This window comes from Bacillus sp. SD075, from assembly GCF_017355165.1.
GTDB lineage: Bacteria > Bacillota > Bacilli > Bacillales > DSM-1321 > Peribacillus.
In genome coordinates, this window is the sequence record NZ_JADILK010000002.1 from 115,344 (window position 1) to 173,014 (window position 57,671).

Consider the following 57,671-nt stretch of genomic DNA (forward strand, 5'->3'; position numbering starts at 1 on the left):
CAAAACCACTAACCCCAAGCGAGACATTTTCAAAACCCTGGGGGCGACCACTTTTTGTTTTCGTAATGTTTAATAAACCTTGATCATTGTAGGCCAATTGATTTTTGTTCGGTGACCATTTAAAGTCAGAGGTTACGACCCTTACGTAAGGCTGGTAACTTTCTTTTTCCTTAGTATCATAAATGAATAGGTCTGACTTTTCACCCTTTTCATCTCCATCGATATAACCAATAAACCTACCGTCATATGACCATTTCTGAGAATACACATATCGATTCTTTGTAATTTGTATTTCTTGTTCTCCCTTTTTGATCCATAGCTGATGATCACGGATAAATGCAGCAGTCAGTGGCACTTCTGCACTGGCCATTGTTGAAAAAAGAAAACAGTTGATGATTAGTAGTAACACTATCCGCAAGCCCATCATCAATCCCTCCCACTTATAGGTTGTCCTAACCATTGATGGCGATACGCAGTGACTACTAAGCCAATAAATATTCCTTTGTAACCAAAAAAGAGCGCAATTCTTGCTTAGGAAATGCGAATCCAACACTTACTGTTATAGAAAGTGAACTGTAAGCCTTGGTATCAAATTTCTGTTCGTCGAGTCAAGATTTTATTCCACGCTTCCTTAGTGGTTGGTCGATGTGTACCACCTCATTGGACTTTCACCACCTAGATTGTTGCCATGCCTGGCACACTAAAGAAAGCAAACCATATGGAGGTTTGCTACTTCAGTCTGTAGACAAAAAGGGGGGCAGGAAACGCATCTTTCATCAAATGATGTTCCCGAACCAACTGACCCAAACCAACACCTTCAACTCCTCAGGTATGGTTTCTACCTAAATGCCATAACAAATTTTTTTGGAACGGGTGTACGAGACTCCTGCAGGAATAGCGTGTCCAGGGGACATCCTGTGGAAAGCGGGCGCCTGGAGCGGAAATCAACATTCAAATGTACAAGCCATAAAAAAAATGTAGGCAAACTCGATTTCTACGAATTTGTCTACAGTCTCAGGAAACTTGATGAAGGGTTCACTTCTTTTCTTAGAAATGGAACTTACTTCTTCAAATGATATGGCACTGTCGTAACAACCACATTTCTTCTATAAAGTAAATAGGCGCGAATCAGTAAACTTGATTGGTTATGAAGTATATTGTGCCAGCCCTTCTTCGGAATGAATTGGGGGATGATCACCGTAACTTTATAATTGGATTCCCTAGCCTTATGTTCAACTGTATCCACAAATTTAGTTAGCGGCTGAATGATACTTCTGTAATAAGAATTCAGTGTAACGAGTCTGACATCAGGCTGCCATTTTTTCCACTTTTCTTCGAATTTCTTTTCATCTTCTCTTTCAAAAGCAACATAAACGGCAATAAGCTGATGTGCTGATAGAGATTTCGCATAATTTAATGAGTTCTCAACAACATGAGTTATTCCAGCCACAGGTACAATGATGATGTTTCCTTCAATTGGTAAGATCGGCTCACATGTTGTAATCCTTAGTTGGTCACCAACTGCTTCATAATGCTTTCTAATTCGATGGAAAATTAAAATGATAATAGGTAAAAAAATCAAAACAGGCCAAACCTGAGTAAATTTGGTTAAAAAGAATATCATCGTGACGATAAAGCTAATTATGGCACCAATTGAATTAATGGTTAGTTTCATCATCCAGCCTTTTGGCTTTTCGCGAATCCATTTAACAATCATCCCGGTCTGGGACAACGTAAATGGAATGAATACCCCTACTGCATAAAGCGGAATGAGATTTTCTGTATGTCCTTCAAATGCGACGATTAAGATGATGGATGCAAGTCCCAGTATGATAATTCCATTGGAATACCCTAATCGGTCCCCTCTTATCGTAAACGCCCTTGGTATGAATTTATCCTTCGCTAAATTTACCGCAAGCAGAGGGAAAGCTGAATAGCCAGTATTGGCCGCCAGTATCAAGATCAATGCAGTCGTACCTTGAATGAAGAAATACATGAAATTCCGTCCAAAGATCTCTTCAGCAATCTGGGAGACGACCGTTACCTCCGCGCTTGGAACAATGCTTAAATAATAGGCTAAGTATACGATTCCCGAAAATAATACAGCTAGTAAGGAACCCATCACTATTAAAGTTTTGGCAGCATTATTCGGAGCTGGATCTTTAAAGTTCGGGATTGCATTGGAAATCGCTTCGACTCCTGTCAATGCGGAACTTCCTGATGCAAATGCCCTTAGCAGTATGAATAAACTGATGCCCGCTACAGGAGTCCCTATGGAAGTGTGCAATTCTGGTGAAACCCCACCCGTCAAGATCTTGTAAATGCCAACACCAATCAAGGTGAACAATGCTAAAACGAATAGGTACACCGGATAAGCCAAAACAGAGGCCGACTCCGTAACCCCCCGAAGGTTCAGGATTGTAAGTAGAATGACGAACATGATGGCTATGCTGACATTATATGAATGCAAGCCGGGAAATGCGGACGTGATGGCATCCGTACCTGCAGAAACACTTACGGCGACAGTTAATATATAATCGACCAATAAGGATCCTCCAGCTATCAACCCTGGATTCACTCCTAAATTGTTTTTTGAAACCACATAGGCCCCCCCGCCATTTGGATAAGCGAAAATGATTTGTCTATAGGACAAAATCAAAGCAGTTAACAGGATCAATACCCCAATCGCGATAGGAATGGAATACCAAAATGCCGCAGCACCGACAGTGATCAGGACGATCAATATTTGCTCTGGTCCATAAGCAACCGAAGACAACGCATCAGAAGATAATATCGCCAAAGCCTTTGTTTTGTTAAGCTTTTGTTCACCAAGTGCATTTGATTTTAACGGTCTCCCAATCAAGAACCTCTTTATAGAAGATAACATCAAGAATTCACCACCATACTTAATTAATAAGTTTATGTTACACAGCTGCAGCAAAAACAAGACGAAATAGAAAAATGCCTACAAGTCATAGTTAAATAGACCTGTAGACATTATTTTTTTGTCTAACAAGCTCCACCTTCCTTCTCATATAACGCTTACGAGGTTAGCTGTCGGATTCGGACCTAAGAGTAGCCCTACCTTGAAAGGATTCACCCCTTGGATTGTAGTAACAATCCCTAGAACGGGTCCCCCGCACCATAAGGTTTAAGCGATTTAGAAATATGAAACTGTTGATTATCATACTCCCGTGAAATGGAAAAGTAAATGAAATTTTTGCACATTAATAGAATAATATTTGTAGATGAAGTTTTGTTCTTATAACATAAATCATCACGCAAACACATGATCCGAAGGGAGAAGAGGGGGAAGAGGGGGAAGTAAATACGCAAAAAAATTGATCAAGAGGTCAATGAACAAAAGGTGGTCCCAAAATGGTAAAATGATCGCCACATAGAGAACGTGAAGAACGAAATTAAACAGATCTGCCCCAGCTTGGATAGTCATCAAATTTGCATTTAATTTCGCTTTCCGAATCCACTTTAATTCCCGTCCAATCGGGGGCATTATACCACTGATCCACCTTAATTAGTTCCTTCCTTCTTGAATTGGTCTCAAATTGCTTTTTTTAAAGACAAAGTATTTCTGGCCAATATAGTTAAGAACTGTGTAAAAAATTGCCCCTATCAGCACAGCCACATTTTGTTGTATGGATAAATGAACGGATCCTTCCATTGAGCCTGCTATAGCTTGGCCTAAAGAATAAGCAGCGGAATAACAAATCAGGATGACGCAAAAGAAACGGGCACCCCCTCTCCGCCATTCTATATTGCTTTTAAAAGTAAAAGTCCTGTTCAAAAGAAAACTCGTTACAGCTCCCGTACCATTGCCGAAAAAGGTGGAGATCCAGTAAGATAATTCAAGAACATTCATGAGAAAAAGCATGATGGAAAGTCCAACCGCTGTATTGACTAATCCAACCAATAAAAAGCGGATAAAGGAGTTAGTTTGATTTAGATAGTTTTTCAATACTGTTCCGTTCATTGTCTAGTTGCTCCCGTTTTTTTAAATCGAGCGGATTAAATAAATCCAAATCAACAATATATTTAGGCCGGTGTTTGGATTCATTATAGATTTTACCGATATATTCCCCAATCAAGCCGACGGCGATCAACTGTAGTCCACCGATCAACCATATGGAGGTGATTAATGAGGTCCAGCCAGTTCCGGTCTGCCCATAAAACTTTAACCATAAAAAGTAAGACCCAAAGAGTAAGCTAATGAAAAAGGAAAGACATCCTAGCCATAATACAATCCGGATCGGTGTAACTGAAAAAGAAGTGATGCCATCAAACGCAAACGCAACCATCTTCTTAAATGGATACTTCGTTTCCCCAGCCAATCTTTCTTTTCGATCATAATAAACAGAGTCCGTCTTAAACCCAATGAGCGGTACGATCCCCCGTAAAAAAAGATTCGTTTCATCAAATCGTTCCAACTCCGCGATCGCCCTTTTGCTCATTAGCCGGAAATCAGCATGATTATAGACAAGGTTAACCCCCATCTTGTTCATCAATTTATAAAAACCAGTGGCTGATGTTCGTTTAAAAAATGAATCAAGGTCCCTTTTCTGGCGAACACCATATACAATTTCACATCCTTCATTGAATTTGCTAATGAATTCAGGGATGACTTGAATATCATCCTGTAAATCTGCATCAATGGAAATCACACAATCCGAGGCTTCCTTGGCTGTAAACAATCCTGCCAGGAGTGCATTTTGATGTCCAGTATTCCGGGAAAGCTTTAGCCCTCGAACAAATTCATTATTAATCGTTTCCTTATAAATGATCTTCCATGTTTGATCTTTGCTTCCATCATCAACCAATAGGATTTTACTTTGACCAGAAACAACCTTTTCTTCAACTAACCCCCTCACCAATCCGCAAAGCTGGGAAATGGTATCCTGCAATACGCTTTCCTCGTTATAACAAGGTACAACAATTGTTAGTATCGGTGAATTCACTCTATTCCCCCCTTTTCACATGACTCTGTATAAATGAATTTTCCATACACTTCCTTTTTTTATAAAAATCCTATCTAGTACCAATCCATTTTCCTTCGCGTTATTGATTGGTATGGCAGAAAATATATACTTGCCACCTAATCCTTTAAACGCATCCATATTAAGGTCCAAATTCTCCAGCTCTTTCTTGGAGCCTTTCTTGAACATATAATGCTTCCCAAGCTCATCGGTAAATAGGTAACAACGTCCTCCCCATTCATCAAAGTAGATTCTGATGTTTTTATTCTTAGCCAATTCGTTTTCAATTATTTGACGAAAGTGATGTTTGTAAGTAAGCGGATAGAAATTGTTATAGCTATCGAGCGTGTAAAATCCATTAAATTGTGCAATTGCGGGGTGCAGCCCAATGCTAGCAACACGATATTCTTCCTGTGGGAGGTCAATATGATCTTTTATTTCCTGAAATAGGTTTTCTGAATAGAACTGTTTAAAAGATGGTTTTTTATTGTGAGTGATTTCTTCATTGAAACCCATTAAAATCATAATTTGAATGGCGATGAAAATGGAAAGGGTTTTCTTAGCATAATGGCTGTATTCCCAAATGATCTTTATAGCGAGGGCAAACCCCAAGTAAATCACCATCGGCCTTAAAAAGTGAAATCTGGCAAAATTAAAGGTATCCATCGTGTGAAACCTTTCCGTTAAAGGAAGCCAGCCTTTATAAAACCAAAATGCGTACCACGCTGAGAGCATAAAATTCAAGCCGAATAAAAAAACATAAACCTTTTCCTGTCTCCATAGTTTTTTGGTCAGAATAATATAAAGGGCAAAGACTGTAATCGGCAGGATGATAAGCGCATGTACAGTCATGACATGCGTATGTCCTAGAACGAAATTTTTGAAAGTAAGCTTTATGACCCAATCGAGCGGCAGCCTTGCGTGAAAATATTCATCCCTGCTGTTTGGCTCCGAATCAAAAATGAATGAAGCGACCAAACGATACTCCACCAAACCAAAAATGACGGTCATATACACGATCGAAAGAAGAAACGTTATATTCCACCCTTTTCTCCTGATCACATCCATTAGCCAAAGAAATCCCATTGCAACAAGGAAAAAGAAAAAGCCAAGCACGATGCTTGAATAAAGCGGTAAAAGTGTAAGGACCAAATAATTCTTCCAAGAATGGTCCTTGCTGCGAATATTCAAAAAAGCCCAAAGTGCTAGTGGCATACCAAGTGTACTGAGCATTCCCGATGGCCAAAATGGGGTCAGGGCAAAGGCTAAGGATGCTCCAACCCTAATCCAACCTGATTGGCTTCCTTTAACTAAATGTTGCTTTAATAGAATATACATACCAAAGAATGCAATGAACCTTGTTAATGCCTGGCTTATGGCATATGCAACCATTGTTGGAAAAAGAGCATAAAGCCACACGATAATACTGAACTCACTGCCAAAAGCATTTCGGGGCAGGCCATTCATAATCTGGGGAATCTTGGCGTCTATTGCACCGAATAACTCACCGCTTTCTGAAAGGACTTTATACCAGGCAAGGTTGGAATCCAAATTATCATGGACGCGAATATGCGCATTTTCTCCAAGGATGAATAAAGGAGAAAGATATAAAACAATGACGAGAAAAGCAAAAAGGATCTGTTTTCTCTCTTGATTTTCAATTGGCAAAATATACACCTCTTGACCAAATTCATATATCCATAATATTTGCTTCGGAGATAAATCTATTCTTTTTCAGCGATTTATTTTAACCTTTTTTGATATAGGTCAACCAATGGCCACATAAAATGAAGGGTAGAACAAAAAGCATATAAAAGAACCTTAAAAAGGGGCAGGGCTATGATAAAGAAAGCGGTGATTCCAGCAGCCGGTTTAGGAACACGATTTTTACCTGCTACGAAAGCCCAACCAAAGGAAATGCTGCCAATTGTCGATAAGCCGACCATTCAATATATTATCGAGGAAGCGGTACAATCAGGGATTACAGATATCATCATCGTTACGGGTAAAAACAAACGTGCCATCGAAGATCATTTCGATAAATCCATTGAACTTGAAATGCTTCTGCAAATGAAAGGTCAAAATGATTTACTTAAGGTCGTGGAGAACATTTCCAATATGGTGGATATCCACTATGTAAGACAAAAGGAACCTTTAGGTCTGGGGCATGCCGTTTTATGTGCCAAAACTTTTATCGGAGACGAACCTTTTGCCGTCCTGTTAGGGGATGATATCGTGGATAGCCCGGTTCCAGCTTTGAAGCAGTTAATGGAACGGTATGACAAGGTTCGAGCGAGCATTATCGGATGTAAGGAAGTCTCACCTGTCGATGTCTCCAAGTATGGGATCGTAAATTTCCAAGAACGATATGAGGATTTATTTCTGGTAAGAAACTTAGTGGAAAAGCCAAAAGTGGAGGATGCACCATCAACACAGGCGATTATTGGCCGATATATTTTATCACCTGCGATTTTTGAAGTCCTTGAAACCGTACAGCCCGATCGGAAGGGGGAGATCCAGCTTACTGAAGCTTTGGACCTTTTGTTAGAAAAGGAACCATTATATTCGTATATCATCGAAGGAAATCGATATGACGTTGGCGATAAATTCGGCTTCCTCCAAGCTTCAATAGATTTTGCCATGAAACGACCTGAACTTCGTGATCAGCTACTAACATATATAAGGCAGCTGTTCCCATAAAGAAGTCAATATAACCCACGCTCAATTACCTAGAGGTGATTGGGCTATTTCCGCATCAGGAATCTAAGCTTCATGAAAGACTCTGTCTCTATTCATTCAGAGTTTTTTAGTGGGCTAACTTATGTACCTTTATTCTTTCCATAGAATAATCCTCCCTTTCTTTAACGACTTGTCCAAACCGATTTGGCATATTCTCATAGAATGATTACATGTAATTATTTTAAAGAAAGGGGAAAATTACATTGAGCCAAGCTGATGATGCCTTCCGCACTTCTCCAAAGGTTCAGAAAGGAAGGCTGATTTCCGGACATACAAAGGAGTTTCAAACAGATCCCATTGGCTTTCTGACCCGATTGGCCAAGGAATATGGGGAAGTCGCTAAATTCCGTTTAGGACCATTCCAAAATGTTTATCACGTTTTAAATCCTGATTTAATAAAACAAATACTAGTAACAAAACAAAAATCCTTCATCAAATCCAAGGACTTCAATGTTTTAAAACCGCTTATCGGTGAAGGTCTACTTACAAGCGAAAAAGACTTTCATATGCGACAGAGAAGGCTTATCCAACCCTCTTTCAAAAAGACTCATATTAGCCAATACGCCAAGGATATGATTGATACCACAATGGATTATATATCAACTTGGCAACATGATGATGAACGAATTATAACGAAGGATATGATGAACATCACTCTCGGGATAATCAGCAAGACCATGTTCAGCATGGAATTCAAGGATGGGTATGAAATTGTTGGGAAACCTCTGGAAACTGCTTTAAGAATAGCAGTCAAAAGGATGAGAAAGATTTTCCGTATGCCATTATGGGTACCGACTAAAATCAACCGTGAATATAAAAAGGCGATTCAAAGACTAGATAAAGTCATTTACGGCATCATTGAAAAACGGAAGAACGACATAATAAAACATGAAGACATGCTTGGGATCCTGATGGACGCCCGTGATGCCGACGACGGATTTGGTATGACAAGCAAGCAGGTCCGTGATGAATTAATGACTATTTTTCTGGCCGGTCATGAAACGACAGCAAACGCTCTATCCTGGGCACTGTATGCCATTTCGAAGCATCCAGAAATTCAAGCCAAGCTTTTCAGTGAAGTGAATAGCATAATCGGTCACCGGAGACCCCAGCCTGATGATTTCATGAAATTACCATACACCCAAAATATCATTCATGAAACACTTCGCGCGTATCCCCCACTGTATATCTTATCCCGCGATGTGACGGAGGATGTCGTAATAGGAGGATATCGTTTTAAAAAAGGCGATATGATTCTAATAAGTTCTTATGTGATGCAGCATAATCCAGAGTATTTTGATCAACCGGAATCATTCATTCCTGAGCGATTTGAAAATAACTTTATGAAAAGCTTGCCTGCGTTCGCATACTTTCCATTTGGCGGAGGGCCGCGGGTTTGTATTGGCAACCATTTTGCCATGATGGAAGCGGTGTTTGTCCTGGCTTGCATTGTCCAAAATTATAGGATAAAGCTTGCTCCTGACCATCATGAAGTAACCCCTCTTCCATCCCTTACACTCAGACCCAAGAATGGACTCCGCATAATGATTGAAGATAGAGGTGCAGAAGCCTTCGAACCTGGAGCATCCAATTTTTGAATGAATAAGAATGATCACATATAAATATAACATTCATATTGTTTCGATATTAATCCTATAACAGACTGGCTATTCCTTTAGAAAGGAGGGATGAAGAAAATGTACATGCTCCATTCACCACGAAAGGGGATCATCCACACTGAATTGCACTATTTAGGGATGGCCTCGCAAGTATATACCGGTTATTTGGAATTTCTAAGCGAAATTGAACCGTTACAAGAAACCGAAAACCTACAGCCGTCCCCTCTCCCCTTTATATATGAGAACGGATAGTTCCCACTTCAAACCGTATATCGGCCATTAAAGGTCGGTTTCAGAATGTAGACAAACCCGATGAAAATCGAGTATGTCTACATTTTTTTATGGCCTGTACAATTTGGACGTTGATTGGAACGGAAGGCACCCGCTCCAATCAATTTTGTTTTAACTTTAAGATATAGCCCTTTTGCCTAGAGTCTTTTTTGTTTTAATATAAACGCATTAAAACTTAAGGGAGTGAGGATACTTTCTAAACATGATTCTACTCAGCGAGATCAACTGATGCCATCGAACCATTTGGTTCGTAAAATGGAGGCTACCATGCATGTAAAGAAGATGGCCAATTGGACATGGCAAGGGCCAAGACTGACCTAACATAGTGGGCTCGTAAAGCCCTAATCTCTTAAATTCAGGCGAACATTCAAAGTGGATTTCAAAAGATGCAGAATTACTTTGAGGCATTTTGATAAATTAAATTCAATTCCATCCATCCGTATAAATCAACTATCAGTTTGCTTTCCAGTTCATAAAATTTAATTACTATTACATAATAAGTAAAATTGAACCTTTACGGTTAAAGGAATAATTTCCAGTCCACCTGCCTAATTGAAATTTTTCCGAATCATGATATATTAACATGTCCGCTTTAGTACACGAAAGCGTTCAACAACAGAAGAAATCTTAGTTTTAGTGACAGACTATTTTATTAAAATAATGAAAGAAAGGCATGAATATAATGGAAAAGACTCATCAAGATTTAAAAAAAGGCTTATTGCCGAGGCATGTCCAGTTCATTGCTTTAGCCGGAATGATAGGAACAGGGATTTTTAAGGGGAGCTCGGATACATTAAATATGGCAGGTCCAAGTGTTGTGATAGCCTATTTAATAGGGGGCTATTGTTATTTATAGTAATGGCGGCATTAGGAGAGATGGCAACCGCTTTTCCTAATTTGAACGTACAACATCTCATTAAAAAAGCTTTTGGGTTTCAACTATCCTTCATTGTCGGATGGCTCTATTGGTTTAACTGGATTATAGTGATCATTGTGGAAATAGTCGCAGCCGGTAGCTTTTTACAATATTGGTTTCCTTCAGTACCATTATGGGTGTTAAGTATCCTTTGCGCCTCAGTCATTATAGGAATAAATTTGTTTCAAGTAAAATACTATGGAGAACTCGAGTTCTGGTTCGCAGGAATTAAAATTATAACCTTAATTGCCTTTATTATTTTAGGAGCTTTGATCATGCTAGGACTTCTTCCTAGTTCGGCTTCATTTTCTAATTACACGGCACATGGGGGCTTTTTCCCCCAAGGAATTGACGGAATGCTAAGTGCACTTTTAGTGGTAATGTTTTCATATGGAGGAGCAGAATTAATTGGTGTAGTGGTCACGGAAACAAAAGATAGTCAGAGAGTCATACCAAAAATCATTAAAGGAACAGTATGGCGGGTGATACTTTTCTATGTCTTGCCGATACTTATTATTTGTGGAGTAATACCTTGGAACCAAGTAAGCACTGAAGTAAGTCCTTTCGTTCAGGTTTTCAGCTTATCAGGACTTCCCGAAGCCGCTGATATTATGAATTTCGTTCTTTTAACTGCTGTCTTATCAGCTGCAAATTCAGGTATATACGCTACATCAAGAATATTGTTTACTCTTTCTCAGAACGGAGAAGCCCCAAAGGTATTTATGAAAACAATCAAAAAGGGTATCCCGCTTAATGGTATATTTTTAACTACATTATGTATATTGGCTGGTGTGTTTTTATCCTATTTGACTCCAGACCTGATTTTAAGCCACCTATAGCCATTCCTGGATTCACAGTATTATTATTATGGATCAGTATTTGTTCCGCGCAATTGAAGCTGCATGGCCAATACACTGGTAAACCAGGTTTCCGGGTAAAATGGTACCCGTATACAACTATATTAGCCATCACGGCTTTAAGCATTATCTTTTTGGCATTTATCTTTAATACGCAAAATATCATTGGGACCACAGTATGTCTTGTAACTGTAGCAGCATTTATCCTGCTCTCTTTTATAGTCAAACAAAAAAAATCAGCTAAGAAATAGACATAACTCTCTTGATTTATAATCCCTTATTTAGTTTTAACATGAAGTACCTTATAAGAAATGGATCCCTGAAATTTGTGATTTCAGGGATTTCCCCTCCACTTTTAAAGGCTTTCTGTACAATTGAGAAAGTTCTTTTGCGAGAATCCGGACTGTATTATTCGAGTATTTTCATTTACCGGCATACGGAATTTAGCCAGTAATGGGGGACAAGAGGAAAAACACCCCATGTATCGTATAAGTTATGAACATTAAATTTTCTTATAGGAAATTGTGTCGATTATACAGCCAAGGTGAGAATTGGATGGGGAAGGAAGTTTTGAATACCGTACTTTAACCATATTCTTGTTTATATTTTCAACATACATATGTTAAAATAACCAATGAACCAATCATCCTACAAATTCGAGGTGTTTATATTGACCATATCTAAAACAAATCGTTTATCACTTGTAGAACAAGTTGTTTTCCAAATTGAATCGTTAATCGAATCTGGCGAATGGAAGATTGGAAATCAGATTCCTCCTGAAATGGATTTGATAAAACAGTTCGATGTGAGTAGAAATACATTAAGGGAAGCTGTACGATCACTTGTTTATGCAGGTCTTTTAGTAACAAAACAAGGAAAGGGAACGTTCGTCAAGTCATCTAGTGCCCTAGGGGTTGCATTTCAAAGAAGGATCCAGCAGTCAGGTATATTAGAGACGTTAGAGGTTCGTCATGCACTTGAAAGAGAAGGAGCACAATTAGCTGCATTAAGACGTGGCCAAGAAGATATAGAACAGATGAGAATTCATATAGAAGCATGTCGTAAGGCTGCTGAAGCAAAGGATAGTAAGGCTTACGAAGAAGCTGATATTCAGTTACATAAATCAATTATGGGTTCATCACATAATGATTTATTGATTGATTTGTACGAACATATGGAAGATTCTTTGCATGCTTCCATCCATCAGATAGCTGAGATGAGTTCAGATGCGAACTTTCATTTGAACATTCATTGTAACCTTGTAGATGCCATCATCGAACAAGATGTAAATCGGGCAATTGATACAGTGAATGAATATATTGCACAATTCAAAAAATCTTTAGTCTAAGTACGGAGGACAAATCATGGGCATTCATCAAGCGGCAAATCAACTAGAACAAACAAAAATGGATATTAAACCCAGAGTTGGATTACTCATCATCGGGATTATTCTTCTTGGAGCAAATCTGAGGGCTCCCTTAACATCGGTTGGCCCCCTTGTCACTTCGATCCGTGATAACTTGGGGATATCCAATACATTATCAGGTTCATTAACGACATTGCCTTTGCTTGCTTTTGCACTCTTATCTCCATTTGCACCTAAGTTAGCTCGACGTTTTGGAATGGAGCTTACCCTATTCATTTCCTTAATCTTATTAACGGTCGGGATTGGGATACGATCAATTGGCGGAGTGACGACATTGTTTTTAGGAACCATTTTAATTGGGCTAGCCATCGCTATTGGCAATGTATTGTTACCCAGTCTCATTAAGCATAACTTTGCACGGAATATCGGTTTGATGACAGGGATTTATGCAGTTTCCATGAATTTATGTGGTGCAATAGGATCCGGTATCAGTATTCCCATTTCCTCTTTATCAGGGTTAGGATGGGCTGGCGCCCTTGGATGCTGGGGGATCTTATCACTTATTACCGTTTTCTTCTGGATGCCACAATTAAAAAAGCCATTCAAGTCCAATAAGAATGAACAAACCGCTCAAAAGGTAAAAAACATTAACTTATGGCGTTCGGGTCTAGCATGGCAGATCACTTTATTCATGGGACTGCAATCGTTTATCTTTTATACAGTAATTACCTGGATGCCAGAAATTCTCGAGCAAAAAGGACTAACTGCTGATGAAGCTGGCTGGATGCTATCCATCATGCAGCTTGCCGTCATTCCTATAACATTCATTGTGCCAATTTTAGCTGGACGCATACAAAGTCAGCGTTTGTTAGTAGTCCCTCCTGTTATTTTTCTTATTGTAGGGATATTCGGTATTTTGTACGGAAGCACACTGCTTATCCCGGCATGCATGATTTTGATTGGGATTGGAGTCGGAACTATATTTAGTTTATCCATGATGTTCTTTAGTCTTCGTACACAAAGTACCCATGAGGCGACGGAACTATCCGGAATGGCTCAATCATTTGGTTATCTTTTAGCTGCTGTTGGACCAGTATTATTTGGAGGGCTACATGACATTACACATAGTTGGACGATTCCCTTATTCATGTTAATCCTAATATCCGCTCTAATTTTCATTGTTGGAATGCGTGCAGGAAAAAATGAATATGTAACAACTCATTAATCACTTTATTAAATAGTTTTTCTGATATGTGCATAAATATCGTGCTTTTTTATGGTTTTAAGCACGAGCTTTCTGTTAGAACAGCCTTATCTCTATTTTATATAGGGGTAAGGCTGTTTTATTTTTTAATAACGGATTGACTGCTTTTTTACTTCTTCTTGTTCTTTACATACATTATTCGGTGATTTCTATATTAATCGATTTTGAAATTATTATTAAGCAGATATATTATTATCATTAGAATCAAATGCGGAAGGTGCTGCAGAAACTCCTCTTTTTCTTTCAATCCAGTTGACTATTAAAAATGTAAGAAGACTTACTGAACTTCCAGCGACAACTGCCATAATACCAAATGGTTCTTTTGCCAGTTGCCATGCAACCCCAACGATTGTTCCTGTTATTATGGAGTAAAAACCAGCATTAGGAGTTACCTTTTCCCACATCAATCCAAGGAGATATGCGGCGAATGGTCCTGTGGAGCGAATTGTAAAAGCAAACACGAGTAAAGGAATAATTTGTTGACTGAATAATGATATTCCTATAGCTAGGAGGCCTGATAAAACTACTAGATTTTTACTTAACTTCAACTCATTTTGCACTGATTTTTTAAAGATTGGTCCATGGATATCTTTTACATATACACTAGCTACAGCAAGCAAATTACCTGAGGCACTAGACAATGTAGCGGAAATTACTCCTGAGAGGAGCAGTCCTGCAATTAGAGGCGGCAATAGTTCAACAGAAACTGTAGCTAATGCATTGTTTGCATCAATATTAGGGAAAGCTGATAATGCGATTAATCCTAGTAAGGCTGGGATAAAGGCATATACAGACATGAGGATTCCACATAAGAGAGAACCTATAACGGCTGTTTTTTCATTTCGTGCAGAGTAGTATCTTTGGACAGCTTCTTGACCTGTAGAGAAGGTCATGAAATACAACACAATCAGTCCTAATATGGTTTTCCAACCGATTTTGGTAAACCCTAACTGTTCGGGCGGAATATTAGAAATCACAGTATCAAAGCCCCCTGCATTCGATAATGCAAATGGAACAGCGATCGCAAATCCAAAAACAATGATGAAAAATTGAACAAAGTCTGTAAGAGTAACACTCCACATCCCACCAAGATACGTATAAAAAACTACACCAATTCCCGATATTAATATTGCCCAAGTTAAGTTAAACCCTGTTAAAACATGGACAATTGTTGCCGTTGCAGTAATTTGAACCGCCGCTAAGGCTACCGAGGCAATCACAGATAATATACTGGAAAACGCATAACTACTTTTCCCATACCTTCTTCCAATGATTTCTGGTACAGTTGTTGCCATAGTTTTGCGCATGAGAGGTGCAATAAATGATACTAGTAAAATTCCAATTCCTGCTGAAACAACATACCAACCAGCTGAAAGTCCCCATTCACCATAAGCTTTAGAAGCTACACCGATTGAACTTCCTCCCCCAATCTCAGTGGCTGCAAGCGTGCCGGCAAGCATAATCGGACCTAACCTTCTACCTGCAAGATGGTAATCGTCGCTATCTTTAATTTTTGTTTTCGCATATAACCCAATACCAATCATGGCTGCCATGTATACGATAATAATTGTCCAAATAATTCCCATCAAATATCCCCCCATCTCATATACAGATTAAGCAACTTTTTAGCCATGCTCAATGAGTCATTTAATAAATAAGCTTTTATCTTGATTCCCCTCAATTATTTCTATTTCAATATTCCGATAACTTCTTCTGAAAACTTTTCCGGCCGGCTTCTGATAGGCACGCTGACCCTGGATAATAATTTGGCCATTAACGATAACTGTATCAATACCTATGTTGTATTGCCTAGAATTTTCGTAGGTCGCCTGATCGACTATTTGATTTGGATCAAATATGACAATATCCGCTGCCATCCCTTCTCTGATAATTCCTCTGTCCTGCAGACCGATGATTCTCGCTGGTTGCGAGGTCATTCTTCGAATCATATTCTCTAAAGATAAAATTTTCTCATCTCTTACATATTTCCCAAGGATTCTAGGAAAAGAACCATATGCTCTTGGGTGTGGCTCTCCCCCGAGTAAACCGTCGCTTCCAATAGTACCGGCCGGATGTGCTAGAACCATTTTCACTGAATCTTCATTCATTACAAAATCTATCATCCCAACCGCGTTTCTTTCATATAAGATTAAATCTAAAGCAACACCCGCATAGTCTTTACGGCCTTCTATATCTGCGATCTCTACAATTGTCTTTCCAACATAGTTTTGCTTCTCATTTGATACAACGGAGGTAATGACAATCCCGTCCCATCCTGCCCACTTTGACATACTATCCCAACCCTTGAATGCCGTAGCCATTTCCTGAATCATAACTTTGCGCATACCCGGATCTTTAAGTCTTTTTAGCATCTCCTCAGTTCCCCCATTATGAGCCCAAGGAGGTAGGATCGCGCTTAACATTGTACTTCCAGCAGTATATGGATACTGATCAAACGTTACTTCCAGGCCATCTTCGCGAGCATTGTCAATTTTCTTTAACACTTGTGGTGTCTTATCCCAATTATCCTTCCCACAATTCTTTAAATGTGAAAAATGCAGATGTGCTCCACATCTCTTCATCATATCAATTAATTCTTGCATAGATTCTAAGATTTCATCGCCTTCACTGCGTTGATGGATTACTAAGGGAACTCCATATTCTGCGATCACTTCACATAAGGCCTCTAGTTCTTTCATTTCTGCAAAACAGCAAGGTGGATATATCAATCCAGTTGATAAACCAACAGCTCCTTCATCTAATGAACGACGGAGTACTACCTGCATCTTTCTTATTTCTTCATCTGTTGCTGGTCGGTTATCAAGGCCCATAACTTCCATTCGAATATTGCCATGTGGAGCAAGAACAGCTAAATTATAACTGGGTTTATTAGCTTCAATTTTCTTTAGATACTCTTCGATTGTTGTCCAATCCCAATCAATCGGAGGTGTACCATCTAATCCTGCTAAATTTTTTCTCCATGGTGACACATACTTTTTGGGTAAAGGAGCTGCCGCAATTCCATCCTGTCCAAGGAGATCTGTCGTAATCCCCTGTCGAACTTTTGCTTCAATCAAAGGTTCGTCAAGAATAACTAAATCGGAATGAGTATGCATATCTATAAATCCAGGACTTACAACTTGATGTTTTGCATCAATATCTTCTTTCGATCGGCAATTCATCAATTTCCCTATCTTTATAATTTCCCCTTTGTTTATAGCTATATCTCCGTAATACCATGGTGACCCTGTACCATCAATGATTTTCCCATTTCGAATAATAAGATCATACATATTTTACATTCTCCTTTTCTATAGATTTTACTGATGTTAGTGCCTTTATTATGGCTGTGTATCCTGCTGTAGCTTTGACCAATTGATCTATCTCTATATATTCGTCATCAATATGAGCTAGAGATTCTAGTGAGGGTCCGAAGCCAATAGTCGGAATATTTGCTTCCCCAGCAAAATGACTTCCATTTGTGCAAAAGGAATAATGTGATAATTCTATTGGTAGTCCAATGGAAACCAGTTCTTTATAAGTCCTTTGTACAAAATCTACGTCATCATCGAATAACCAGCCTGGGAAAAACCGTTCATCACTTATTAAGGATCCCGTATAACAGCTTTCCTCTCCTTTTGCATATTTTACTGTTGCTTTAAATGCCTGATCTTCTGAACTGAGCTTATCAATTAATTTAACAATAGGATTCAAAACAGATTCTTTTGTTTCCCCAACTAATAAACGGCGGTCAAATGTTGCCGTACATATCGATGGAACCACTGACGCTCCTGGATATGGGGATGATTTAATGTCTGTTAATTCAAGAATTCCTTGTCCCATGACTTTATGCTCCATGACTGGCAATTGGCGAATGGCTGAAATAAGTTTCATCATTTGATATACAGCATTTATCCCCTTCTCTGGATTAGAGGAATGAGCAGGTTTTCCAACCGTTTCAATGACTATTTCTGCTCGGCCTCTCTGTCCACGGTTAAGTTTTAAATTTGTAGCCTCCCCTATCACAACATAATCTGGGTTCATTAATTCATTAACACGTCTTGTTGCTACACCTTCAAAACACTCTTCGTGAACACTACAGGAAACTACTACTTTTCCGGGAAAGGATTTTCTAGTATCTTCAGCAAAATGTAAACTAGAGGAAATCATGGCGCTGACTGCACCCTTCATATCTGATGTTCCTCTCCCGAATATTTTCCCGTCTTTTATTCGTCCTGAAAAAGGATCATGTGTCCACTGACCATGATGCACGGGTACTGTATCAATATGGCCATCCAACAATACAGTTGGACCTGGTTGATTCCCTACCATGACAAGCATGACGTTCCCTAACTCATCTACAATTACATTATCAAAGCCGTTTTGTTTTGCGTATGATTGAATTTGGTTCGCAATTACGCCTTCCTGACCAGAATAACTTTCTATTCTTACTAATGACTGGCAAAGGTCGATTACATTTCGTTTCCTTTTTTCAGATAACATACATATCTCCTCCTTCATATTTACACTTGGCTTTTCAAAAAATCAATTTGGATAATAACCTTCCCATACTACTTTTTGATAATGCGAAGGATCCGTATCACCTTCAGTGCTTATAAGCAGAACCCGAGAATTAGAGTCTAATAATATGTCTTGGCATATTTGAGGATCATTCGTCATTCTCCGCAAATAATATAACAAACCAAGTGTTACTGCTCCTGATTCCCCCGAGACCACTCGTGGGTCACTCTTTAATGGATTACCGTATACTCGCATTCCAAGTGCAGTAATATTATCGTTGCATGAAAACGAACCCTTGGCGTATTGGCGAAGTAAACGAAAAGCTCTTATATTAGGCTCCCCGCAAGCCAAGCCTGCCATAATTGTGTTCATTTCTCCAGTCACGATTTCTCTATTCCCGCCTTTACTTGCAAAAGATTGATAATAACAATCTGCTTTATCTGGCTCGACCACAATGATGATTGGCTGATTATGTTTATAATTCTGTCTCATGTAGGCAGCTATAGCCCCCGCAAAAGAACCTACACCAGCTTGAAGAAAGATATGTGTCGGTTGTTGCCCACCCTCCGCTTTTAATTGTTCTATCACTTCCTTCGCCATGGATGCATACCCTTGCATAATCCACAGCGGAATATGTTCATATCCCTCCCAGGCAGTATCTTGAATCATGATCCATCCATTATCATTTGCTAAGTCTGCACACATCCTAACAGAATCATCGTAATTTAATTCTGTAATATCTGCCACAGCCCCCTCTTTGCGAATCGCATCCAGTCTGTGTAATGATGATCCTTTTGGCATATATATAACAGATTTATGGCCAAGTTCCCTTGCTGCCCATGCAACCCCACGGCCGTGATTTCCATCCGTTGCTGAAATAAATGTCAATTCACCAAGCTTTTCTCTATATGTTGACGATTGTAATGCCTTAAAAGAAAGGTTTTCAATATTTTCTTCTAGACGATAAGCCAAGTACTTAGCAACTGCGTAAATCCCCCCCATCACTTTAAAAGCATTGAGGCCAAATCTATATGACTCATCTTTTACTCTTATATCTGCAACATTCAAATGTTCGGCTAAATTTTTCAAATGGTATAAAGGAGTTTCCGAGTATGAGCTATGGGTTTTTTGAAACTCATGAACTGTTTCTATTTCTTTTTCTTGAAAAAATGATAATTCCTCATCGTTTAATTCAGTTGAATAGTAATTATTATTGATCCACTTTATATCGGTTTGTACTGTTTTTTGCATGAATACCCCTCCTAATTTAATGTGGCGATTACTTCTATTTCAACTAATGCTCCTTTCGGAATAGCTGAAACCTCTACACAACTCCTTACAGGTTTATGTAGAGAAAAATATGAACCTTATACTTCATTGACGCTTTGAAATGATTCGATTGAATCCAGAAAAATTGTTGTTTTTATAATATCTTCCAATGTAAGATTCAACTCCGATAACAAACCAGCAATGTTTTTGATTATTTGTTCTGTTTGCTCAGCTGCTGTATTTCCTACAATATTTCCATTTTCAATATCCAATGGCAACATGCCTGATAAATAGACTATAACTGCTTGTTAATATGGACCAACGGCTGTTGGTCCATATTTTGTGTTAACTTGCTGAATCATAAATTTATCCTCCTTTAGTGTGTTCAATAATATTAAAAAGCAAAATTCATGCCAATTTGGTAAAGCCTTAAGAATTAGAGAATTAAACAAAAACGACAACCATGCGCGTCTCATTTTGATACGCGCATGGTTGTCGTTTTATCTAAAGATTCAGTTTTTTATATAAATAAGGAAGAAGTATCAATTTGAGATTAAGTATCAATTTGATACTTCTTAATTTTCCGAAATAATGTGGCTCTTCCGATTCCTAATAAATCACTGGCATCCTCAATATTAAGATTATGATAATGTACAAAATTAATAGCCTTTTTAATCATTTCCTTTTCCATCTCAACAAGGGAAAAGGATGATGTAGCTCTAGGAATACTCTGCTTATTAATGGATAATTTACGATGAATTAAAGCCTCAGCTTCTTCCATTGTAATCCACCCATTTGTTATGAAATTAAATAAGTACTCAATAAAGTTTTTTAATTCCCGGACATTTCCCTTCCATGGATAATTTATCATTAGTTCCTTGACCCCTATCTCCATCCCCAATACATTCGCTTGAAAAAGTTCATTGAATTTAGTAATAAAGTGATCACTGAGAGCAAGAATATCTTCTTTCCGGCTTCGCAGAGGAGGAATGGTGATTGGAATAACGTTTAATCTAAAGTATAAATCTTCTCTAAAATCACCCATACTCACCATTTCTTGCAAGTCTTTATTCGTTGCTGCAATAATCCGGACGTCAACCGGGATAGGGTGCGTTCCACCAAGATGTTCTATTTCTCTTTCTTGCAAAACACGCAGTAATTTAACTTGAAGAAGCTGCGGCATTTCCCCGATTTCATCCAGAAAAATAGAACCTTTATTTGCCAACTCAAACTTTCCTAATTTCCCTTTGTTATTAGCACCCGTAAATGCCCCTTTTTCATACCCGAATAACTCACTCTCTAATAAATTCTCCGGAATAGCGCCACAATTAACCGTTATAAATGGTTCCTCTTTCCGCATACTTGCTTTATGTATTGCTTTAGCAAATTCCTCTTTACCCGTCCCGCTTTCTCCTTGAATTAAAACTGTAGAATTAGATTGTGAAACTTTAAATGCATATTCTTTAACCTCTAATATCGAAGGGCTTACACCAATTATTTGATCAAACGGTTTCTTTTGTTCCTCTGTAGCCTTTTCTGCAAGATTACGAATTTCATTAACGTCTTGAATACTTATTAGATATTCTGAATATGGTTCAACTCCAGCGAGTTTTTGTTTGATAATAAACAAAGTTTTCTTTTGTTTCCTTATGGTGAGAGAAATAGTTTGGCTAAATTCTCCCGATTTCTGAACTATACCTCTTAATAACTTTTCCACTTGCATTGGAAGAGAAGATCCATCATCCATACCTAATAACATTTTTGCTTTTAAATTTATTTCTTGATGCCATCCCCTTTCATTTATTACAATAATTCCTTGATTAAAGAGATTCATGATTTTATCCATCTTTTCTGAACTTCTTGTAAGTTGTCGAATCATATCATGCTCATGTAATTTACTCGATAAAAGATCAGCCATTTTTTTCAGAAAGGTTAAGATACCTTCAGTATTTTCAAACAAGCGCCTTCGCTGCTCCTGGTCAAAAGCCAATAATCCTATTACACCTAAAGCTTGGTCTTTATAGGTAATAGGTGCACAAATTTCTCCTGTTTCCGAACAATTCCCGTAAAACCTGCATCTTTCACAAACCTGCTCATACCCTGGGTTTTCGATAATTACTGGCTGTCCTGTACGTATGGCAGATTGATAAACTAAATCGCCTTCCATCTTATGGAGAATACTTGTTTTTTGCTCTCCAGTACCTGCAACTCTTATAAAGTGATGGTTTGCAATCTCCACTTCAATCTTCAAGACAGCCGCAATTGCATCCGCTATCCGCTGAACAACAGGCTGAATATCCATTAGATCCATTTAAACACCTCGATTCAACAGAAATACATTTTTCTATTCTTTGACTCAAAATTCAATTTTCACAACTTTATAAAGAAATTGGGTCGAATCATAGTTTAAAAAGAATGAATCTACAGTTGTGTTAGCTTATGCATGATAAAAACCTCTTTTACAGCGCCAAATGCTTTTTAAAAGCAATTTGTCTATAATATAATCAAGTACTTCATCCTTTCTACAGGTGTTTTCTTTAATCCTATATGTTGCGTTACAAATATACAGTCAATTCTCCTGCTTTCCATCGATTATACACTTCTTTAAACTCTTTGTAGCTTCCGATTTCAAATGTCTTTCTACTTTTCTTCAGCTAATAATAAAACCATGCAAAATAAAAAGACATGTGAATCACCAAGTGATTCGCATGTCTTTTAGACTTCTATTATAGGTTTATCTTTAATTGGGTACAGAATAGAGAATCCTTCAGCACCAGCTTATTTTCCTTATGTCACGCAAATTTCTTTGTTTCTTCGTCTTTAAAAAAGCTCTTCATCGCGTGGAAAACGTCAGCTTTTTGCTTTAGAATATAATACCGGAATTTTTCATTGTCGATATTCTTATAAGCTGTCATCAATGTCGAATGGCGATTGTATTGATTGACTTCCCCATAGCCAAACATATTGGAAACCTTCATGAGTTCTTCCACAAGCTTTACGCATCGAACGTTATCAGAAGTGAGATTGTCTCCATCGGAAAAGTGAAACGGATAGATATTAAACTTCGCGGGGTCATATTTATGATCAATAAGTTCTAATGCCTTTCTGTATACGGACGAACAAATCGTACCTCCGCTTTCCCCTTTCGAAAAGAAATCTTCTTCCGGTACAACTTTCGCCTCGGTATGATGGGCAATGAACTCGATTTCCACCGTTTCATATTTTGTCCGCAAGAAACGGTTCATCCAAAAGAAGAAGCTTCGAGCCATATATTTTTCCCACAGCCCCATACTCCCAGAAGTATCCATCATTGCCAGTACAACTGCTTTTGAATCAGGTTTCTGAATCTCATTCCAGGTTTTGAATTTAAAGTCTTCCTTATAAATAGGATGAAAACCTGGTTCCCCGCTTAAGGCGTTCCGTTTGAAAGCCGATATCATCGTTTTCTTTTTATCGATATTTCCCATTAGTCCTGTCTTCCGGATATCGTTGAATTCGATGTGTTCAAGCGTGTGCTCCGCATGTTCCTTCTTCTGAAGATTAGGGAGTTCCAATTGGCTGAACAAGGCTTCCTCCAATTCCATCATCGACACTTCTGCTTCATAATAATCCTCGCCGGCCTTGTCACCTGCACCTTGGCCCTTACCGGCTCCAGCATCGGACGGTGAGCCATCCCTTGCCACCACATCCCCCACTTTACTGTCCCCATCGCCTTGCCCTACATGTTTGTTTTTATCATAGTTATAACGAATTTTGTATTCATCCAAGGAGCGAATGGGAATCTTGATTACATCCCGGCCATTGGACATTACGATGCTTTCTTCTGAAATTAGATCAGGTAAATTATTCTTGATCGCTTCCTGCACCTTTTCCTGATGACGTTGTTGATCATCATAGCCTTTCCGATGGAGGGACCAATTTTCCTGTGAGATAACATATTGTTGATTACTCTCTTCCGACATTCTCTTCCCCCCTTAAAAATGTTTGCACGCTTTTCATCATTCCTTCATATTATAAATTAGTATGGGAATGCCCACATCATTCCGGTTTTCCAATAAAAAATACAGTGCGAAAAAACGGATTAAAAGAAAAGTATTACTCTATCTTATGCAGCGATGCAGGATAATTTACAAAAAAATTCAATAATGGATGTTTGCCTACGAACTAGACAAGTCCTAACATCGGCATTAGAGGCCCTTTAAACTTTTTTTCTAAATGTTACTGCAAAATAAGCATTCCAAACGAACAGACCTATGATCATCAGGTCTGTTCATTTTTTATACAGGTTTCATTTGTCGGATTACAAGAATAATTTAATATATCTTTTTGAACTTGCAAGAAGTAATGGATCTGCAAACCAGAGACTTCCAATGACATTTGTTAAAAAGCAAGGAAACACAGCAAAAAGGGTGTCCCAGCAGTTTTTCTGGCCCCCCTTTTACACAGATAGAATCATTCTGGTATAGATTTTCGTCAATCTTTGTCTTCCGCGATTTCATGTTGAACTGTACCTGGGCGTTTATCCCCATCTTTCAATTCTTCATTCGTCCTTTGATTTTCCATCTGCTTACCAAGTTCTTTCATCTCTTCATAGTCCTTAGCCATCGAGCTATTTTCCGGAACATGTTCTTTTTTCAATTCCTCTTTACTCATTTGCCATCACCTCTACTTATTGATACCCAATATTTCCAAATCCAAAACGTAACATATCTAATGGAAATATGGGGTATAGATAAGACATTATGAGCAAATGCAAGGAGGTGCAAAAGGTATGCAGACAACTACCCTTTATGTAAAGGAAGCAACGTCAGAAGGACCGATCTTAAATCTGGAGTCCATACTTCTGAAAACGGAAGGTGTGGAACGTGCAATCATCGATGTTGATGATGGGGAAATTAAAATTGATCATAGCGGAGACAAACTATCACCGGATCAACTTATTACACTTATTGAACAGTATGGCTTAAATGTAACTAAATAGAAATCAAAAGCACCGGGCTCCCCCCATCAGAAGGGCCCGGTGCTTTGTTGATTGATTATTCTCATTCCTTGTCAGAGCACCCTTTAACACCTTCAAAAGATAAATGATGTCAATGGGAATTCAGAGGTTGAAGGGAACTGATTGGTTTCCTCTAATTCAAACCCCTGCCCGACATGGGGCAGGGGTTTGAAAAGTAAGGATTACCTATTTAACAAGCTGCCCACATAACGCAGCAAATCATTGGCTGAAGTCGAATTATATCCGTGCTCGTCGATAAGTCTTGTGATGACTTCGTTAACTTTCTTCAGTTGCCTTTCGTCTGGCGTCTTCGTTGAAGTAGTGATTTTAACGACATCCTTCAAATCCGCGAATAGTTTTTTCTGGATCGCTTCCCGTAAACGATCGTGGGAATTATAATCGAATCGCTTACCTTTACGCGCATATGCAGAAATGCGAATCAATATTTCTTCGCGGAATGCTTTTTTTGCATTCTCAGAAATGCCAATTTGCTCTTCTATCGAGCGCATCAATTTTTCATCAGGGTTGATTTCTTCCCCAGTCAGTGGATCGCGCAGCCTTGATTTATTGCAGTATGCTTCGACATTATCCAGATAATTATCCATGAGGATCTTCGCCGACTCTTCATATGAATAAACAAATGCCTTTTGCACTTCATTTTTTGCAATGGCATCGTATTCTTTACGTGCAAGTGAAATGAAATTCAAATACCTTTCCCGAAGTTCGTTCGTAATGGACGGATGCTGATCAAGTCCTGCTTTTAACGACATAAGTACATCCAATGCATTAATGGACGGATTTTCCTTACGAATGATCGTAGAGGAAATTCGGTTAATCACGTAACGCGGATCGATTCCGCTCATCCCTTCGTCTTGATATTCTTTTTTCAATTCATTGATGTCTGCGGAATTAAATCCTTCGACATTTTCCCCATCATAAAGCCTCATCTTTTTCACTAAATCGATATCGCCCTTTTTGGGATCCTTCAGGCGGGTCATGATGCTGAAGATTGCCGCCACCCTTAATGTATGCGGGGCTATATGAACATCAGAGACATCACTTTCACGGATCATTTTTTCATAAATCTTCTCTTCCTCGGTAACCTTCAGATTATAGGGAATAGGCATGACAATGATACGGGAATGCAATGCTTCATTTTTCTTATTGGAAATGAACGCTTTATACTCCGTTTCATTCGTATGAGCCACAATGAGTTCATCTGCACTGATCAATGCAAAACGGCCAGCTTTAAAATTCCCCTCTTGTGTCAATGATAGCAAATGCCATAAGAACTTCTCATCACATTTCAGCATCTCCTGGAACTCCATCATCCCGCGGTTCGCCTTGTTCAGCTCGCCATCAAATCGATAGGCACGCGGATCTGATTCAGATCCGTACTCGGCTATGGTAGAAAAATCGATGCTACCCGTCAAATCAGCAATATCCTGTGACTTAGGGTCAGAAGGACTGAATGTCCCAATTCCAACACGCTTATCCTCCGAAAGGAAAATACGCTCGACCATCACATCTTCAATCCTGCTCCCATACTCCTGTTCTAACCTCATTACATTAAGCGGCGATAGGTTTCCTTCAATCCGGATTCCATATTCTTCAAAAAAATCATTCCGTAAATATTGCGGAATGAGATGCAGTGGATCTTCATGCATCGGGCATCCTTTTATTGCATAAATTGCACCAGTGTCTTTTAACGAATAATTTTCAAGACCACGCTTCAGTAAAGAAACGAGCGTGGACTTCCCTCCTGACACCGGACCCATGAGAAGCAATATCCTCTTACGGACATCGAGACGTTTGGCCGCCGGATGGAAATATTCTTCGATGAGCCTTTCCAGTGAATCTTCAAGACCAAACAACTGACCGCTGAAAAAATTGTATTTCTTTGTCCCATTTACTTCCTCTATCCCTGCATCTCTGATCATGTTGTATACACGTGAATGAGCAGATTGAGCAACTAAAGGCGTTTCTTTCAATATTTCCAAGTACTCTGCGAAGGTGCCTTCCCACTTCAGCTTCTGTTCATCTTCTCTAAATTTTTCGATTTTCTTTAAAATATCCATTAAGGAACCTCCCCCTGTCACTTTCAGAGAATACTTAAATCTATGCTCCAAGTCTGACAAACATGTCAGACTTTAAAAAGTGGATGTGCATTGTTTCGAATCCCCCTTGATTATCCATGTATCGAAACAGGCTTAATCATTGAAGATTTGATGACAAATTTGCTGACAAGAAAATTTGTGTGCACTCCTGCTAAAAATTAGGGTATACTAAGCCTATACTTAAGTGGGACAATATGGGTAAAGGGAGGTCACAACATGGGCACAGTTATTATCGTTGCAGTTGCTATTACATTTTTAGCCGCTATATTCACTGCCGGGTATGACGATAAACCAGGTGTGAAATAAAAAATAACAGCCTTTTCTTAAATTTCAAAAAGGGGGACAGCAAATTAAATTTGTCGTCTCCCTTTTTTGCGTCCTTATCAATTAAATAGAAAAAAACACTTTCGAAGTCATTCAACGAATGTAATAGCTTATGCAGGTTGATATCAACCGGGACATAAAAGCTGCCGAACAGCGGATACGCAGAAGATTAGCCATTCGTTAAATCATTTTGCTTCGATCATTTTAACGGTTTTTCACATCCAAAGTTTGAAAATTAAGTTTTGATTTTTTTGATTTCACCGTCGTTCGCAAAAAGATGAAAGAACTGCAAAATGATTCAACAAAGTACTTACCCTACCCCGGGTAAATACAAATAAGTTTATTCTAGTATTTTATTTCGAAATGAAACGAATGAATCCTGATGAAATAGTTAGATATAGATACTCAATGACTAAAACAAAAAACTAAGGAATCACTCAAAAATAAAATCCCCTAAAAGATTTCAAGGGATTTTAGCAAGTTCTTATTTTTTCAACAATAAATACATGAAATAAGGAGCACCGATCAATGCAACCATGATACCTGCAGGGATCCCCTCGGGTTCAATCATATTACGGCCTATCGTATCGGCAAGCAACAATAGCCATCCACCGATTAAAATGGCAACCGGAATGAATAGTTGATTTCGAGGTCCTACCAAAGATTTTGCTATATGCGGGGCCATGAGCCCAATGAATGCAATTCCGCCTGTAACAGAAACGGCAGCCGCGGCCAGTGCTACAGCCGTGATTAGTAATACGATCCGCTCCTTTTCAATCGATACACCGACCCCAATTGCGACCGGTTCACTTAAACCAAGCAGATTCAAACGATTTGCTTTATATAAAGTGAATGGAATGAGAATGATTAACCATGGAAGAACCGCCCAAATGAAAGGCCAATCCGTTCCCCATATATTTCCCGCCAACCATTTTGCAATGAAATCGACTTTGGCTCGTTCCGCTGATGAAATGAGGACAATCATCAGGCCTGAAAGGGCCATTGAAAAACCAACCCCGATCAACACTAACCGAACAGGTTCAAGGCCGCTCCTTCTCTTAAAAGAGAGAATATATATTAAACAGGCCGTCAATAACGCGCCGATAAAACCGACAAGCGGAACCATATAAACAAATGATCCGGCGTCAAGCGGGAAAAACAGAAAGAAAGTGGCTATGGCAACACCAGCCCCTGAGTTGATCCCGATGATTCCGGGATCGGCTAAATCATTACGGGTGATTCCTTGAAGGATGGCTCCCGACAGTGCAAGGGCCATGCCTGCTAAAATGGTAATGATGATCCGTGGTAAGCGGACGGAAAATAATATGAATTCCTCTTTAAACGTCCCTTGCCCGAGAAGCGTTGGTAAGAGTCTCCCTAAAGAAAGATTCGAATATCCAGAACACGTCCCTATAATGATCGTGATGATAATGAGTGCGGACAATGCACCTACTATCCATCGCTGTTTTTTGACTAAAGCTGACTGGATCATGAAAATGCTTTACCTCCTTTACGCACGATTAGGAGGAAGAAAGGTAAACCTATCATCGCAACAATCGCTACCACAGGTGTTTCATATGGAGAATTGATCGTACGGCCGATCGTATCGGCAAGTAGCATGAAAGTGGCTCCTAAAATCGCAGACATGGGCAGGATGAATCGATAATCCGTACCCACGAAAGCCCGGACCATATGGGGGACCATCAATCCAATGAATACCATATTTCCAACAAGTGCAACGGCAGCGCCTGCCAGGAGAATGATGACTACGAAAAGAACCGCCTTTATTTGTGTTGTCTTCTGACCTAATCCTACCGCGACTTCTTCACTTAGGCTAAGTATGGTGAGCTGTCTGGAAAAGATAAGGGAAATCAGGATGCCTATTAAAATGAATGGGACGATTACACGAAGCTGGTCCCATGATGTTCCGATATTCCCGCCTGCAGTCCACATCGATACATCTTTTGATACTTTGAAATAAAGGCCGACCCCTTGCGAAATAGCAAAAAGGAATGCAGAGACTGCAGCACCAGCCAATACGATCCTTATAGGAGAAAAACCACCCTTCTTCATCGATGCAATGCCAAAAACCATGACTGCCCCCACAGCGGCACCTATAAAACACGCAGTCATAATCCCTAAGTTATTAGCTGCTGGAATAAATGCCAAAGTAATGGCGAGACCTGCATTGGCTCCTGCCGTCAATCCAAGCAACCCCGGATCAGCAAGTGGGTTCCTGGTCATTCCCTGCATGATGGCACCGGAAACGGCAAGTGCTGCACCAACAAACATTGCCCCCACTTCACGAGGAAAACGGATTTCCCGAATGATTGAAAGCTTTTCACCAGCAGCATTCGATGTCAGTGCTTGCCAGACATCTTTTACGGTAACATCCGCCGCACCAAATGCCATTGAAATAATGAACATGCCTATGAATAGAGTGATCCCTATGATTAGTTTATATATAAATGGGATGAAACGTTGATTTTCGTTAGTCATCTGTCTCTCTCATCTCTTTTTTATAGAATAAAAGGAGAGGAATTGGAATCCCTCTCCTTCGAATTATTTTCCAAGAAATTTTTTGGAAAAGAAGTCTAATTGGTATTCTAAAGTTATTGGATCATTGAAGTAGAATTTTTTTGCATCAGCTTCATATAGTTGATTGTTTTTAACGGCAGGTATGTTTTTAAACGTATCTGTTTGTTGGAATGAATTGTCCTGATCTTTGTTATTGCTCAAAATCACATAATCACCGGCATAGTCTTTCAGGACTTCTAATGATAAAGCAAAGTAACCATCTTTCAATGCCGTTTCTTTTACCTTTTCAGGCATGCCCAATTTCATTTCTTGATAAAGGATTTCCGTTCCACGGCCCCAATTATCGCCGTATACATAGAACTGTTTGTCAAACTTTTCGAAAACGGAAACGGTAGCATCTTCTCCAATTTTAGCCTTAATTTCATCACCAGTGGTTTTTGCCCGTTTTTTGAAATCATCCACCCATGCTTGAGCTTCTTTTTCTTTATTCAAAAGTTTACCAATTTCTATATGTTGTGTTAAATAGTCCACTTTTCCGTATGTATACGTTACAGTTGGAGCAATTTCCTTTAATTTATCGACATTTTTTATCGTTGATAAACCAACGATTAAATCCGGATCCAACTCGATGATTTTTTCCAGGTTTTCGTCCGTCACTTCTTCGACATCTTTTAACTCTTTAAAGTTCGGGTTCATTTTAGACCAGGAATCAACCCCTACAAGGTTAACATCCAATGCCATCACGTTACCTGCGAAAGAAGATAGTACTAAAACACGCTGAGGATCTGCCGGAACTTCAACGGGACCATTTTCAGATTGATATGTGATGGTACCTGATTTTTCCTTTTTTGAAGCGGTGCTTTTTTCTTTTTCGGTTGACTCGTTACCACAAGCACTAATAATTAACACTAACAGCAGAATAAACGGGATCATTACCTTTTTCATTTGTTGTCAAATCTCCTTTTAATAAATTGTATGTGCTGCACATTGGTTTGCCCGTTCGTTGATCTCGTCCGATAACCGCATCAATATGGAATACTTTCTTAAGCACTTCATGAGTGATGACTTCTTCACAATCTCCCGCTTTGACTATTTCCCCGTCCTTTAAGGCAATGATATAGTCGGCAAAGCGAGCAGCCTGGTTTAAATCATGAAGAACCATGACGATCGTACGTCCCTGTTCCACATTCAGCCTCTGTAATAATTCCAGAACCTCCAGTTGATGCGCCATATCCAAATAAGTAGTCGGCTCATCAAGGAAGATGATTTCCGTTTCCTGGGCAAGGGCCATGGCAATCCAAACACGCTGGCGCTGACCTCCTGAAAGAGCATCCACCGGACGGAATTTGAAGTCTTTCGTGCCGGTCACTTCAAGTGCCCAATCAATCACATCATAGTCTTTTGGGGTCAGGCGCCCAAAACCTTTTTGATAGGGAAAGCGTCCATATGATACGAGCTCTCCGACTGTCAATCCGCTTGCACTCTCGGGTGTCTGCGGAAGTATGGCCATTTTCCTTGCAAGGACCTTAGTGCTTTCCTTTGAGATATTCACCCCATCTAAAACAACCGTACCTGATTGATTTGGAATGATCCTGGTGATTGCTTTCAAAAGTGTCGATTTCCCACATCCATTTGAACCGATGATCGTTGTGATTTTTTTATCTGGAATTTCCACACTGAGATCTTTTACAATTAAACGTTCACCATAACCAATATTTAAATTCTCTGTATATAGGCGAACCATTTTTTAACCTCCATTTACTGAAAAATAGGCAAGTAAAAACTCAAATGAAAATGATTATCATTATCCATTACTTATTTACTATAATTCTATCTAAATAGATTGTCAATAGTAATTTCATGGGTGAAAAAACAAGAAGAAATTCTGCCAAGATTGAGCCTACCCGTATTTACCAACTGACAAAGGATAACAGTAAAAATCCCGGAAACATTTCCGAGATTTTTACTGCTTGGCTCATAATTCAGGATTTTGAAAAATGTCCCTTATGGGAATGGCAAGACTATTCCTAAAATCCATTTTCATCGTTCAATGTTTCTTAAATCCTTGTTTCTCCACGTAATCCTTCATATATAACCTGCTTTTCTTTCCAAGCATGCCAGCCATTTGCTTGGTCCAGGTGTCTTTTCGTTTACCTTTAGTCCGACGCTCATAATAGCTGGAAATCGTTTCATTATACTCTTCAAGTTGTTCGATGAATTCCTGCTTATCCTCCTGATATCCATTTTCATGATAGATATTGGACAGCGGCAAACGCGGCTTTTTGTCCGAACGATTTTTCGGGTATCCGACCACTAGAGCGAATAACGGTATAACGCGATGCGGTATATTCAAAATCGCTGACACTTCCTGAAGATTATTGCGGATCCCTCCTATATAGCAAATGCCAAGATCCATCGATTCTGCTGCCAATGCTGCATTTTGAGCCGCAAGAGCAGCGTCAATACAGGCAACCATGAATTTCTCGGTACTTTCAATCGATTCAGACAGGTCCGTGTTTTCCAATTCGGAAACCATATCCTGACGATATAAATCCGCGCAAAAGACGAATAGATGTCCATTCTTCTCTACATAAGATTGTGGTCCGGCAAGTTCAGCAAGCTTGCCTTTCTTTTCCGGATCGGTTACCCCTATGATTGAATACGCTTGAATATAACTTGAAGTCGATGCAGCTTGGGCACATTCCACAATCGTATGGATTTGCTCCTCAGACAATGGCTTGTCCTCAAAAGAACGAATGGAACGGTGATCTAAAATCTTCTCAATAATATTATTCATTGCTCCCACCCCTAAAGAATATGTAAAGTATCCATCATCGGGGCTGAAGTATCCCCGATGACAGTATGGCCTGGATGAAACTCAACCTTTTGTTTTCAAATCCAATTCACGGTAATTTTGCTGTCTCAGTGCTTCATAAACCAAGATGGCTGCCGTGTTCGACAGATTAAGGGAACGTACCTTATCCGTCATTGGAATCCGCAGGCACCGATCCATATTTTCTTGGATCAGCTCTTTCGGGAGACCCGTCGTTTCACGGCCAAAAATGAAGTATATCTCACTGTCTTGATCACTGTAATCGAAGCTGGAATGCGGCTGCTCTCCGAATTTCGTTAAATAATAAAATTCACCGCCGGCATTTCTTTCATAAAACTCTTCTAACGAATCATAATAATGAATCTTTACATTTTCCCAGTAATCGAGCCCGGCACGTTTGAGCTGTTTGTCATCCGTTGAGAAACCGAGCGGGCGAATGAGATGTAAAGACGTATCCGTCCCTGCACACGTTCTTGCGATATTTCCTGTATTTGCTGGAATCTGTGGTTGATATAAAACTACATGTATTGACACTTCATTTTCACCTCTAGTTTGAACTTCACCTTAATTATAGCATTAAACAAAAAAGACTAAAAACCAATCACCCTCCATCCAAGATTACAAAAAATTTATAAACGATGTTCGGTGTATACCTAGTTGAATCCTCATAGGTCCAATACCGGTGTCGGCTGTTCATCGTATGTGCATTCACAAGCGGCACCCCATCCTGATCCTTCGCGGTTACAATCAAGTTATGATCAAACCGGCCGTCCCCTTCGAAATCTATGCAGAGGATATCACCCAAATTCAGTTCCTTGGCCGACGCCACCTGCTTTGTCCTGATGGCATTCCCTGCTCTGAGCAGATGATATAAAGAATGGGCCGTCGTCCATGTATAACTCCAGCTTTTCCCTCTTATCCACCAGCCCTTACTTTTGTTTGGCGCCCCCCACATCGGTATTCCTCCTGCATGTAAACATTGTGAAATGTAATTCGTACAATCATCAGTGAATTTATGATAAGCCGGATTGAATTCGTTCCACCAACGCTCGGCATATTGGACGGCCTTCATTCGATCGTACTTATATGCGAGACGCTCTGCGCCTGGATCACATTTTGACGGTACCTCTTCGGTTTCAAAGCTGGGAATCAGCTCACGCTCATCCACTATATACCCATTTCGAAACCGGGCCTCCCTTTCTTCCATTTCTTCTTCTATATAAAAGGAATCCTCCTGTTTCAATAAATATTGCAGGTGCACATGATATGTCAGGACTGTATCACTGTCTTCCTTCCTCTTCGAATGAACCTTGCCTGCCGCATTCACCCGAACAATTTCCGCAGCGCGGTTCCTCATCAATTCCTTTTTCAAATGTAACTTCCTTTCACTCCGTTCCAGATCATCGGAAGTATAAAACTCCACTCTTTCTTGTAAAAGGCGTTGTAATTGTTTCCTCAAGTTCATGCCCTCCTTCTTACCTTCTATGCTAATGTGTATGTGTGAGAGCATGACAAAAACACAACTTCATAAAATGTGGGGGGCAATCGACTTTAAGTCTAAGAAAATTACTATAGGGGTTTTCTTGAAGGCAGCGAAATATCTAAATCAAAAAGCCGCCTCGATACTATTTACCGGAGCGGCTACATCTTATATATCATTTTGTTTCCAAGGTAAACTGCAGCCCTTTCTCAATTTCCGCCAGTACCTCTTCATCCGTTTCCTTCATTCTTGCTTCTTCCAAAATGGAAATGGCCTGCTCCCGTCCAATTTTCCCAACTGCCCAGGCCGCCGTTCCCCGAATGACGGGCCGAGGATCATCCTTCATCACCTGTATCAATTTGGGCAATGCCGTTTCATCTTTGAAGTGGGCCAATGCTAAAATGGCATTTCGTTGGATTGGTTTTTTTCCGCGCCAAGAGCCGGATACATGGCCGTATGTCTCTTTAAAGTCACGATTTGAAATCGTAAGCAGTGGTTTCAACAGCGGTTTCGCAAGTTCAGGGTCGGGTTCCATCTCTTCATGAAAATGAAAATCCCTTCCTTTGTTTTTCGGACAAACGGTCTGGCATGTATCACATCCATATAAACGATTGCCTATTTTTGTCCTGAACTCATCAGGGAGGAAGCCTTTCGTCTGCGTTAAGAACGCAATGCAACGCTTGGAATTTAGTTGCCCGCCCTGAACGAGTGCACCAGTCGGGCAAACATCGACACATTTATTGCATGTCCCGCATTGATCTTCCATCGGCTGATCCGGTTCAAATGGCAGGTTGGTAATCATGTCGCCCAGGTATACATAAGACCCGAATTCAGGAGTGATGATCATACTGTTTTTTGCACTCCAGCCAATCCCTGCACGCTCAGCCACTGCCCTATCTGATAATTCGCCCGTATCAACCATGGACTTCGTCATTGCCCCTGGCACTTTATCTTTAATGAAATCCTCAAGTAACTGCAATTTATTACGAAGAACGGTATGATAATCCGTTCCCCAAGAAGCCCGGCAAAAGATCCCGCGACGCTCACCTTTTGTACTTTGCGGAGCATCCTTCAATTTCGAGGGATAAGCAAGCGCAATCGAAATGATAGATTGCGGTTTATCGAATATCAAGTCAGGCCTTACCCTTTTTTCTATATCGGCTTCTTCAAACCCTGACTGATAATCCAGTTCCTTTTGACGTATCAGCCGGCCTTTCAATTCGGTAAAAGCCGTGGCCGATGTAAAACCGATTTTATTGATGCCGATTTCCTTACTATATAAAATCACTTCTTGCTTGAATGTGTTCATATCCATATTAATCACCTACGTTCATTCAGTATTCCCATTGAAGCTTGAATTCATTTCAAACCATTGCTTTCTATGATAAACTAATTGCAATCATTTTTGGAGGTGAAACGCTTGGAAATTACCGTATCGCCTAATCTTAACGGTAAAATCCCTCAATTTAAAGTTGGGATCATTACATATGAAAACATCGAAGTAGGTCCCTCCCCGCAAATGGTGAAAGGGAGACTTCAACTATTTCAGGAAGCTCTTTTCTTCGACCTTGAGGAAAAGGAATTGGCCGATTTTTCCGGCATTAAAGTCTGGCGGGAGATCTTCAAAGCTACAGGCACAAACCCGTCGCGGTATCGCCCCTCCGTTGAAGCCCTTTACCGCCGCGTAAAAAAACAAAATTACTTGACACCCATCCATTCAGCCATCGATTTGAATAACTTCTTCTCGCTGTTATATGAAGTTCCGATCGGCATTTATGATGCGGAAAAATTATCAGGAGACATCTTGATTAAGATTGGCGAGGGGTCAGATGGTTATGACGGTTTGAACGGCCGCTTGAATTCCATGGGGAATATGATTACATCAGCCGATCATGAGGGCGCATTCGGAAGCCCTTACGTTGATTCAGAACGCACGAAAGTCACGGAAGAAACGAAAAAAGCCATCCAAATCATTTATTTACAGCCCAATACTCCAATTACGGAAGCAAATCAGCTAACGAAATCCTTGATGGACATGTTCCTTGAAATCCACGGTGGCGAAGGGACTTACTCGATTGTGGAAGGATAATTAAAATTGAATGGAAATAAACCCTTTCCACAATCGGAAGGGGTCTTTTCATGATTTCATCCCGTTATGCTGAATAGCTTTGATTGACGCTTTTTTTCGGTATAAAATACATGGCAGCCATTGAAGCAATTAGTATTATTATACCTTGGGATACGAATAACAACCTTGATGATACCAATTCACTCAATATTCCAAGCGTGATGTATACCAATAAAGCAAATATTGAAACAAAGGTGGTGTAAAAGGAGTGAACTCGCCCTTGAACTTCTATATTTACCTGGTATTGTATAGTTGTTAAATAGGCAATGCGGGTTTGAAATGTGCATCCTACCAAAAAATACCCTAAAATGCCTGTAAATAGATTAAATGATAAAGAGAAGAACAGGATGCTGCACCCTAAAATTCCAATCCCCCCCACCAAAGTAAACCAATTTCCCATTCTTTTTACAATGGCAGGTAAGAAAAATCCCCCTACTATTGCTCCTAGTGCAAAGCCTGCATCTATATATCCAAAGCCGGCAGCCCCTACTTTTAAAACATCTTTTGAGAAGATCGGTAGCAGAGAATTTATCGTTCTAAGCGTAATTGGATAAGAAAGCATGATAACATAAAGAATCCAAATTTGCCTATTATGTAGAATATACCGATACCCCACCTTTAATTCTTCGATGAATTGTTCGAAAAACTTGGTTTCTTTTACTTCCATACCCTGCTTTTGATTCGTTTTATAGGTAGATTTCGGCATTAATAGAATGCATATCCCAGATACAAAAAATGTCAATCCATTAATAAGCATGACCCATACAGGTTCATATAATGCAACGATAATTCCTCCTATTCCCGCTCCTACAACCGAACCTATTTGTGCTGTTATTTGAGTGGTGCTATTTGCAGTCAGCAAAAGGGAACGAGGTATTATTTCTCTGATTAATGTTACAATTGTCGGTTGGAACAGGACATCTCCTGCCGCTACCAAGAATGTCATTAAGTAGATATGCCAAATGTTCAAATCACCCATCCACCAAATTATCGGTATAATTAATAAAACCAGTGCTCTAAAAAAATCTAAAAAACCAGCAAGTATCCTTTTATTTAACCGATCTACCCATACTCCCGAAAAAGGGGATAAAATGATTCCTGGAATGGAAGAGCATATAAGGATGATCGCAATAGTATAATTAGATTGGGTCATGGTCAATCCAAGCCAACTACTTGAAATAAATTGCATTCCATTACCAAAAAAAGAAAAAGTGGTAGCAATAAAATAAAGAAAATATGCACGATTTTTGAAAAGTTCTTTTCTTTCCTGAGAAACGCCGCTCATTTTGTTAGCGCATTACTATAATAGTTTTCCATTACCTCTTTTGACCAATTGGGTTGTTTAACTTGGCCAATCGGGCCAAATTCAGCCATATACGGTTTAATATCCAAAACAGGCGTTTGATCAATGGCATCCAAAGCCCTTACAGTTATCTTTAGACCGTCTACTTTTAACACCTCACATCTTGATACACCAATCTGATTTGGCCGGGCTTTGGCCCTCTGAGAAAAGATACCCACCTTTGGCCAGTCCGTTCGATTTCTTGGATGCCTGGCATTGAACTGAATTTTGTCAGGGTCCACTTTATTCATATAAAATATGACTTCGATATGTGAAAATTGTTCTAATCCAAAAAGGCAATCTTCCTTGAATTTAGTGCGATCCAAAATTATCTCAGAAATTACTTCTCCCCAATAATCATCTTCTAAACTGACTCTATTATTTTTGATTAAACCTATTGGTTCAATAAGTAATGACATTTCGCTTCCTCCTCAACATGCAAAGTTTAAATTCAAAATGGATTCATTTAACAATCATTAATTCCCTTCCCATAATTCACCTCTTACCATTAAATGACCAGGCTCTATTCGAAAACATGAAATATATATACTCTCTTTATCACAGCTACAAGCTTGGGTAATTACATTACTAATAATCTCTATAATCCCTTTTATTTGTTGTTTATTATAGGAATTTTTACAATAAATCATAATCACTGGAGCATTGTTACCATTCAAACCCCATTCTGGTTTATGAAAACTTTCCTGTTGATGCCAAAATGCCCATGCATGCCCTACTGGTATATCAAGATGATCTGTTACCCGGTTACAAATATCACTTAAGATATTTGTATCCGGGCAAGAGTCTGGACTGTAAAATTTAATGATCGGCATGATTTTTTACCTTTTCAGCCAATATTAGGTTTGTTTTAATGGGAAAATAAAATTCATTCTCGATCTTTTTAATACCCATTTCCTCCAAGTAACTCAATGGAGCATCATTCAATGCATCTCGAATGGCATGTTCTGCCTCAATCCCTGAACTAGCTATTTCACACCAACGTTTTACCGGAACCCCTGTTTGAGATTCTGATTGATCCTTAATTATTTCAACATTCTTATAGTCGCTCTGATCAAATATGCGCTTCCAATCTTCGGCACTATAACTTTTAATGTGAGTAGGATCGTGTAAAAGTTCTAGCTTATGATTAAATTTATCAATCTCATGATTATCATATCCAGCTAAATCTATAATGATTACATGCCCTCCAGGATTTGTGATCCTATACATTTCACTAATGGCCTTTTGTATATCATTAAAATGGTGAGGTGCTAATCTGGAAATGACCAAATCAAACGTTTCATCAGGAATGGGCAATTCTTCAGCAAACCCATGAATAGTCTTGTAATTGGTGATTCCCTTTTTCTCTGCGGAAGATTTTGAAATATCCAGCATATTTTTCGATGGGTCAACAGCCGTTATATTAGTGCTGATATGACTGAAGGAAAGACCGAAATGTCCAGCTCCACATGCTATATCACAAATTTTTCCAATATCCCAATTTTCACTTTTTTCATGTGCCAATTTAATTGTTTGACTCATTTTATGAACTTCACTAGTTGAGTATTGAGTTGCAATTTTATCAAATCTCTCACTGCTAACATTCTTCATTTTTGTTTACCTCCACTTTCCAGTTTTATCTATCCATTTATTTAGCAAAGATATTAAAAAGTCCACCGGCTTTTCTTGAGTTTCCTCTTTGATTGCTAGAGTATGTCCATAACCTTCAAGAATGGTGCATGAAGCATTTTTCACACCTGCTTCTTCCAAGAATTTTAGTGATGTATTAGAATAATCTTCAGGAGGGATTGGTAACAGTTCTCCTTCATCACCCATATATGCTATATAATCATGTGATCCATAGATTAAATGAATATTGTTAACCAGGCCATAATTAACCGGTTCACTCTCAATCACGCATCCTATAAGTGCCGCCCCTGCATACGGTTTATTCAAATTTTTTAAAACGATTTGACTGCCAAGTGACATGCCGATTACTACAATTCGATCCCAACCAAAATTCTTAACAATGGACGAGTTCAAACAATTTTTCAAGACGTTCTCGCGTTCGGTAATATGTTCCATGGTAGCAGGGGCCTTCCTATCATTTCTTACTGGCATATCAGGCTGTAATACTCCATAACCTAGAGTGGGCAGTGCTGAAAAAAGGGAAGAATAAAATGCTAGTTCACCTTCTGCACCCTCTTCATTAAATTTCCCGAATTGCCCCGATGGTACAATTATGCAAAGGCCCTTTGCATTTTCAGGTATGCTCACTTTCATTCTTATTATTGTTGACTCAATATGCATTTGATGAACTTCCATGTAATCACCTAAAATCTACGACATAACGGCTCAGAATAAGAACCGATTTTTTGGTGGAAATATACACTAATGATTTCCTCGTGTAACGCCTCCCCATTAACAGTCGGCAGGATTACATTCTCTACTTCATTTATTGAAACAAGTTCTTTTTGTTCTAATTCACTGAATATGGTTTGATACGGTTCGTCTTCTAACAAATCGACACCATACTGATTTCGGAAGCGGACTAAATCAATGGGTTGATTTGATTTAAAATTAAAGCCCAAAGCTGAGGCAACAGCTTCATGACCAGATAATAATCGACCGTAAGCTAGTGGAACATTATCATCATTTTTCATATGCTCAATATACTTTTTTATATCAGGAATATTATGTGTTTGAATAACTTGGTCACTTCCTCCGGTTAACCAGCCATATGCTCCTGGACCATATGCAATCATCGAATCATAACGCTGCCATTTATTCCGGGAAACCCGGGGTATATTGCCTTCAGGATAAACATTCGGCTTACTCCACCACCCACAAGGACTAGGTTGATAGCCAAATTCCATAAAAACTTTCAAGATTTCTTCCCGCATCTCATAAGTTTGAAGCAGAGTGGGGAATAACCCCTTTTCTTCAATTTTTTCACGAACTGAAGGGATATTCCAAGCTGAACGATTACCTATCCCCATACTCTGCCTATCGGCATTTCTCAATCGATAGATTGTTATAGTAGGCACACCTAACCCACACAAAACCCTAATATCGGCTGCAACTGACTTCGGCGTTTGATAAGGCAATCCGAACATAATATCCACATTAAATGGTTTATCTGTTGCAAGCAGTTTTTGAATTGCATTAAGTGACATATCCCTATCATGTTTTCTTCCTACAAATTGATTCACTTCATTCTGCAGAGATTGGACACCAACGCTAAAACGATTGAAACCTATTTCTATTGCGTGTTCAAGTTCATCATTTTGATAGTTGTCCGGATTACCTTCAAGAGACAATTCACAATCATCACTCACATGATAATTTTCCCTAACATGACTTATTATCTTTTTTAAATGGGCAGGGCTTAACAAAGATGAGGTGCCGCCACCCATGTAAAATGATTCTATTTTAGCTCTACTTATCCATCCTACATTTTTCAAATAGCGGTTAGATTCTTCTATTAGTAATTCTGTCCATTGGTCTAACACTTCAATTTGGTTACCATCTTCAGGCAATAGTTGTTTAACATAATTACAGAAATGACAGATATATGAACATATAGGTACATGAAAATATAAGTGAGTGGGTTTCTCAGCACCATCATGTAAAAGATACTTTTGATACACTTCCTCTTCAGTCAACTTTTCGCCATAATTTGCGGTAACATTTATGTTGTAATCATTTTTTTCGATTTGAAGTTCAGGATGCTTTTCCAATAATTTCCCCAAATTAAGTTCATTGCTTTCAGCTTCATTTAATTTTATAGACATTTAATAACCACCTTCTATAATGATTTTTTAGCCGTTAAAGTTAATTTGATATTATTGTTTTTTCTTTCATCCCAATATTCATTCGTTTTTAACATGAAGTTCTTAATGTATTCTGTAGCTCCACAACCTTTTTCATTATTTGAAACATTTTTAGCAAGAGGAGGGCACCTAAACTGGCACCAAATTCCTTCTTTATATACTTCACAACTTGTACAAGATTCATAGTCGTTGAACGTTATTGAACGAAAGCCAGAAAAACCGCGGTCCCATACATCTTTAAAGCTGCTTTCTTGTATATTTCCCCCTGCATATAATTTACCTGCCATACAATTACTACAAGGATATACATCTCCCGCACTGTTGATATATACGAATGACCTTCCGCATTTTTCTTGACCTGTAGCTTCCTCTAACCTTTGGCAAAAACTTATTGTTTGGACTGAATAAACTTCAGCAGCAGTTGAATCCATAACTTCTTGGTTAATCAATACATCGTAATCTTCCGGCCCTTGACTAAAACGTTCCATACAACGCCTATAAATATTGAATACTCTGTCAATATCATCGATTTTTAATAACATATCCGGATGTAATAAAGCTCTTCCTACTGGATGGGTTTCTAACCACTGCGGCCTAGGATATTCATTATCTACACACCACTGAAAAATATCCTCTATATCATCTAAGTTTTGACTATGTACAGATACCGCTGTCCGTAATGTATGACCATATTTTTTCATCCATTCGAAAGCACGTTTAAGTTTTGGATAGTTCATCCCTCCCCTAATTGTTCTTTCAGGAACGGCAGTATCAAAACTGATAAAGAATGATGCACCTGGTTTAATTCCTGCCAGTATTTCTTCTGTTATTAATAGGCCATTAGTGAAAATCTGAGTCGAAAAAGGTTTTTCTAATGCATAGTTAATAATTTTTACAGCATCAGGATGCGAGAAAATTTCTCCGCCTGTCAAGAATAATTGCAAGACTCCCAAACTTTCGAATTCATCGATCAGGCTTAAAATTCTTTCAGTGGACATCTCGTTCGGTCTCTTAAAGGCTGAATCAGCATAACAGTGCTTACATCTTAAATTACACAGGTTGGTTGTTTCTATGAACGCAATAGCCGGAGCACTTAAATGAAATTCTTCCAATTTTACAAGAGGATCATAGATGATGTATGGTTCGAAATCAAAGTTGGCAATTTCCCCCTTATTTATTCGAATTATTTCACTTTCAATATGCCTGTTTAAAAATTCCACCCTACCATCAGGAAGTAAAGCAACGATACCACCATCATTTATTTGATACGGAATTTTTTCCATTTATATTTCTCCTCTAATAAAATTCATATAAAGGACAGCTATACCCATAGCTGTCCTTTATATGAATAATTTTATTGTTGTGGCTTTTTAATTGCTTGCCCAGCACCGTTAGCAGCTAACACGATACCCTCTTTTGGTTTATCAAGATGAATTCGAGTCAAATCCTTAAATTCCATTTTCCTGTCACCTCCTCTTGATTTCAAAAATAATAATAGCATTTTTTTGAAAATTTAGAAGATAAAGTTATCGACATTTTTTTACAGTTATTATTAATGTAAAATATCAAATAAAAGAATTGTTCACATGCTTACCTCTAGTAATTTTCTGTAAATAATTTAAACGCAGACGAATCAGGAATTAAAAAAACGATGGGAAATTTAAGGATTTTCAGCAATTGTTAATAGAACTGTAGCCATGGACGGCTTTCTACCTTGGAGTTCTGTATGATTATTTAGTCATGGGTCTTAATTCATGGAATAAATGGTTTTTATTACGAATCACATAAACACTTTGTTTTACCACTATAATGATCCCTTTTAAATAGAGATGGAAAGGGGCATTATGGCGGGCTGGAAAGCAAAAAAGCATACACCTGTCCAAATTGATTCCACTAATGTAGGTAATCACTTTTGAACAAGTGTATGCTGTATAAAATTAGTACCATGTTTTAAAGATGGGAGGTATCTTAAAAAATGTTTTATTTTAAGATTCATTATACTAGTGCGCCAGTTCATCAGAAACACGACCCTTGTTACGGTAGAAGTAATCAAGACCTTCGTATTATTAATATCCATTCATCGGTTCCTAATTCTTCAATCTCTCCACCAAATTAAGTTCGAAATTGGAACAGATACCTATGCAATGGTTATCTTTGTCCATATTAATCCCCATCCCGTCCCATCAATTCGTATTTAAATGTAGGTAAAAAGAGATGGAAATGGCATTTGGACAATAAAAAAATCCCACTGTAAACAGTAGAATTCTTGTGAAAATATTTAAACGCAAAGCTTCGTTCTCCAGGTAACGAAACCCTACGTTATGAGTATGTATTGGAGCGGGTGAAGGGAATCGAACCCTCATCATCAGCTTGGAAGGCTGAGGTTTTACCACTAAACTACACCCGCATATCCTTGTAGAACTTTGTCGAATTACCAACAAAATTAATTATATAGTTTAATGTGAAAAAATGCAATAGTTCTTTTAAAAAAATTTAATAATTAATGTATTGTAACGTTAATATATTCATTCACTCTAGTAAAGATGTTAAAAAGTCCCCTGATTCAGAGAACTTTTTCATCCTATCTGATGATTTAAGACCAAATGACTTCCATTAGCCGCGGATAAACCTGCTGTGCCGTTTCAAGCAGCATGATTAACTTCCTGAAAGCCAGATCCGGTACGATATCCCGCTCAATGGAGTATGAATACCGGATGGAAATGGTCCCATTTTCTTCATACAGCTTGGAATACCTAAAATTAGCATTATATTCATTCAACAGTGTATGTACATCCTGTTTCTTTTCAGGGTTCTTCAACTCTGCGACATTAAAGCAAAATAAGTCCGCCACATTTTCATCTTGATTGAATGCAAATACTAAAAGGACCTTCCAGCCGTCCTTTAACTTTTGCTCAGCTCTAAAAAAGGTGGTGCCATCTTCATTCAACTCATTCATATAGATTTTCTCACTAGTTAAAAAATCACGAAATTTAGCAACGTTTGACATGGTTCATCACCTTTCTGTTTCTAAGTACATTTTATAATGAAAACCGGCATTTTTACAGACTTTTCTATAATTCAATCCTATTAACAGAGGCGAAGAAATCACCCTTAAATGAATGGAGGTCAATATGAACTCCCTTATTAGAATCAATAGATAGATTAGCCACTTGTTCCTCCGCAAAACTGAAGCGCTTCTCGAAGATCCAAAATTCCCAGGCGGATCTTTGAATATCTTCCATTTCGGCCACTCCTTTATTAGTATGTGAACTACCTTTACCTGCCGCTATCGCCATGGTTTCGAAAACATACAGCAGCTGAGCGAGCTTTTTTGCCAAATAGATTCCAGACTAGCCTTGTTTGTAAATATCTCACCAAGGGATACCTTGGAGACCGCTAATGATTCTATTGACTCAGCAGTGAAGGGTATGTCTGATGAGGGGACTTGAAATAATAAATAATATCCTTCATATGGATAAAAAGATACCACTAAAGGTATGAAGGATGATCAGTTTGTAGTCAAAAGGGGTTCTATTTTACAGCAAAGTAGATTGTAGCGGTGTGCGAGATTCCTGCGGGAAAAGCACGTCCAGGGGATACCTCGGCAGGGGCAAAGGCGCCGGGCGGACCGCCCGCCTGGAGGCAACGTTTAAATTAGACAAACCCGATTTCATCGAGTTTGTCTACAATCTGGAATTATATCTTATTATGAAAAGGAAAACAGCCTTTCCCCGTTTGAATAGCGAAAAAAAGCCGCTTTTATAAACTGCTTAAAGATCACGACAAAGGACATTCCTCAGTTTTATTTCCAAAATCTTATAGTTGAGCGAATTCAGGTTCCGCAACTTTTACAAGCTGTTTACCGAGGTTCGTTCCTTTAAACAAGCCTAAAAATGCATCAGGTGTGTTTTCGAACCCTTCAATAATCGTTTCTTCATACTTCAATTTTCCTTCTTGAAGCCACTTGCCTAAATCCGTAGCACCCTCTTGGAATCTAGCGGCATAATTTCCAATTGTGAAACCTTTCATAAGTGCACTTGTTTTGATCATCGCCGATTGCAAACGCGGTCCTAGATCTTTCCCTTCTGCGTTATATGAGGAAATCGCTCCGCATAATGGAATTCGGGCATTCGCATTCAAAAGTGCGAAAACAGCATCGGAAACCTCGCCGCCCACATTATCGAAATAAACATCCACTCCATCTGGAACAGCATTAGCTAAATCTGTCGCAAAACTATCACTTTTATAATTTACCGCTCCATCAAATCCAAGCTCTTTCGTTAAGTACTCAAGTTTTTCATCTGAACCAGCGATGCCAACAACCTTTGCACCTTTAATCTTAGCAATTTGTCCGACTACTGAACCAACAGCTCCAGCCGCTCCTGAAACCACTACAGTTTCACCCTCTTGAGGTTTACCAATATCAAGCAAACCAAAGTAAGCAGTTAAACCGGTCATTCCAAGAATCCCTAAATGAGTTGTGACCGGAGCCACCTTGGGATCAATCACGCGGATTTCCTTTTCGGTGACAACTGTGTATTCTGCCCAGTCGATATTCCCAACAACGACATCCCCCAGTTTGAAGGAACTCGATTTGGACTCAACCACTTCAGCAACAACGCCACCCGTGATAACCTTATTCAATTCAAATGGAGCAATATATGATTTAGTATCTTGCATTCTGCCACGCATGTATGGATCGACAGATAAATATAGTGTACGCACTAAAATTTCATTATCTTTTGGTGTGGGAACTTCACGCTCAACAAAGTTAAAATCCCCTTTCGAAGGCATACCTTTTGGACGGTTTGCCAGGGTGATTATTTGTTGTTTGGTTTGTGTCATCATTGTTCCTCCTTGGTTTTGAATACGTAATTTCGAAAAGAAGCGTATCACTGATAAAGTTCATAGGTCAAAGAATATGATTGGCTATTGCTCCCAAAAAACTCCTTATGCGGACTTTCCTGAAAACCTCAAACTCACTACAAGCTATTATGTCCATGTCTTTCATCTATATAAAGCTCATGAGTAAAAGGCTTTGTTGCCTCCAATGTTCATTTTAAGAATAAATAATGTATCTAGCACTTCCTGGAAAATTTAACGGCCTTTCCTTGTTTGTATACCAAGAAAAGGCCGCAGCTAGAAATACACTATTTTTATAAAATGTCAGCCTGGATAGTTTGTACTGAAAACATGAAGTCCATGTACGTCCTTGAAAATGTGAACTTAGTTTAATGGAAATGGATAGTCTACATCAATTTTGAAATAAACATCGTTGCAATCCCAAAGTAAATAAGTAACGAGAGTATATCATTTAGTGTTGTAATTAACGGACCAGAGGCAACTGCAGGATCGATGTTGAATTTATATAAGATCAGAGGAATAATGGTCCCAGCTAAGGTCCCGATAATTAGGGTCATCACCAGCGAACTTCCAACCACTAATCCCAGAACGGGATTTCCCTGCCAAATATAAGCTATGATGGAAATTAATATTCCACAGGTAATACCTATTATCAATCCAACTTTCAGTTCCCGAATAATAAGCCTGGTTACGACTCCTTTATCCGTATCACTGGTGATTAGGCCTCTTACAACAACAGCTAAAGATTGAGTACCTGTATTTCCAGTCATCCCCGCGATCATGGGCATAAAGAAAGCAAGTGCAACAACTTTGGACAATGTTTCCTCAAAACCGCTTATAATGGTTCCAGACACTAATCCGATAAATAAAAGTAAAATAAGCCAGGGTAGCCGACGGTATGCGGCCACGTGCGCCTTCGTGTCAAAGTCTATGGCTTTACCGGATGCCGATAATTTTTCAATATCTTCATTCGCTTCCTTAATGACAACATCAATAATATCATCGACGGTTACAATTCCTAATAACCCATTATTTTTTTCAACTACAGGAATTGCTAAAAAATCATATCGCTCAATAACACGAGCCACCTCTTCTTGGTCTTCATAAGCAGATACGGAAATAACCCGGCTATACATAATATCTTGAATTTTTTCAGATTCATCATTTATTATTAAATCCCGATATGACACAACACCTACTAATTTTTTATCATTATCAATAACATAAAGATAGTTGATCGTTTCCGAAAACTCCGCAAAGATCTTCAGTTTTTCAACAGCTTCACGAACCGTATAATGTTGGGGAATCCATACAAAGCGGTTTGTCATTATTCGCCCGGCCGTTTCAGGGGGATAATTCATGATATTTTGAACGATTTTTGATTCTTCTTGTTTCATGCCTGAAAGAAGTTCTTCGATTTTCCCTGGGGATAGGTCCTCTAACAATGAAGCTAGATCATCATTATCCATTAAATCCATTACATGGCCGGATTTCTCAATTCCTAATTTACTAAGGATTTTTAATTGATGTACTTTCTCAACTTCTTGAATCAGTTCAGCGATTTGATCTGAATCAAGTAATAACAAGAAACGAGTATGGTGTTTTTCTGGCAGCCCCTCAAAAATTCGCGCAATGTCATATGGTTGGAGTTCTTCTACTATTGCTTGGAACTCTTTCTTTTTTCCTTCTTTTAAAACTTTTATGATTTGTAAAGTTATTTGATCTTCCGTCAGGACTTTTATCATTTCGTCACTCACTCCTTTTTAGGGAGCTAAAAAATATTTCCCTTAAATAATAAGAGTAAAAAAATATTATTATTCCCCATCTAAAATCTTTGTGTTCATTCAAGTTTCATTAAGCTCATCGTGAATAGTTATCCACTATCCTCACCTCTTGTAAAAATAAAAACACCCCCATTACAAATGAAGGTGTTCAAATACGGTATATGCGTACCTTGTCTGGATGACAAATTCAAACAGCCGTATACGACTGAATGACAAATACAAGCATAAATCCAGTTCCTCCATTCGTAGAGCTTTAGCACTGTGTGGCATAGGACAAAGCCAGCTACATTAAAAACCACCTTATGTCGATGGTTTCTGTTGACCCATTGGCGTCTTTCGACATTTTTGGGCAGTAGCGTATCTCCTACACAGGAGCCTCACCTAACGAGGATATTTAATTTACACATCCACTCTAAAAGAGTTTCTTTTAGATGTCAATGTTTGATTCGAAAATTCTAAAGTACCATGAAAACAACACCGGCTTAAACGCCTTCGATTAAAACTGACCGTTTGAATGTCACATCGATATTTTTTACCCCCTCAGTTCACCCTTAAGTACCACCATTTAAAAGGATACAACGGAAGAATAAACGCAACCTCAAGGGAAAATATTGGATATTTATAGTGGGACTTACTTATAATGAAGACGGATATGAATGACTGAAACAAAAAAAGGTAGATGTTCTAATAAAAAAATACCTTTTTTCCCTAATTATTTAAAGAAAGGAAATAGCTCAAATGAAAAGACCTTTTTCGATTATATGTATTATCGTAAGTGCATTTGTATTAATGGTAGGGTGCAGCACCGAGGACATGGTACAGATGGAAAAGAAATCTAAGGAAGGGAGCTCGCTGAAAGCTATTGAAGGCAGGTGGGAGGGAGAGATTAAGATTCCAAATCAACCGCTTCCATTCATTGTTCATTTTATGAAGGAAAATGGAACGATTAGTATTCCTGTACAAGGGTTGAATGAATTTCCCCTAACAAGTGTAAAGTTAAGTAAGTCAGACTTGTTTTTTGATATGAAAATCCAAAATCAGCAAATAACGTTTGATGGGAAAGTAGATCAGGAAAGGATTGCCGGAACATTTGTTCAAAAAGGGCAAACGTTCCCCTTTGAATTGTTTAAGAAATCCGATGATCAGGCAGCTGAAGAAAAAGAATCAGGTGAAATCGTGCAGGCCGACTTGAAGAACGGAACCATTAAAGGCCTTTTAGAAACACCAAAAAATGAAGGGCCTTTTCCTGTGATGATTATAATTGCGGGTTCCGGTCCGACCGATAAAGATGGTAACACCATTGCAAATCCCGGGAAAAATAATAGTTTGAAAATGCTAGCCGAAAGTCTTGCTGAAAAAGGCATCGCAAGCATTAGGTATGATAAGCGCGGAATTGGTGAAAATATGCAATTGGCAGGAAATGAAAAGGACCTGAGATTTGAACAATATATTGATGATGCAGCTGCTTGGGTTCAATTTGCCAAAAAAGATGGCCGGTTTTCCAAAGTCGGCATCATCGGCCATAGTGAAGGCTCTTTAATTGGAATGGCAGCTGCAAAGAAAACAGAAACAGACATATTCATTTCATTAGCGGGTGCAGGCGAACCTATTGACCAAGTACTCATTAAACAGCTTGGAGAGCAACTTACACCGACGTTATTAACGGAATCCAAGGATATACTGGCAAAGCTAAAGCAAGGAAAACAAGTCGAGACAGTCAGTGCTGATTTGCAAAGTGTATTCCGTCCTTCCGTTCAGCCTTACATGATTTCTTGGATTCAATATGACCCGATAGAATCAGTAAAGGAACTGAATATCCCTGTTCTAATCGTAAACGGCAATAGAGACATTCAGGTGCCTGCTGCTAACGCACGAGCGTTACATAAGGAAAAAAGCGATTCTGAGTTACTTATACTTGAAAAGATGAATCATATATTGAAAGAAGCCCCTGCAGATCGAAAGGGAAATTTAGCAACCTATACAAATTCCGAACTGCCATTATCCCCTGGATTGGTGAATGGAATTATTGAATTTTTAAACAAAAATGACATCACCAGTAACGACGATCATAGTAAGGACAATTGAGAATCCTGTCTCCCCCGGAGTTCGCACAGCTCTACACAAATGATCCTCGCACCTCCGATATAGGGGTAAATAAGGAGATTAAAAGTGAAGATTATTGCTTTAAGATTACCAATTAATTTAAATCAGATTACTTATGAAGAAATGCTCAATTTGTTACCTAAACAAAGACAAATAAGCATACACAAATTACAAAAGAAAAACGATAAATACCGTTCGTTATTTGGGGAGCTATTAGCTAAGTGGTTCATAAGTGACATTTTAAAAGAACCGTTTCAAGATATCCACTTTGTCTTAGATAAAAACGGGAAACCCAATCTAGTAGGAGGAAGACTTCACTTTAATATTTCCCATTCAGGTGATTGGGTTGTTGTTGGCATTCATAATGATCCCATAGGCATTGATATAGAAGAAATCAAAAATTTTAATATCCATGAAATTACCAAAAGTACTTTCAGCAGTAAAGAATTTAGGTACTTATTTAAATCACCCAAAGACTTACATATCGAGATTTTCTTTAAAATGTGGACGCTGAAGGAAAGCTGGTTAAAGTGTATAGGTTCAGGTTTTTTGGTTCCCCCAAATACTTTTTCAATCTTGAATGGAAGTAATCAATATAGTTTAGAAATACCCACAGAGGAATTTTCAAAACTAAAAACACTGGGCATCCAAATTGGAGATACGTCTAACTATCTTTTTAAGTTATACTATCTTAGGCCTGGGTATCCCCTAAGTGTTTGTATTAATAACGAAAATGAAAATCATTTAGAATTCCCAGATGATATCGATATTATAGAATTGAAGAATTTACTGAATAAATTGCAAGCACTTTAATTAACTTTATATTACTATGTAGAAGTCAAAAAAAGGCAGAATTTTTCTGCCTTTTTTATATTTTCTCCGAGATGCTCTGTCCCACTTTTGAATTATAAGCTAATATTCTTTTTTGAAAAAGCATGAAAAATAAACAAGCGCTTATTAAGGAAGAAAAAGCTGCGACCAGAAAAGCTCCCTCATGCCGAATCAATGGTACGAATGCTAGTAACTGTGGAGCAAATATTCGACTTATTGAATATCGAATATTTGCCGCGGCAAAGTACTGTGCTTTTTGGTTGGCAGGTGCAATACCGGCAATGTAAGAATCCTGTGTACTTACAACAAGTAGTTCAGCTACTGTAAGGATTAAGACTCCTATAAAAAAACCCATATAGTTTTGAGAAAAACCAAAGATAACCATAGCGAAAGCATATAATATACTGGAACCTACAAATCCAAAACGCGTGCTGTACTTTGAAGAAAGCCTAGCCGCCATACTGCCTAAAATAATTACCAAAACGCCATTCGTCATTAACAATGAAGCATAGTTTTGGGAAGCATTGATTGAAAAACCGAATATTGATGTGCTTCCAGTGAAACTATCCAGTAAAGTTGAAGGAAGCAATATTTCTAACTGCATGAAGGCTTGAGCTGCAAATACACTGGCAACAACAAAAATTAAAAGACGTTTATCTTTTCCAATCAGAACTACTGCTTTTGTAAACTTACCATTTGAATCTATTCTTTCTTCATTACCTAATTTTCTATTGACCTGAAATTCTGGAGTTTTCCATAGTGATATATACACTAAAGTCAGAACAGATACTAAGGATGTACCGATAAACCAAATAGGCATTGAATCAAATATAAAACTCCCTATAAGAGGACCAAGCGTCACCGCAACATTGAATATTTGGTAGGTGAATACATAAGCCTTCTTTTGTTCCTTTTCATCGAGCCAATCAGATATATAAGCTCTTCCTGCAGGTAAATATGAAGAATAAGCTATACTCATTAAACCGAAGCTGCCAAATACCATTATATTACTTCCAACTATTCTTCCAATGATAAATAATATGGTCGCAAGCAGAAAACCTATACTTGAAGATATCATCATAGGTCTTCTCCCTATCCTATCTGCAAAGATCCCGCCCCAAATCCCTGATATAACACCCAATACTGAAATTATGGCTAAACTAACAGATGCTAGGTAAGGGTTCCAAGCATCGTTTAAATATAAAACAATAAATGGAAATAGCATATAAAATAATGTGTTTTGAATACCCTCAGCAAAAAATCTCCAACGCATTTGATTTTTTTTCATACTTAAAACCCTTTTTCCTTAAATTTATACATATCTAAGAGAAGCAACTTGTCCCATAATGATCTTAGCAACATTTTCAGCATTTGGAGATTTATAAATCGTAAAGTGTTGAGCTGGAACTGAACGCACTGTTAGTTCCCCAACCAAGTAATTTTCCCAACCTACAGTCGTATCATGCTCATTTTCTTCAGCTCGTATAAACAGTACTTTACCATGAAAAGTTCCTGAAATATTGTAGCGATGAATGGCGATATTATTTGCCTCCCAAATTCCCAAGCCACTCTTAACATCCTCAACTTCTGCGTCCATATGGAGATGACCGCCATCTTTTCCTAAGTTTAAAAGGAATTCCAATAGTTCTTCTTTGTCCATAAGGGTTAACTCATCAGGATTAAACTTACCATTTGCCCCGTTTGTAATCTTTAATGCATACGATTTAACAAATTCCATTTTGTCAAAATCACGAGCTTTACTGAAATGACAGTCCAATAATGTTAACAAACCAACGTCTCTTCCTTCAGCCTCAAAGGAACGGACTATTTCATAAGCCACATTACCACCGAACGAATAGCCTGTAATATAATATGGCCCTTCAGGTTGAACAGATAAAATATAAGAAGCATATCGTTTAGCCATATTTAATAAATCATCTTCAAATTTATCACTTTCGGGAATCTCCGCACTTTCTATTCCCCATACGTCAAACATTTCATTTAATTCCGCAGCCATTTCTTTATAACACCAAAGTGCCCCTCCGGCTGGGTGAATGAACCATATTTTTTGGCGATTCTCAGCTGGTGAGACGTGTACTACGCCATTAGGTTTAATGGAGTTTGTTATAACATGGGCTATTCCTTGTATAGTTGGATAATCAAATACAATAGATACTGGCAAAGTTAGCTCGAATTTCTTATTTAGTTGAGCAATGAATTTCATGGCTAACAACGAATGGCCACCTATTTCAAAAAAGTTACTATTTATATCGTCGTCTGAGTTTCTGAAGATATCCTTCCATATGATTTGAACTTTCATTAAGGTTTCTTTATCTGTATGATAGTTTTTGTCATTCTCTATCTTTGTAGCTTCAATACTATTTTCTTGAATTTCAAGTTTGATTGTTTCATCAGCTATTTTTTCCATTTGAGAGATCCATTCTTGCTTCACTTCTGAGATTACATGATCCGTAAATAAGTCGTTACAGTATTCTATAGTGAATGTTGAATTCTCTCCATCATGTTCTATGATAAAACTAAGATCGCATTTGGAAGTATCACTTAAGACCGATTCCATTTTAAATTGCGTATAGGGTTGCTTTTTCAAAAATCTATTGTATACAAACATAACCTGAAATAGTGGCCGATAGTCACTATCTCTACTCTTTAGAACAGAAGGAATGATTTTTTCTATGGGAATATGCTCATACTTTATGATCTCGGCGTAATCCTGTGCAATCTTTTCGGAAATACTTTTCAATGTGGCATCATCAGTAAAGTTCATTCTAAACGGCACAACATTAACATAATTACCAATTGCTTCAAAATCCTGTTCATAGGTTCTATTAGCCACTGGCACCCCAATGCAGATATCTCGTTGACCACTCATTTTAGCAAGGACATAAGCTGCCATTGCTAGATGAATGGAGAATTCTGTAATTGATGTATTCTGACTAAAAGATAGTATCTTTTGCTCTAGTTCTTTTGGTAGTGAGAACTTTATATGTTTTCCATTTAATGTTTGGGTACTGCCCTTCATCATGCTTGTTGAGAATCTTGATTTATTTGGAATCCGTTCTAGATACTCCTTCCAAAACTTAAGACCCTCACTAAAATCCATTGAATTTTGATGATGTGCAAATTCGAAAAATGCAGCATTCCGTTCCTTATTTACCACTAGATCAGCTTCAATAAGTTGATGTAACTCGTCTACAAATAACTGTGATGACCAACCATCAACTATTAGATGATGGAAAGTTAATAATAAATATTCCGCCTTATCAGTACTAAATAATGAGGCACGAAATCCTCCCTTATTTAATTCAAATTTGCTCTGTGCTTCAGTTTGAATTACTTTTCTTAGGTTCGCTTCCGTAACTGGATATTCCCTTATTCCCGAATTAAGTGAGCTGTCGTATTTTTGTATATATTCACCATTGTTAGTTAAAATAATTCGTGATGATAAAATCGGATGTCTTCTGCGTAAATGGGAAATTGCTTTTTCTATTTTTGCAGTTTTACCTTTTTCAAAGTGTAACAGAAACGCTATATGATATTGAGATGCTCCTTTTTCCTGTTCAAAGAATAGTATCCCCTGTTGTCCCAAAGATAATGGTGCTTCAAGATTACCATCAAATTCTTGGTTTATCTTGTCCAGTTTCTTAGGTACTTCAGAATTCTTTCTATTCTTTAAATTATTCTTTTTCAGATAATCTGCTTGTTTTCGGATTGTTGGATACAAAAAGACAAATCCATGTGTTAACGATATCTGAAACTCAGTGGAAAGAAGGTTTGCTAATCGAATGGCCAGTAATGAATGCCCTCCTACTGAGGCAAATGTAGTTGTGGCAGAAGGAACTTTTTCCCCAATAACATCTTCCCAAATATTCGCAATAACTTGCTCCCATTTATCATGAAGTCCTTCAAAATCATTATTACTTCTAAAAGGTATTAAGGATAATTCCCGTCGATTCATTTTCCCATTCTCTAAATAAGGAAAACTATCCATCTGAACAAAAAAATTAGGAATCATATAGGAAGGCAAACGTTTTTCTATATAGCTTCTTAACTCAATCTCATTCCAAGCCGTAGAATCACAGCGTATATAAGCTACAAGCCATTGTTCTTCGAGTTCTTCACGAACTTCTACAACTATATCTTTTACGAACGATGCTTCTCGTATGGTTTCTTCAATTTCACCAAGTTCTATACGAAGCCCTCTTAACTTTATTTGTAAATCTTTACGGCCTCGAAATTCGTAATTACCATCTTCTCTAATATAAACAAGATCTCCAGTGAGGTAAGACAATTGACCTGTAGAAGGACATATTACGAACTTCTCTTTTGTAACATCCGGTAGACCAAAATACCCCAGCGCCAGACCTTCACCTGAAATCAGTAGTTCTCCTTCGCAACCAGTACCTAAAATATTCAACCCTTCATCCACAACATGTACGGAAGCATTATCGATTGGCTTTCCCAGATCGATTTCTCTAAAAAAATGATTTTCATCTGGCAAACAAACTCGATAAGTAGTATCAATAGCTGCTTCCGTAGGACCATATAAATTTATAATCGGTATGGGTAAATTCTTTTGGATTTTCTTTACTAATGATGTTTGCAAGGATTCTCCACCGCAAAACAAAAGACGTAAAGATGTAAAATCAGATAATAATTCTTGTTCTGACAATAATTTAAGTACAGTTGGTACAAACTGTACAACTGTTACATTATGCCTTTTGATATCAGTTGCAATATCAAATGGGTTGGATGATCCAATAACCATGGTAGCCCCAGACGATAGTGGTGCAAATATCTCCCAAACGGAAGCATCGAATCCCGATGCAGTTTTTTGTAAAAAAACATCATCCTTAGACCAAGAAAATTCTTTTTGCATCCATTGCATATGATTGACGATGGCACGATGCGGGATAACTACACCTTTTGGTCTTCCGGTAGAACCCGATGTGAAAATGATATAAGCTGGTGTTTCATCATTTATCAGAACTATTGGAGGATCTGCCGCTCTAATTTTGGAATGCTCCCTTAAATCTATTGAATTGAGATTAAAGGTTAAATCTGGGACAGAACCATCAGTCATTAATACATTTACTTCTGCTTTTTCAATACAATACCTCAGTCTGTCTATTGGATAAGAAGGGTCAAGTGGTACGTACGCAGCACCCGCTTTTAGCGTTGCAAGCATAGCAGCTATTAATGAAATGGATCTTTCTGATGCGATAGCAACACGGTCTCCCTCGTTAATACCCTTCAATATAAGCAAATGGGCAAGAGCATTTGCCCAATTATCTAATTCTTTATATGATATGACCATATCTTTATCTTTTATTGCAATGTTATTGGGATAGATAGTTACCATAAGTTCAAAAGTACTTTGAAGAAGCCTATTATTCATAGTAATTTAGCGTATTGGAAAATCAATAACGCTGTCCTCCTTTAGGTTACTTAGTATGTATTTTAAATTCAAAGCTATTAGAGGAAATAAACCTGTCGGGCGTTAAATCCCGACAGATTTATTATTTATCCATTTACAATGCAATCTGTACCGTCAACATAGTGCTCTTTGTGTACTTCTAAATTCCACAAATTGACGGTTTTCATTATCCAACGAGTCCTTTGCTTTTCCACATCCGTGATTTCTTCAACATCCTTGCCATGGATAGAATGATTGTTTGACAAGGAAATAAACTCCCCCGCTTTTAGTAGGTGTGGAGCCTTTAATTCATGTAATAAAACTTTTATTTTATCTACAACTTCCTGTGCTTCTTCTGTAAGACCAACTGTCCGATTTTCAAAATATGCAATATCAAATTCTTCTTCATTCAATAGGATAGCGTGATTTTTTGCACGCCCTAACTCAGTACGATTACCATATGTCGATAAATCATCAAAAGGTGTATAGAATAGCTCTTGACGCATCAAATGTAAATCAGAAGAATCAAGTTTCTGAATTAAATCGATATTTTTGACGAATGTCGTAAAGATCTGATTCCCTTCATATGCCCTCATTGATAACATATTCACAAAATCAGGTCGAACGAAATGATTTGCTAAGTCTTTATGAAATCCTAAAGCTACCAGTGCTTTTTGTGATTGTGTTTCTGATAAAGATTTCATTGGATAAATATCTTGAAAGACATCGCCATCGTTTACATTTATATATCCAATAGCTGGAATTTCCATTACTTGTGCATAGAATTGAAGGAAACCTTCCCCAACATATGTTTTTTTAAGCTCCCTCTTTGATTGAACTGGTGATTCATGGTCAAAAATAGGAACATCTTTATCTATAGGGCAGTTTTGTAGATATAAGTATGGTTCTTCCTTCCAGATCCTATTGCCGGCAGCTTTTATTTTTTCCACAATATCCTTTATTTCATCATCGTTTTCCACAATGCTTTCTATTTCCGAACGAAAAGAAGCGTAATCTTCATAGGGATTGCATTTTAAATCCAAAAATTTATTAGTCAGAAGTTGATTCTCTGCATCTTTAAAGACATAATCAACTTTTAATTTATTCTTTGTACTTGCATGAGTATCTACACCCATTAACTTAGCTCCACTCCTATTAATTTTATTTTTACGCAGTAAATCACTAAAGTCTAGATGCAAAAAAATCTAGCAATCTTCTGAATAATAGGGCCC

43 protein-coding genes, 1 tRNA gene, 2 pseudogenes and 2 riboswitches (1 of these 48 only partly in view) are annotated in these 57,671 nt (G+C 38.3%); of the genes and pseudogenes, 9 read left to right on the forward strand and 37 right to left on the reverse strand.

The annotated features are described in order from the left end of the window. The 5 genes from IOC57_RS02670 to IOC57_RS02690 form a co-directional block, all read right to left on the reverse strand. Positions 1-424, reverse strand: partial view of a TolB-like translocation protein gene (locus IOC57_RS02670; RefSeq protein ID WP_207437296.1) — the beginning only. Its footprint begins 794 nt before the window's first position; the window shows 424 of its 1,218 coding nt (coding positions 1-424); its start codon is at positions 422-424; its stop codon lies beyond the left edge, outside the window. Between the two features lie 636 nt (positions 425-1,060). Beyond that, entirely contained in the window at positions 1,061-2,887 is a 1,827-nt protein-coding gene (locus tag IOC57_RS02675) for an APC family permease (protein WP_207437400.1), read from the reverse strand. Positions 2,888-3,023: 136 nt separating this feature from the next. Then, positions 3,024-3,168: riboswitch (cyclic di-AMP (ydaO/yuaA leader) on the reverse strand. A gap of 364 nt (positions 3,169-3,532) precedes the next feature. Then, positions 3,533-3,988, reverse strand: coding sequence for a GtrA family protein (locus IOC57_RS02680; protein WP_207437297.1), 456 nt, complete (start codon positions 3,986-3,988; stop codon positions 3,533-3,535). Further along, positions 3,948-4,970 carry a glycosyltransferase family 2 protein gene (locus IOC57_RS02685; protein ID WP_207437298.1) on the reverse strand — a complete coding sequence of 341 codons (1,023 nt, stop codon included), beginning with the start codon at positions 4,968-4,970 and terminating at the stop codon, positions 3,948-3,950. The genes IOC57_RS02680 and IOC57_RS02685 overlap by 41 nt, the downstream gene beginning before the upstream one ends. 15 nt (positions 4,971-4,985) lie before the next feature. Next, positions 4,986-6,659, reverse strand: coding sequence for a DUF6044 family protein (locus IOC57_RS02690; protein WP_396020756.1), 1,674 nt, complete (start codon positions 6,657-6,659; stop codon positions 4,986-4,988). A 168-nt stretch (positions 6,660-6,827) separates the two neighbouring features. Between IOC57_RS02690 and galU the strand changes: the two genes are divergently transcribed. The 5 genes and pseudogenes from galU to IOC57_RS02715 all read left to right on the forward strand — a co-directional run bounded on the left by galU (position 6,828) and on the right by IOC57_RS02715 (position 14,001). Then, on the forward strand, positions 6,828-7,688 hold the full coding sequence (galU, locus tag IOC57_RS02695; RefSeq protein WP_207437299.1) for a UTP--glucose-1-phosphate uridylyltransferase GalU: 861 nt from the start codon (positions 6,828-6,830) through the stop codon (positions 7,686-7,688). A gap of 242 nt (positions 7,689-7,930) precedes the next feature. Then, positions 7,931-9,325 carry a cytochrome P450 gene (locus tag IOC57_RS02700; protein ID WP_207437300.1) on the forward strand — a complete coding sequence of 465 codons (1,395 nt, stop codon included), beginning with the start codon at positions 7,931-7,933 and terminating at the stop codon, positions 9,323-9,325. A gap of 994 nt (positions 9,326-10,319) precedes the next feature. After that, positions 10,320-11,661, forward strand: a pseudogene (locus tag IOC57_RS02705) (amino acid permease). A 419-nt stretch (positions 11,662-12,080) separates the two neighbouring features. Further along, positions 12,081-12,758 (forward strand): FadR/GntR family transcriptional regulator, encoded by a 678-nt coding sequence (locus IOC57_RS02710; RefSeq protein WP_207437301.1) that lies wholly within the window; start codon positions 12,081-12,083, stop codon positions 12,756-12,758. Between the two features lie 58 nt (positions 12,759-12,816). Next, positions 12,817-14,001, forward strand: coding sequence for a CynX/NimT family MFS transporter (locus tag IOC57_RS02715; RefSeq protein WP_286184491.1), 1,185 nt, complete (start codon positions 12,817-12,819; stop codon positions 13,999-14,001). Positions 14,002-14,216: 215 nt separating this feature from the next. Here the strand turns inward: IOC57_RS02715 and IOC57_RS02720 are convergent, their stop codons facing one another. The 8 genes and pseudogenes from IOC57_RS02720 to IOC57_RS02755 form a co-directional block, all read right to left on the reverse strand. Then, positions 14,217-15,626 (reverse strand): sodium:solute symporter family protein, encoded by a 1,410-nt coding sequence (locus tag IOC57_RS02720; protein WP_207437303.1) that lies wholly within the window; start codon positions 15,624-15,626, stop codon positions 14,217-14,219. A gap of 57 nt (positions 15,627-15,683) precedes the next feature. After that, on the reverse strand, positions 15,684-17,333 hold the full coding sequence (locus IOC57_RS02725) for an N-acyl-D-amino-acid deacylase family protein (protein WP_207437304.1): 1,650 nt from the start codon (positions 17,331-17,333) through the stop codon (positions 15,684-15,686). After that, positions 17,326-18,561: a YgeY family selenium metabolism-linked hydrolase gene (locus tag IOC57_RS02730; RefSeq protein ID WP_286184473.1), complete on the reverse strand. Its 1,236-nt coding sequence runs from the start codon at positions 18,559-18,561 to the stop codon at positions 17,326-17,328. The genes IOC57_RS02725 and IOC57_RS02730 overlap by 8 nt, the downstream gene beginning before the upstream one ends. 24 nt (positions 18,562-18,585) lie before the next feature. Continuing rightward, a complete protein-coding gene (gene dpaL, locus IOC57_RS02735) occupies positions 18,586-19,812 on the reverse strand; it encodes a diaminopropionate ammonia-lyase (protein ID WP_207437306.1) in 1,227 nt (408 codons plus the stop codon). A gap of 11 nt (positions 19,813-19,823) precedes the next feature. Further along, positions 19,824-20,129 (reverse strand): annotated as a pseudogene (locus IOC57_RS02740) (Rid family detoxifying hydrolase). 254 nt (positions 20,130-20,383) lie between these two features. Beyond that, positions 20,384-22,141, reverse strand: a complete 1,758-nt coding sequence (locus IOC57_RS02745) for a sigma 54-interacting transcriptional regulator (protein ID WP_207437307.1) — start codon at positions 22,139-22,141, stop codon at positions 20,384-20,386. 481 nt (positions 22,142-22,622) lie between these two features. Further along, positions 22,623-23,792, reverse strand: coding sequence for a sporulation protein YhbH (gene yhbH, locus IOC57_RS02750; protein WP_207437308.1), 1,170 nt, complete (start codon positions 23,790-23,792; stop codon positions 22,623-22,625). Positions 23,793-24,303: 511 nt separating this feature from the next. After that, complete coding sequence (locus IOC57_RS02755) at positions 24,304-24,483, reverse strand: hypothetical protein (protein WP_207437309.1); 180 nt, start codon at positions 24,481-24,483, stop codon at positions 24,304-24,306. Between the two features lie 118 nt (positions 24,484-24,601). Here IOC57_RS02755 and IOC57_RS02760 point away from each other — a divergent pair, with 118 nt between their 5' ends. Beyond that, on the forward strand, positions 24,602-24,811 hold the full coding sequence (locus IOC57_RS02760; protein WP_286184474.1) for a hypothetical protein: 210 nt from the start codon (positions 24,602-24,604) through the stop codon (positions 24,809-24,811). Between the two features lie 200 nt (positions 24,812-25,011). Here IOC57_RS02760 and IOC57_RS02765 read toward each other — a convergent pair whose 3' ends face one another. From IOC57_RS02765 to queG, 9 genes are all read right to left on the reverse strand, one after another. Next, entirely contained in the window at positions 25,012-26,907 is a 1,896-nt protein-coding gene (locus tag IOC57_RS02765) for a PrkA family serine protein kinase (RefSeq protein ID WP_207437311.1), read from the reverse strand. Between the two features lie 847 nt (positions 26,908-27,754). Continuing rightward, entirely contained in the window at positions 27,755-28,762 is a 1,008-nt protein-coding gene (locus IOC57_RS02770; RefSeq protein WP_207437312.1) for a FecCD family ABC transporter permease, read from the reverse strand. After that, positions 28,759-29,769, reverse strand: a complete 1,011-nt coding sequence (locus tag IOC57_RS02775) for a FecCD family ABC transporter permease (RefSeq protein WP_207437313.1) — start codon at positions 29,767-29,769, stop codon at positions 28,759-28,761. Before IOC57_RS02775 ends, IOC57_RS02770 begins: the two co-directional genes overlap by 4 nt. Positions 29,770-29,832: 63 nt before the next feature. Next, positions 29,833-30,753: an iron-hydroxamate ABC transporter substrate-binding protein gene (locus IOC57_RS02780; RefSeq protein ID WP_207437314.1), complete on the reverse strand. Its 921-nt coding sequence runs from the start codon at positions 30,751-30,753 to the stop codon at positions 29,833-29,835. Continuing rightward, on the reverse strand, positions 30,704-31,552 hold the full coding sequence (locus IOC57_RS02785; RefSeq protein ID WP_207437315.1) for an ABC transporter ATP-binding protein: 849 nt from the start codon (positions 31,550-31,552) through the stop codon (positions 30,704-30,706). Before IOC57_RS02785 ends, IOC57_RS02780 begins: the two co-directional genes overlap by 50 nt. 303 nt (positions 31,553-31,855) lie before the next feature. After that, on the reverse strand, positions 31,856-32,605 hold the full coding sequence (nfsA, locus tag IOC57_RS02790) for an oxygen-insensitive NADPH nitroreductase (protein ID WP_207437316.1): 750 nt from the start codon (positions 32,603-32,605) through the stop codon (positions 31,856-31,858). Positions 32,606-32,686: 81 nt separating this feature from the next. Then, the gene (gene trmL / locus IOC57_RS02795) at positions 32,687-33,175 is read right to left on the reverse strand and encodes a tRNA (uridine(34)/cytosine(34)/5-carboxymethylaminomethyluridine(34)-2'-O)-methyltransferase TrmL (RefSeq protein ID WP_098370923.1); all 489 of its coding nucleotides are present in this window, start codon (positions 33,173-33,175) and stop codon (positions 32,687-32,689) included. 67 nt (positions 33,176-33,242) lie between these two features. Further along, entirely contained in the window at positions 33,243-34,100 is an 858-nt protein-coding gene (locus tag IOC57_RS02800) for an amidase domain-containing protein (protein WP_207437317.1), read from the reverse strand. Positions 34,101-34,296: 196 nt separating this feature from the next. Further along, positions 34,297-35,436 carry a tRNA epoxyqueuosine(34) reductase QueG gene (queG, locus tag IOC57_RS02805; RefSeq protein WP_207437318.1) on the reverse strand — a complete coding sequence of 380 codons (1,140 nt, stop codon included), beginning with the start codon at positions 35,434-35,436 and terminating at the stop codon, positions 34,297-34,299. 105 nt (positions 35,437-35,541) lie between these two features. On the opposite strand from queG, the gene IOC57_RS02810 reads away from it, so the two are divergent. Then, positions 35,542-36,210: a B3/B4 domain-containing protein gene (locus IOC57_RS02810; protein WP_207437319.1), complete on the forward strand. Its 669-nt coding sequence runs from the start codon at positions 35,542-35,544 to the stop codon at positions 36,208-36,210. Positions 36,211-36,274: 64 nt separating this feature from the next. Here IOC57_RS02810 and IOC57_RS02815 read toward each other — a convergent pair whose 3' ends face one another. From IOC57_RS02815 to mgtE, 12 genes are all read right to left on the reverse strand, one after another. Continuing rightward, positions 36,275-37,534 (reverse strand): MFS transporter, encoded by a 1,260-nt coding sequence (locus IOC57_RS02815; protein WP_207437320.1) that lies wholly within the window; start codon positions 37,532-37,534, stop codon positions 36,275-36,277. Beyond that, positions 37,531-38,010, reverse strand: coding sequence for an SAM-dependent methyltransferase (locus IOC57_RS02820; protein ID WP_207437321.1), 480 nt, complete (start codon positions 38,008-38,010; stop codon positions 37,531-37,533). Before IOC57_RS02820 ends, IOC57_RS02815 begins: the two co-directional genes overlap by 4 nt. Before the next feature lie 57 nt (positions 38,011-38,067). Continuing rightward, positions 38,068-38,424: a tautomerase family protein gene (locus IOC57_RS02825; protein WP_207437322.1), complete on the reverse strand. Its 357-nt coding sequence runs from the start codon at positions 38,422-38,424 to the stop codon at positions 38,068-38,070. Next, on the reverse strand, positions 38,411-39,202 hold the full coding sequence (locus IOC57_RS02830; protein ID WP_207437323.1) for a class I SAM-dependent methyltransferase: 792 nt from the start codon (positions 39,200-39,202) through the stop codon (positions 38,411-38,413). Before IOC57_RS02830 ends, IOC57_RS02825 begins: the two co-directional genes overlap by 14 nt. Before the next feature lie 6 nt (positions 39,203-39,208). Then, on the reverse strand, positions 39,209-39,916 hold the full coding sequence (locus tag IOC57_RS02835) for a hypothetical protein (RefSeq protein WP_207437324.1): 708 nt from the start codon (positions 39,914-39,916) through the stop codon (positions 39,209-39,211). A gap of 8 nt (positions 39,917-39,924) precedes the next feature. Continuing rightward, positions 39,925-41,385, reverse strand: coding sequence for a radical SAM protein (locus IOC57_RS02840; protein WP_207437325.1), 1,461 nt, complete (start codon positions 41,383-41,385; stop codon positions 39,925-39,927). A 14-nt stretch (positions 41,386-41,399) separates the two neighbouring features. After that, positions 41,400-42,707, reverse strand: a complete 1,308-nt coding sequence (locus IOC57_RS02845; RefSeq protein WP_207437326.1) for a radical SAM/SPASM domain-containing protein — start codon at positions 42,705-42,707, stop codon at positions 41,400-41,402. Positions 42,708-43,757: 1,050 nt separating this feature from the next. Then, positions 43,758-43,831 (reverse strand) — tRNA-Gly (locus IOC57_RS02850). Between the two features lie 186 nt (positions 43,832-44,017). Then, positions 44,018-44,431 (reverse strand): YbjN domain-containing protein, encoded by a 414-nt coding sequence (locus tag IOC57_RS02855; RefSeq protein WP_141993796.1) that lies wholly within the window; start codon positions 44,429-44,431, stop codon positions 44,018-44,020. Positions 44,432-44,495: 64 nt separating this feature from the next. Then, positions 44,496-44,762 (reverse strand): hypothetical protein, encoded by a 267-nt coding sequence (locus IOC57_RS02860; protein WP_207437327.1) that lies wholly within the window; start codon positions 44,760-44,762, stop codon positions 44,496-44,498. 478 nt (positions 44,763-45,240) lie between these two features. After that, entirely contained in the window at positions 45,241-46,269 is a 1,029-nt protein-coding gene (locus IOC57_RS02865; RefSeq protein WP_207437328.1) for an NADP-dependent oxidoreductase, read from the reverse strand. Between the two features lie 404 nt (positions 46,270-46,673). Then, positions 46,674-48,032 (reverse strand): magnesium transporter, encoded by a 1,359-nt coding sequence (gene mgtE, locus IOC57_RS02870; RefSeq protein ID WP_207437329.1) that lies wholly within the window; start codon positions 48,030-48,032, stop codon positions 46,674-46,676. A gap of 269 nt (positions 48,033-48,301) precedes the next feature. Then, a riboswitch (M-box (ykoK) riboswitch) is annotated at positions 48,302-48,467 on the reverse strand. A 342-nt stretch (positions 48,468-48,809) separates the two neighbouring features. Between mgtE and IOC57_RS02875 the strand changes: the two genes are divergently transcribed. Both IOC57_RS02875 and IOC57_RS02880 read left to right on the forward strand, forming a co-directional pair. Further along, positions 48,810-50,156: an alpha/beta hydrolase family protein gene (locus IOC57_RS02875; protein ID WP_207437330.1), complete on the forward strand. Its 1,347-nt coding sequence runs from the start codon at positions 48,810-48,812 to the stop codon at positions 50,154-50,156. 84 nt (positions 50,157-50,240) lie between these two features. Beyond that, the gene (locus IOC57_RS02880; RefSeq protein WP_207437331.1) at positions 50,241-50,987 is read left to right on the forward strand and encodes a 4'-phosphopantetheinyl transferase family protein; all 747 of its coding nucleotides are present in this window, start codon (positions 50,241-50,243) and stop codon (positions 50,985-50,987) included. A gap of 55 nt (positions 50,988-51,042) precedes the next feature. Here IOC57_RS02880 and IOC57_RS02885 read toward each other — a convergent pair whose 3' ends face one another. From IOC57_RS02885 to IOC57_RS02895, 3 genes are all read right to left on the reverse strand, one after another. Beyond that, positions 51,043-52,293 carry an MFS transporter gene (locus IOC57_RS02885; protein WP_207437332.1) on the reverse strand — a complete coding sequence of 417 codons (1,251 nt, stop codon included), beginning with the start codon at positions 52,291-52,293 and terminating at the stop codon, positions 51,043-51,045. A 24-nt stretch (positions 52,294-52,317) separates the two neighbouring features. Beyond that, positions 52,318-56,421, reverse strand: a complete 4,104-nt coding sequence (locus tag IOC57_RS02890; RefSeq protein WP_207437333.1) for a non-ribosomal peptide synthetase — start codon at positions 56,419-56,421, stop codon at positions 52,318-52,320. Between the two features lie 125 nt (positions 56,422-56,546). Further along, on the reverse strand, positions 56,547-57,575 hold the full coding sequence (locus tag IOC57_RS02895) for a hypothetical protein (protein ID WP_207437334.1): 1,029 nt from the start codon (positions 57,573-57,575) through the stop codon (positions 56,547-56,549). Between the last annotated feature and the right edge of the window lie 96 nt (positions 57,576-57,671).

Bases quoted from the DNA above. Each gene is read 5' to 3' on its own strand.
- IOC57_RS02675 (WP_207437400.1), bottom strand. From the start codon at position 2,887: ATGTTATCTTCTATAAAGAGGTTCTTGATTGGGAGACCGTTAAAATCA.
- IOC57_RS02680 (WP_207437297.1), bottom strand. From the start codon at position 3,988: ATGAACGGAACAGTATTGAAAAACTATCTAAATCAAACTAACTCCTTT.
- galU (WP_207437299.1), top strand. From the start codon at position 6,828: ATGATAAAGAAAGCGGTGATTCCAGCAGCCGGTTTAGGAACACGATTT.
- IOC57_RS02715 (WP_286184491.1), top strand. From the start codon at position 12,817: ATGGATATTAAACCCAGAGTTGGATTACTCATCATCGGGATTATTCTT.
- IOC57_RS02720 (WP_207437303.1), bottom strand. From the start codon at position 15,626: ATGGGAATTATTTGGACAATTATTATCGTATACATGGCAGCCATGATT.
- IOC57_RS02725 (WP_207437304.1), bottom strand. From the start codon at position 17,333: ATGTATGATCTTATTATTCGAAATGGGAAAATCATTGATGGTACAGGG.
- IOC57_RS02730 (WP_286184473.1), bottom strand. From the start codon at position 18,561: ATGAAGGAGGAGATATGTATGTTATCTGAAAAAAGGAAACGAAATGTA.
- dpaL (WP_207437306.1), bottom strand. From the start codon at position 19,812: ATGCAAAAAACAGTACAAACCGATATAAAGTGGATCAATAATAATTAC.
- IOC57_RS02745 (WP_207437307.1), bottom strand. From the start codon at position 22,141: ATGGATCTAATGGATATTCAGCCTGTTGTTCAGCGGATAGCGGATGCA.
- yhbH (WP_207437308.1), bottom strand. From the start codon at position 23,792: ATGTCGGAAGAGAGTAATCAACAATATGTTATCTCACAGGAAAATTGG.
- IOC57_RS02755 (WP_207437309.1), bottom strand. From the start codon at position 24,483: ATGAGTAAAGAGGAATTGAAAAAAGAACATGTTCCGGAAAATAGCTCG.
- IOC57_RS02760 (WP_286184474.1), top strand. From the start codon at position 24,602: ATGCAGACAACTACCCTTTATGTAAAGGAAGCAACGTCAGAAGGACCG.
- IOC57_RS02765 (WP_207437311.1), bottom strand. From the start codon at position 26,907: ATGGATATTTTAAAGAAAATCGAAAAATTTAGAGAAGATGAACAGAAG.
- IOC57_RS02770 (WP_207437312.1), bottom strand. From the start codon at position 28,762: ATGATCCAGTCAGCTTTAGTCAAAAAACAGCGATGGATAGTAGGTGCA.
- IOC57_RS02775 (WP_207437313.1), bottom strand. From the start codon at position 29,769: ATGACTAACGAAAATCAACGTTTCATCCCATTTATATATAAACTAATC.
- IOC57_RS02780 (WP_207437314.1), bottom strand. From the start codon at position 30,753: ATGAAAAAGGTAATGATCCCGTTTATTCTGCTGTTAGTGTTAATTATT.
- IOC57_RS02785 (WP_207437315.1), bottom strand. From the start codon at position 31,552: ATGGTTCGCCTATATACAGAGAATTTAAATATTGGTTATGGTGAACGT.
- nfsA (WP_207437316.1), bottom strand. From the start codon at position 32,605: ATGAATAATATTATTGAGAAGATTTTAGATCACCGTTCCATTCGTTCT.
- queG (WP_207437318.1), bottom strand. From the start codon at position 35,436: ATGGATATGAACACATTCAAGCAAGAAGTGATTTTATATAGTAAGGAA.
- IOC57_RS02815 (WP_207437320.1), bottom strand. From the start codon at position 37,534: ATGAGCGGCGTTTCTCAGGAAAGAAAAGAACTTTTCAAAAATCGTGCA.
- IOC57_RS02820 (WP_207437321.1), bottom strand. From the start codon at position 38,010: ATGTCATTACTTATTGAACCAATAGGTTTAATCAAAAATAATAGAGTC.
- IOC57_RS02825 (WP_207437322.1), bottom strand. From the start codon at position 38,424: ATGCCGATCATTAAATTTTACAGTCCAGACTCTTGCCCGGATACAAAT.
- IOC57_RS02830 (WP_207437323.1), bottom strand. From the start codon at position 39,202: ATGAAGAATGTTAGCAGTGAGAGATTTGATAAAATTGCAACTCAATAC.
- IOC57_RS02835 (WP_207437324.1), bottom strand. From the start codon at position 39,916: ATGGAAGTTCATCAAATGCATATTGAGTCAACAATAATAAGAATGAAA.
- IOC57_RS02840 (WP_207437325.1), bottom strand. From the start codon at position 41,385: ATGTCTATAAAATTAAATGAAGCTGAAAGCAATGAACTTAATTTGGGG.
- IOC57_RS02845 (WP_207437326.1), bottom strand. From the start codon at position 42,707: ATGGAAAAAATTCCGTATCAAATAAATGATGGTGGTATCGTTGCTTTA.
- IOC57_RS02855 (WP_141993796.1), bottom strand. From the start codon at position 44,431: ATGTCAAACGTTGCTAAATTTCGTGATTTTTTAACTAGTGAGAAAATC.
- IOC57_RS02865 (WP_207437328.1), bottom strand. From the start codon at position 46,269: ATGACACAAACCAAACAACAAATAATCACCCTGGCAAACCGTCCAAAA.
- mgtE (WP_207437329.1), bottom strand. From the start codon at position 48,032: ATGATAAAAGTCCTGACGGAAGATCAAATAACTTTACAAATCATAAAA.
- IOC57_RS02875 (WP_207437330.1), top strand. From the start codon at position 48,810: ATGAAAAGACCTTTTTCGATTATATGTATTATCGTAAGTGCATTTGTA.
- IOC57_RS02885 (WP_207437332.1), bottom strand. From the start codon at position 52,293: ATGAAAAAAAATCAAATGCGTTGGAGATTTTTTGCTGAGGGTATTCAA.
- IOC57_RS02890 (WP_207437333.1), bottom strand. From the start codon at position 56,421: ATGAATAATAGGCTTCTTCAAAGTACTTTTGAACTTATGGTAACTATC.
- IOC57_RS02895 (WP_207437334.1), bottom strand. From the start codon at position 57,575: ATGGGTGTAGATACTCATGCAAGTACAAAGAATAAATTAAAAGTTGAT.